The 55,281-nt window shown below is 67.8% G+C and carries 60 protein-coding genes and 1 tRNA gene (1 of these 61 only partly in view); 44 read left to right on the plus strand and 17 right to left on the minus strand.

Translation table 11 applies throughout. From position 1 onward, the window contains the following. Positions 1–400: 400 nt before the first annotated feature. Positions 401–955, plus strand: a complete 555-nt coding sequence (locus tag ACWDSJ_RS13850) for an HD domain-containing protein (RefSeq protein WP_450031978.1) — start codon at positions 401–403, stop codon at positions 953–955. Here the strand turns inward: ACWDSJ_RS13850 and ACWDSJ_RS13855 are convergent. Beyond that, the gene (locus tag ACWDSJ_RS13855; RefSeq protein WP_450031980.1) at positions 952–1,422 is read right to left on the minus strand and encodes an NUDIX hydrolase; all 471 of its coding nucleotides are present in this window, start codon (positions 1,420–1,422) and stop codon (positions 952–954) included. The genes ACWDSJ_RS13850 and ACWDSJ_RS13855 overlap by 4 nt on opposite strands. A gap of 7 nt (positions 1,423–1,429) precedes the next feature. Next, positions 1,430–2,197 carry an XRE family transcriptional regulator gene (locus ACWDSJ_RS13860; RefSeq protein ID WP_450031982.1) on the minus strand — a complete coding sequence of 256 codons (768 nt, stop codon included), beginning with the start codon at positions 2,195–2,197 and terminating at the stop codon, positions 1,430–1,432. Positions 2,198–2,342: 145 nt separating this feature from the next. Between ACWDSJ_RS13860 and ACWDSJ_RS13865 the strand changes: the two genes are divergently transcribed. The 17 genes from ACWDSJ_RS13865 to ACWDSJ_RS13945 all read left to right on the plus strand — a co-directional run bounded on the left by ACWDSJ_RS13865 (position 2,343) and on the right by ACWDSJ_RS13945 (position 13,864). Continuing rightward, a complete protein-coding gene (locus ACWDSJ_RS13865) occupies positions 2,343–2,564 on the plus strand; it encodes a helix-turn-helix domain-containing protein (protein ID WP_450031984.1) in 222 nt (73 codons plus the stop codon). Next, complete coding sequence (locus tag ACWDSJ_RS13870) at positions 2,561–2,833, plus strand: hypothetical protein (protein ID WP_450031986.1); 273 nt, start codon at positions 2,561–2,563, stop codon at positions 2,831–2,833. Before ACWDSJ_RS13865 ends, ACWDSJ_RS13870 begins: the two co-directional genes overlap by 4 nt. After that, complete coding sequence (locus ACWDSJ_RS13875; RefSeq protein ID WP_450031988.1) at positions 2,833–3,285, plus strand: hypothetical protein; 453 nt, start codon at positions 2,833–2,835, stop codon at positions 3,283–3,285. Before ACWDSJ_RS13870 ends, ACWDSJ_RS13875 begins: the two co-directional genes overlap by 1 nt. Then, positions 3,285–3,437: a hypothetical protein gene (locus tag ACWDSJ_RS13880; RefSeq protein ID WP_450031990.1), complete on the plus strand. Its 153-nt coding sequence runs from the start codon at positions 3,285–3,287 to the stop codon at positions 3,435–3,437. Before ACWDSJ_RS13875 ends, ACWDSJ_RS13880 begins: the two co-directional genes overlap by 1 nt. Next, positions 3,398–3,847, plus strand: coding sequence for a hypothetical protein (locus ACWDSJ_RS13885; RefSeq protein ID WP_450031992.1), 450 nt, complete (start codon positions 3,398–3,400; stop codon positions 3,845–3,847). Before ACWDSJ_RS13880 ends, ACWDSJ_RS13885 begins: the two co-directional genes overlap by 40 nt. Next, positions 3,844–4,260, plus strand: coding sequence for an RRQRL motif-containing zinc-binding protein (locus ACWDSJ_RS13890; protein ID WP_450031994.1), 417 nt, complete (start codon positions 3,844–3,846; stop codon positions 4,258–4,260). Before ACWDSJ_RS13885 ends, ACWDSJ_RS13890 begins: the two co-directional genes overlap by 4 nt. Continuing rightward, positions 4,257–4,907, plus strand: coding sequence for an SLOG family protein (locus ACWDSJ_RS13895; RefSeq protein ID WP_450031996.1), 651 nt, complete (start codon positions 4,257–4,259; stop codon positions 4,905–4,907). The genes ACWDSJ_RS13890 and ACWDSJ_RS13895 overlap by 4 nt, the downstream gene beginning before the upstream one ends. Further along, the gene (locus tag ACWDSJ_RS13900; RefSeq protein WP_450031998.1) at positions 4,904–5,680 is read left to right on the plus strand and encodes a hypothetical protein; all 777 of its coding nucleotides are present in this window, start codon (positions 4,904–4,906) and stop codon (positions 5,678–5,680) included. Before ACWDSJ_RS13895 ends, ACWDSJ_RS13900 begins: the two co-directional genes overlap by 4 nt. Next, on the plus strand, positions 5,677–7,758 hold the full coding sequence (locus ACWDSJ_RS13905) for an AAA family ATPase (protein WP_450032000.1): 2,082 nt from the start codon (positions 5,677–5,679) through the stop codon (positions 7,756–7,758). Before ACWDSJ_RS13900 ends, ACWDSJ_RS13905 begins: the two co-directional genes overlap by 4 nt. A 29-nt stretch (positions 7,759–7,787) precedes the next feature. Then, positions 7,788–8,291 (plus strand): hypothetical protein, encoded by a 504-nt coding sequence (locus ACWDSJ_RS13910; protein WP_450032002.1) that lies wholly within the window; start codon positions 7,788–7,790, stop codon positions 8,289–8,291. A 41-nt stretch (positions 8,292–8,332) separates the two neighbouring features. Then, complete coding sequence (locus tag ACWDSJ_RS13915) at positions 8,333–8,659, plus strand: hypothetical protein (RefSeq protein WP_450032004.1); 327 nt, start codon at positions 8,333–8,335, stop codon at positions 8,657–8,659. 2 nt (positions 8,660–8,661) lie between these two features. Next, positions 8,662–10,116: a hypothetical protein gene (locus tag ACWDSJ_RS13920; RefSeq protein WP_450032006.1), complete on the plus strand. Its 1,455-nt coding sequence runs from the start codon at positions 8,662–8,664 to the stop codon at positions 10,114–10,116. Continuing rightward, positions 10,113–11,000 carry a hypothetical protein gene (locus ACWDSJ_RS13925; protein ID WP_450032008.1) on the plus strand — a complete coding sequence of 296 codons (888 nt, stop codon included), beginning with the start codon at positions 10,113–10,115 and terminating at the stop codon, positions 10,998–11,000. Before ACWDSJ_RS13920 ends, ACWDSJ_RS13925 begins: the two co-directional genes overlap by 4 nt. Continuing rightward, positions 10,997–11,818, plus strand: coding sequence for a hypothetical protein (locus ACWDSJ_RS13930; protein WP_450032010.1), 822 nt, complete (start codon positions 10,997–10,999; stop codon positions 11,816–11,818). Before ACWDSJ_RS13925 ends, ACWDSJ_RS13930 begins: the two co-directional genes overlap by 4 nt. After that, a complete protein-coding gene (locus tag ACWDSJ_RS13935; protein ID WP_450032012.1) occupies positions 11,815–12,432 on the plus strand; it encodes a hypothetical protein in 618 nt (205 codons plus the stop codon). The genes ACWDSJ_RS13930 and ACWDSJ_RS13935 overlap by 4 nt, the downstream gene beginning before the upstream one ends. Then, complete coding sequence (locus ACWDSJ_RS13940) at positions 12,429–13,217, plus strand: DUF2637 domain-containing protein (protein WP_450032014.1); 789 nt, start codon at positions 12,429–12,431, stop codon at positions 13,215–13,217. The genes ACWDSJ_RS13935 and ACWDSJ_RS13940 overlap by 4 nt, the downstream gene beginning before the upstream one ends. 200 nt (positions 13,218–13,417) lie before the next feature. Further along, positions 13,418–13,864: a hypothetical protein gene (locus ACWDSJ_RS13945; RefSeq protein ID WP_450032016.1), complete on the plus strand. Its 447-nt coding sequence runs from the start codon at positions 13,418–13,420 to the stop codon at positions 13,862–13,864. A gap of 97 nt (positions 13,865–13,961) precedes the next feature. Here the strand turns inward: ACWDSJ_RS13945 and ACWDSJ_RS13950 are convergent, their stop codons facing one another. Further along, a complete protein-coding gene (locus ACWDSJ_RS13950; protein ID WP_450032018.1) occupies positions 13,962–14,129 on the minus strand; it encodes a hypothetical protein in 168 nt (55 codons plus the stop codon). A 38-nt stretch (positions 14,130–14,167) separates the two neighbouring features. Here ACWDSJ_RS13950 and ACWDSJ_RS13955 point away from each other — a divergent pair, with 38 nt between their 5' ends. From ACWDSJ_RS13955 to ACWDSJ_RS13980, 6 genes are all read left to right on the plus strand, one after another. Next, complete coding sequence (locus tag ACWDSJ_RS13955; RefSeq protein ID WP_450032020.1) at positions 14,168–14,563, plus strand: hypothetical protein; 396 nt, start codon at positions 14,168–14,170, stop codon at positions 14,561–14,563. Between the two features lie 1,435 nt (positions 14,564–15,998). Then, on the plus strand, positions 15,999–16,547 hold the full coding sequence (locus tag ACWDSJ_RS13960) for a hypothetical protein (RefSeq protein WP_450032022.1): 549 nt from the start codon (positions 15,999–16,001) through the stop codon (positions 16,545–16,547). A 43-nt stretch (positions 16,548–16,590) separates the two neighbouring features. Beyond that, complete coding sequence (locus ACWDSJ_RS13965; protein WP_450032024.1) at positions 16,591–17,088, plus strand: helix-turn-helix domain-containing protein; 498 nt, start codon at positions 16,591–16,593, stop codon at positions 17,086–17,088. Further along, entirely contained in the window at positions 17,085–17,537 is a 453-nt protein-coding gene (locus ACWDSJ_RS13970) for a DUF6941 family protein (RefSeq protein ID WP_450032026.1), read from the plus strand. Before ACWDSJ_RS13965 ends, ACWDSJ_RS13970 begins: the two co-directional genes overlap by 4 nt. A 545-nt stretch (positions 17,538–18,082) precedes the next feature. Further along, on the plus strand, positions 18,083–18,628 hold the full coding sequence (locus tag ACWDSJ_RS13975; RefSeq protein ID WP_450032028.1) for an RNA polymerase sigma factor: 546 nt from the start codon (positions 18,083–18,085) through the stop codon (positions 18,626–18,628). Next, positions 18,625–19,662, plus strand: a complete 1,038-nt coding sequence (locus ACWDSJ_RS13980; RefSeq protein WP_450032029.1) for a hypothetical protein — start codon at positions 18,625–18,627, stop codon at positions 19,660–19,662. Before ACWDSJ_RS13975 ends, ACWDSJ_RS13980 begins: the two co-directional genes overlap by 4 nt. Before the next feature lie 563 nt (positions 19,663–20,225). Here the strand turns inward: ACWDSJ_RS13980 and ACWDSJ_RS13985 are convergent. Further along, complete coding sequence (locus ACWDSJ_RS13985) at positions 20,226–21,158, minus strand: tyrosine-type recombinase/integrase (RefSeq protein WP_450032031.1); 933 nt, start codon at positions 21,156–21,158, stop codon at positions 20,226–20,228. Between the two features lie 97 nt (positions 21,159–21,255). Continuing rightward, positions 21,256–21,329, minus strand: a tRNA-Arg gene (locus ACWDSJ_RS13990). Positions 21,330–21,513: 184 nt separating this feature from the next. Between ACWDSJ_RS13990 and ACWDSJ_RS13995 the strand changes: the two genes are divergently transcribed. Together ACWDSJ_RS13995 and ACWDSJ_RS14000 are read left to right on the plus strand one after the other, a co-directional pair. Then, a complete protein-coding gene (locus tag ACWDSJ_RS13995) occupies positions 21,514–23,553 on the plus strand; it encodes a cytochrome c oxidase assembly protein (RefSeq protein WP_450032033.1) in 2,040 nt (679 codons plus the stop codon). Then, the gene (locus ACWDSJ_RS14000) at positions 23,550–24,506 is read left to right on the plus strand and encodes a threonine/serine dehydratase (RefSeq protein ID WP_450032035.1); all 957 of its coding nucleotides are present in this window, start codon (positions 23,550–23,552) and stop codon (positions 24,504–24,506) included. Before ACWDSJ_RS13995 ends, ACWDSJ_RS14000 begins: the two co-directional genes overlap by 4 nt. A gap of 1 nt (position 24,507) precedes the next feature. Here the strand turns inward: ACWDSJ_RS14000 and ACWDSJ_RS14005 are convergent, their stop codons facing one another. Further along, entirely contained in the window at positions 24,508–25,182 is a 675-nt protein-coding gene (locus ACWDSJ_RS14005) for a hypothetical protein (protein WP_450032036.1), read from the minus strand. 349 nt (positions 25,183–25,531) lie between these two features. Between ACWDSJ_RS14005 and ssb the strand changes: the two genes are divergently transcribed. From ssb to ACWDSJ_RS14030, 5 genes are all read left to right on the plus strand, one after another. Beyond that, positions 25,532–26,020, plus strand: a complete 489-nt coding sequence (gene ssb / locus ACWDSJ_RS14010; protein WP_450032038.1) for a single-stranded DNA-binding protein — start codon at positions 25,532–25,534, stop codon at positions 26,018–26,020. A 102-nt stretch (positions 26,021–26,122) separates the two neighbouring features. Beyond that, positions 26,123–27,799: an energy-dependent translational throttle protein EttA gene (ettA, locus tag ACWDSJ_RS14015; protein ID WP_387367313.1), complete on the plus strand. Its 1,677-nt coding sequence runs from the start codon at positions 26,123–26,125 to the stop codon at positions 27,797–27,799. Positions 27,800–28,173: 374 nt separating this feature from the next. Next, positions 28,174–33,060: an NAD-glutamate dehydrogenase gene (locus tag ACWDSJ_RS14020; protein ID WP_450032041.1), complete on the plus strand. Its 4,887-nt coding sequence runs from the start codon at positions 28,174–28,176 to the stop codon at positions 33,058–33,060. Between the two features lie 166 nt (positions 33,061–33,226). Next, positions 33,227–33,646, plus strand: a complete 420-nt coding sequence (locus tag ACWDSJ_RS14025) for an acyl-CoA thioesterase (RefSeq protein WP_450032043.1) — start codon at positions 33,227–33,229, stop codon at positions 33,644–33,646. 16 nt (positions 33,647–33,662) lie between these two features. After that, positions 33,663–34,349, plus strand: coding sequence for a hypothetical protein (locus ACWDSJ_RS14030; RefSeq protein WP_450032045.1), 687 nt, complete (start codon positions 33,663–33,665; stop codon positions 34,347–34,349). A gap of 21 nt (positions 34,350–34,370) precedes the next feature. On the opposite strand, the gene ACWDSJ_RS14035 is transcribed toward ACWDSJ_RS14030, so the two are convergent. Beyond that, a complete protein-coding gene (locus tag ACWDSJ_RS14035) occupies positions 34,371–34,685 on the minus strand; it encodes an AzlD domain-containing protein (RefSeq protein ID WP_387367304.1) in 315 nt (104 codons plus the stop codon). Positions 34,686–34,737: 52 nt separating this feature from the next. Then, the gene (locus ACWDSJ_RS14040; protein ID WP_450032047.1) at positions 34,738–35,595 is read right to left on the minus strand and encodes an AzlC family ABC transporter permease; all 858 of its coding nucleotides are present in this window, start codon (positions 35,593–35,595) and stop codon (positions 34,738–34,740) included. Between the two features lie 75 nt (positions 35,596–35,670). On the opposite strand from ACWDSJ_RS14040, the gene ACWDSJ_RS14045 reads away from it, so the two are divergent. Beyond that, positions 35,671–36,243 carry a helix-turn-helix domain-containing protein gene (locus tag ACWDSJ_RS14045; RefSeq protein WP_387367298.1) on the plus strand — a complete coding sequence of 191 codons (573 nt, stop codon included), beginning with the start codon at positions 35,671–35,673 and terminating at the stop codon, positions 36,241–36,243. On the opposite strand, the gene ACWDSJ_RS14050 is transcribed toward ACWDSJ_RS14045, so the two are convergent. Together ACWDSJ_RS14050 and ACWDSJ_RS14055 are read right to left on the minus strand one after the other, a co-directional pair. After that, on the minus strand, positions 36,222–37,193 hold the full coding sequence (locus tag ACWDSJ_RS14050) for an NAD-dependent epimerase/dehydratase family protein (protein WP_450032050.1): 972 nt from the start codon (positions 37,191–37,193) through the stop codon (positions 36,222–36,224). The two genes, ACWDSJ_RS14045 and ACWDSJ_RS14050, sit on opposite strands and share 22 nt — an antisense overlap. Positions 37,194–37,368: 175 nt before the next feature. Further along, on the minus strand, positions 37,369–38,061 hold the full coding sequence (locus tag ACWDSJ_RS14055) for an HNH endonuclease (protein ID WP_450032052.1): 693 nt from the start codon (positions 38,059–38,061) through the stop codon (positions 37,369–37,371). Between the two features lie 266 nt (positions 38,062–38,327). Between ACWDSJ_RS14055 and ACWDSJ_RS14060 the strand changes: the two genes are divergently transcribed. From ACWDSJ_RS14060 to ACWDSJ_RS14080, 5 genes are all read left to right on the plus strand, one after another. Beyond that, positions 38,328–38,732, plus strand: coding sequence for a globin (locus ACWDSJ_RS14060; RefSeq protein WP_387367289.1), 405 nt, complete (start codon positions 38,328–38,330; stop codon positions 38,730–38,732). A 133-nt stretch (positions 38,733–38,865) separates the two neighbouring features. Then, on the plus strand, positions 38,866–40,449 hold the full coding sequence (locus tag ACWDSJ_RS14065; protein WP_450032054.1) for a glycoside hydrolase family 13 protein: 1,584 nt from the start codon (positions 38,866–38,868) through the stop codon (positions 40,447–40,449). A 73-nt stretch (positions 40,450–40,522) separates the two neighbouring features. Further along, positions 40,523–40,795 (plus strand): aa3-type cytochrome oxidase subunit CtaJ, encoded by a 273-nt coding sequence (ctaJ, locus tag ACWDSJ_RS14070; RefSeq protein WP_387367283.1) that lies wholly within the window; start codon positions 40,523–40,525, stop codon positions 40,793–40,795. Beyond that, complete coding sequence (locus ACWDSJ_RS14075; protein WP_450032056.1) at positions 40,782–41,252, plus strand: DUF5130 domain-containing protein; 471 nt, start codon at positions 40,782–40,784, stop codon at positions 41,250–41,252. Before ctaJ ends, ACWDSJ_RS14075 begins: the two co-directional genes overlap by 14 nt. Positions 41,253–41,530: 278 nt before the next feature. After that, positions 41,531–41,890, plus strand: coding sequence for a helix-turn-helix domain-containing protein (locus tag ACWDSJ_RS14080; RefSeq protein ID WP_450032058.1), 360 nt, complete (start codon positions 41,531–41,533; stop codon positions 41,888–41,890). 149 nt (positions 41,891–42,039) lie between these two features. Here the strand turns inward: ACWDSJ_RS14080 and ACWDSJ_RS14085 are convergent, their stop codons facing one another. Together ACWDSJ_RS14085 and ACWDSJ_RS14090 are read right to left on the minus strand one after the other, a co-directional pair. Then, the gene (locus tag ACWDSJ_RS14085) at positions 42,040–42,630 is read right to left on the minus strand and encodes a ClpP family protease (protein WP_387367274.1); all 591 of its coding nucleotides are present in this window, start codon (positions 42,628–42,630) and stop codon (positions 42,040–42,042) included. Further along, positions 42,627–43,229, minus strand: a complete 603-nt coding sequence (locus ACWDSJ_RS14090) for a ClpP family protease (protein ID WP_387367271.1) — start codon at positions 43,227–43,229, stop codon at positions 42,627–42,629. The genes ACWDSJ_RS14085 and ACWDSJ_RS14090 overlap by 4 nt, the downstream gene beginning before the upstream one ends. A gap of 294 nt (positions 43,230–43,523) precedes the next feature. Here ACWDSJ_RS14090 and ACWDSJ_RS14095 point away from each other — a divergent pair, with 294 nt between their 5' ends. Continuing rightward, on the plus strand, positions 43,524–44,042 hold the full coding sequence (locus ACWDSJ_RS14095; RefSeq protein ID WP_450032060.1) for a MarR family winged helix-turn-helix transcriptional regulator: 519 nt from the start codon (positions 43,524–43,526) through the stop codon (positions 44,040–44,042). A 6-nt stretch (positions 44,043–44,048) separates the two neighbouring features. Further along, positions 44,049–45,116, plus strand: coding sequence for an EamA family transporter (locus ACWDSJ_RS14100; protein ID WP_450032062.1), 1,068 nt, complete (start codon positions 44,049–44,051; stop codon positions 45,114–45,116). 3 nt (positions 45,117–45,119) lie between these two features. Here ACWDSJ_RS14100 and pepN read toward each other — a convergent pair whose 3' ends face one another. Beyond that, entirely contained in the window at positions 45,120–47,681 is a 2,562-nt protein-coding gene (pepN, locus tag ACWDSJ_RS14105; RefSeq protein WP_450032064.1) for an aminopeptidase N, read from the minus strand. 133 nt (positions 47,682–47,814) lie between these two features. Between pepN and ACWDSJ_RS14110 the strand changes: the two genes are divergently transcribed. After that, entirely contained in the window at positions 47,815–48,639 is an 825-nt protein-coding gene (locus tag ACWDSJ_RS14110; RefSeq protein WP_450032066.1) for a phosphoribosylaminoimidazolesuccinocarboxamide synthase, read from the plus strand. 97 nt (positions 48,640–48,736) lie between these two features. On the opposite strand, the gene ACWDSJ_RS14115 is transcribed toward ACWDSJ_RS14110, so the two are convergent. Genes ACWDSJ_RS14115 through ACWDSJ_RS14125 form a run of 3 tightly spaced genes read right to left on the minus strand, consistent with a single transcriptional unit; the run spans position 48,737 to position 51,556 of the window. Continuing rightward, positions 48,737–49,942, minus strand: a complete 1,206-nt coding sequence (locus ACWDSJ_RS14115) for an RNA polymerase sigma factor (RefSeq protein ID WP_450032068.1) — start codon at positions 49,940–49,942, stop codon at positions 48,737–48,739. Continuing rightward, positions 49,939–50,331 (minus strand): YciI family protein, encoded by a 393-nt coding sequence (locus ACWDSJ_RS14120; RefSeq protein ID WP_450032070.1) that lies wholly within the window; start codon positions 50,329–50,331, stop codon positions 49,939–49,941. The genes ACWDSJ_RS14115 and ACWDSJ_RS14120 overlap by 4 nt, the downstream gene beginning before the upstream one ends. 4 nt (positions 50,332–50,335) lie before the next feature. Then, a complete protein-coding gene (locus tag ACWDSJ_RS14125; RefSeq protein ID WP_450032072.1) occupies positions 50,336–51,556 on the minus strand; it encodes an NAD(P)/FAD-dependent oxidoreductase in 1,221 nt (406 codons plus the stop codon). Between the two features lie 143 nt (positions 51,557–51,699). On the opposite strand from ACWDSJ_RS14125, the gene ACWDSJ_RS14130 reads away from it, so the two are divergent. Beyond that, complete coding sequence (locus ACWDSJ_RS14130; protein WP_450032073.1) at positions 51,700–52,350, plus strand: mycothiol-dependent nitroreductase Rv2466c family protein; 651 nt, start codon at positions 51,700–51,702, stop codon at positions 52,348–52,350. 138 nt (positions 52,351–52,488) lie between these two features. Here ACWDSJ_RS14130 and ACWDSJ_RS14135 read toward each other — a convergent pair whose 3' ends face one another. Beyond that, positions 52,489–53,598: a M48 family metallopeptidase gene (locus ACWDSJ_RS14135; RefSeq protein WP_450032075.1), complete on the minus strand. Its 1,110-nt coding sequence runs from the start codon at positions 53,596–53,598 to the stop codon at positions 52,489–52,491. 78 nt (positions 53,599–53,676) lie between these two features. On the opposite strand from ACWDSJ_RS14135, the gene ACWDSJ_RS14140 reads away from it, so the two are divergent. From ACWDSJ_RS14140 to ACWDSJ_RS14150, 3 genes are all read left to right on the plus strand, one after another. Then, positions 53,677–54,147, plus strand: a complete 471-nt coding sequence (locus ACWDSJ_RS14140) for a ribose-5-phosphate isomerase (protein ID WP_387367241.1) — start codon at positions 53,677–53,679, stop codon at positions 54,145–54,147. 32 nt (positions 54,148–54,179) lie between these two features. Continuing rightward, positions 54,180–54,995, plus strand: a complete 816-nt coding sequence (locus ACWDSJ_RS14145; RefSeq protein ID WP_450032078.1) for an Fpg/Nei family DNA glycosylase — start codon at positions 54,180–54,182, stop codon at positions 54,993–54,995. Between the two features lie 128 nt (positions 54,996–55,123). Further along, a protein-coding gene (locus ACWDSJ_RS14150) for a hypothetical protein (RefSeq protein ID WP_450032080.1) crosses the window boundary here: on the plus strand, positions 55,124–55,281 show its beginning. 1,306 nt of this gene lie beyond the right edge of the window; 158 of the gene's 1,464 nt are visible here — the first part of the coding sequence; the start codon lies at positions 55,124–55,126; the stop codon falls past the right edge of the window.

Here is a 55,281-nt window from a genome sequence, read left to right on the forward strand (position 1 = left end):
TTTTGAAGGATCACGCGGTGACCACCCTCTACTCGGCTACGACACGCCACCACTTCGCTGGCGTCCGGTCGTACACCATCCTGCTGGACACAACCTGTTTAACCCCCACCTACCCTGGATACACTCCCCATCAAACCGCGCACCCGCCCGAAGGCAGACCGCGGTCCGAGACGTGCCCCCGGCAGGAATCGAACCTGCGACCTAGGGATTAGAAGTTCCTCACCCTCCAACGCTGTGCTGACCTGCGAAAACGCCGGTACGGCAGCTGCATAACGTTACAATCCCTAGGTGCGACGACCGAGCGCAAATGATCTTGCTCGCTGTGTTCGACCCCCTAGCTCTAGAGCAGCGGAGGAGATCTCCCCCCGGATTGTGTTCCTGACTCAGTAGCGTGGGAGCGGTGTGTAACTCTGGCCTTGTCTCCTCGGCGCAGGATCTGGCTCGCCGACACCTCGAAGAGGCCCTGCCACGCCGCTGGAAGCACGTCTCTGGCGTCGCCCGCCAGGGCAGTAGCATTGCCCACGCGTTCAAGGGCGAATGCGATCTTCTGGTCGCGGCCTGCTGGCTGCATGACATCGGATACGCCCCGACGATCGCAACGACCGGGTTCCATCCCCTTGACGGTGCGGTCTTCCTAGGCAGTCAGGGTTGGGATGCACGTATCTGTGCCCTGGTGGCTCATCACTCGTGCGCAATCCGGGAGGCGCGACTACGGCACCTTGAGGATCAGCTGGCGCAGTTCGCCGATGAAGGCTCAGCGATCCGGGACGCTCTCTGGTATTGCGACATGACGACCAATCCCGATGGCGACGAGGTCTCGGTCGACCGGCGCCTCTCTGAGATCTTGGATCGATACGGCGAGGGCAGCATCGTCTATAGGTTCATCCAGGACGCGAAGCCCGACCTCCTGCAGTCGGTTGTCGCTACCGAACGTCGGCTGCGGAGAGTCGGTTAGCCGATGTAGGGCTGGTCGAGATTCGCGAAACCATGGTCGATCCGAAGACGAATCGAAGGATGGATCTCGAAGGAGTCGAGATCCTGCTGACTTACCCACCGTACCGATGGCGATTCTGGACTGGTGTGCAGCTGCCCGCCGATCGGCTCAGCGCGGAAGCATATCGAGAACTGTTGCCGCACTTCGCCATTCGTATAAGCCATCAGATGGTGCGGATCCGTGTACAGGCCGACGAGGCCCGTTACGCGGATCTCGATTCCTGTTTCCTCGCGCGTCTCTCTGACCGCGGTTTCCGCAATGTACTCGCCGAAGTCCTGGCCGCCACCGGGTATGGCCCAGAGCCCGTTGTCACTGCGCTGGATGAGCAAGACTTGGTTCCGATCGTTGCGGACGAAAGCCGTGGCCGCGACGACAATGCTGTTCGGTTTCGGCGCGTTCGGGTCGTTGTAGTACTCGGTTCGTGCCATCTGGCAGTCACGCATCCAGTTCGTTTCGTGTTCGGTCGACGTAGGGCTTCGCGGTGCGCCACACGTCGTTGAAGCTCTGGGTGTAGACGTCGAAGAGGCTACCTTCGGAGAGTTGCCGGATATGCATCGCGGGAGCGTGCGGTGCCATTCGCCCGTGGACGTGCATGTTGACGATCATCTGGTTGTCGAAACGGAAGATCGAGTTGTACAGCGTGGTGGCATGGAGCCGGAACTCGATGCCGGGTTCCCCCAGGACTGGCCCGAAGAACGCCAACACGTTGCGGATCTTTGCCGCGATGGCGCCCTTGCCGATCTGTTCCTCCTCCGTGCGGCGCCTCACCGCTGCGGAGGCCGGATCACCCAGCATCATCCGAATGCTGGTGCCTCGCTGCGCTTTCTGCTGAAGCTGCTTCAGCAGTGCGGTGTCGTCAGTCAGGAACATCCCCGCATAGACGAGGATGTCCAGTTGCTCGGTGGCGCCGTCGAACAGTTCGAGCCACAGGTCCCGGGGAATCTCGTGCCGGTGAGGGTAGACGGCTACAACTTCCGAACGGGCGACTTCCGCCGACCGTCCAGGTGTTGAAGCCTCCGGCCATAGGAATGACTCGGACTCCTTGACCAGGGCCGCGATCTCGTAGCGATGCCGGGGGTAGGGGATCCGGCCATTTCGCACCCATCGCTCGACAGTCTTGGTGCTGACCTGAAGCTTCTCCGCCGCCAGTTGGGGAGTAATCCCGTTCCGGAGCAACGCGTCACGCAGTCGATCGTTGGGCATGTGTTCCCCTCTCGGGACGTCTATGCACATCTTAGGTCGATGAAGACGTCCTTACAAGTACTGCTGTGTCGTGATGTCGTCCCATCCATTGCGGTGAATCTACCTGTGTCCCAACGAGTTCTGATGTTGCACAGGAAGGTGGCTCATGGAGGCATACGGCGGATTGAAAGCGGAGAGGTCGCTTCCGTGCGATTTGATCCCGCTGCGGGAGGCTGCGGCGCTCGGCGGTGTTCACCCGAAGACCATCAGGCGCTGGATCAGTTCCGATCTCCTGAATGGATATCGCCGCGGACCGCGGCTCATCTACGTCAGTCGTAGCGAGCTGCTGGATTTGGCGCAGCCCTTGGACGCCGGCGGTGTGGCATGAGTACCCCCTCGGAAAGGGCCTTGCAGGCGCGGATTGCGGCGCATGAGTCGTGGGCGAAGACGCCCGATCGCGCCGAGCGGACGGCGAAGGCTCGCGCGGCGATGGCGAGCAAGTTCGAGCGTCTGGTCGATCCGGACGGGCTGCTGAGCCCGGAGGAGCGCGCGTACCGCGCCGAGCAGTTGCGGAAGGCGCACTTCACGCGGTTGGCGTTGAGGTCGGCTCAGGCCCGGCGGAAGCGGTGCCGCAATCCCCGCAAGGGGGTGGCGTGATGAGCGCGGACGAGTCGTTGCACGATCCCGCGGACTTGTTGGACGAGTTGGACGCGATCATTCGCGAGCAGGAGTTGTTGCGGCAGAGGGCGATCGCGTTGGCGGCCCGGTATCGGGCTCTGAAGCCGCACGGCGAGCGGTTCGACAAGCCGGGGCCGGTGGTGGGGGTGCCCGAGGAGTTCGGTCGCGTGAATGTCGATTTCGCGGCGCAGGACGTTCAGGAGGCCGCGAAGGAGATGGTCTACGTATCGCGGTGGTTCGGCCTTGCACACAACTACGCCGCATTGGTGCGGGAGTACCCGCGGCCCGAGCGTGAGCAGGCCGACCGGGCGCAGGTGGAAGAGCGGGTGCGTGCGGGGTATCAGCGGATCGCCCGGTCCAATGCTCTGGCCGACTACCGGCCGGACCGCGGTCAGGTCGATCGGGGCGAGGCCGATCGGGGTGAGCGGTGATGCGGCTCGCGACGGAGATCCTGGCGATTCCGCTGATTCTGGCGGTGCTGCTGTGCATCTGGTCGCCCAGTACCGGGCTGGCGGTGGTGTTCCTGATGGTGGGGTGGGCGGCGTGGCGTCGGCGCCCGCGGCGATCGGGGGCGCGGCGATGAGCGAGGTCGAGCACTTCTACTTCACCTACCACCCCCAGACCGGGGAGCCGATCGGCGTGTTCGACGCCTGGCGGCAGCCGCCGCGGCGCACGGACGGGTTCGGGCCGGTGATACCGAGTCCGCTGGCCGTGCAGATCCCCTTCGGGACACAACAGCCGCGTCAGCGTCCGGTCGCGGTGGCGTCGGGCACGTCGGCACGGGCGTATCTGTGGCTCGCCGCCGCGGTGTTCGCCGCGGGGCTGTTCGCGGGCTGCGTCCTGTTCGGCAGCCGCAACCCGGAGGCGCCGACGGTGGTGGTCTGCCAGGCCCCGAACTCGTACCCGTTCGCGCCGCAGTCCAACAGTGCGCCCGCCAATTGCGCACCGGTGCACACGGTTTCGGTGCCTTCCAGGCAGGAAGTGGGCCGGTGAGCGAAGGGATTCCGACCTATCGGTGGCGGATGGCGCCGCAGCATCTGCGGACACGTCGCCAGCTCGCCGCGGAGGGGTTGCGGCCGAACGGTCAGGACATCGCGGGCCGGTTGCCGTACCGGCGGTGGGGTCGTGAGTACGTGGCGTTCCTGTTCGACCGCGGCTTGAGCGCGCCGAAACGGCCCCCGACCCAGGCTCAGTTGGAGGCGCTGGCGAAGGCCACCCGGGAGCGGCAGCTCCGGGCCGCCGAGCGTCAAGGAATCGACCGCAGCGAATTCGAGCAGACCGTCGAAGAGCACGAATCGCACTGGGGCGCATCGTCTGTCGCTGCCCTGGTGGGTCACGTGAGCACCGGCAACGCCGTGGCTGACGCGCTCGCACGCGGCCGAGAACGGGAGGGGTGGGAGCGATGAGGACTCGCCGGATTCTGATTACCGGGTCTCGGAACTGGGATGACCCTGCTGTGATCCGGACGGCGCTGGCAACCGTATGGGCGCCGGATGCGGTGCTGGTGAGCGGCGCGAATCCGCACGGCGCGGATGCGTTGTGCGAGGCGTGCTGGTCGCATTGGGGTGGGCACGTCGAGCGGCATCTGGCCGACTGGGACCGTTTCGGCACGTCGGCAGGGCTTCGCCGGAACGCCCAAATGGTGCAGCTGGGAGCGGATGCGTGCCTGGCCTTCATCCGAGACAACTCCCGCGGCGCCACCCATACCGCCGATCTCGCCGAAGAGGCAGGCATTCCCACCCAGCGGATTCACTGGACGCGAGATATCGCCTCCGGTCGCAATCCGGCCCATCAGGAAAGCAGCATCGTGCGGCCGCCGATACCTACGCCGATGTTGCGGATTCCGCATCTGGCCGAGGCCGCTAAACGGCATGGGACCGAGGAACGAGTGATCTGGGTCGACGCTCCCACGCCCGAGGTGAAGACCCCGGGCCGCACGGTGGGGCAGTGGCTCAGGTCCGGTGAACGACTCGCCGATTTCACCGCGGGTGCAAGCAACGCCGTCGCCGACGCGATGGCCCGCGACACCGAACGGGAGGGGGCCGAGCGATGAGCGTGCGGTTTTCGGCGCGGGACATGACCGTGTTGACGATCCTGGCCGAGATGTACGGCGCGCCTTTGGATTTGGTGGCATCGATGCTGGGTGTGAGCCGGTCACGGGCGTATCGGATCGTGGCGAAGTGGCAGCGGGCGCACATGATCAGCGGCAACCGTGTGCGGCCGGTGCCCGGGGCGATGTGGGTGTACCCGACCAGATCGGCGTGCGAGGCCCTGCTGGATCGACCGGTGCGGCACTGGGTGCCCACCCCGAAGATGGCCGCGCACACCCTGGCCGTGCTGCAACTGCGGCTGGCGCTGACCGGCCTGGACCTCGAACGCTGGATCTCCGAACGGACACTGCGCAGCGAGTCCGGCCTCACCAAGGCGGGCGAGCCGCGCCCGCACATCCACGACGGCCGCTACCTCACCAGCGCCGGTGACCTGTGGGCGGTCGAGGTCGAACTGACTGCGAAAAGCATTGCCGCCGCCCGGAATTCGGTCGCGCAGGCTTTGCACGTCGCGAGGCAGGCCGGATGCGCCGGGTTGACCTACTACTGCCGCGGTGACGCGGTGAAGACCGTGATCCGCGCCGCGGCGGCGGATGTGGATCTGACAGCCGGGCCGCCGATGCGGTTGGCCGATCTGGACGAGGTGCTGGCCGAGCGGCACTCCGAAACGTCCTCTCCCGCTTCGCGTCCCGGTCTTCGGGTGATCGCGGGCGGCGCCGCCGATCACGGCAACTCCTTGGACTCGGATTCGCGCGATGGAAAGGCGCTCAGCTCATGACCTGCTCCCCGATGATCACCCCCGACGACTGCACCACCACCACGACTACACCGCCTGTGCCGCCTCCGCCGACGGTGACCGAGCAGCCCGGCATCGTCGTGCATCGGGAGATGCCGCCGATCGGGATCAAGCACGACCCGCTCGGATGGTTGCCGGACTTCAGCGCGTGGTCGTGGGACAGCATCGGCCACGGCGCGCTGTTGGGGGCGGCGTGTCTGGTCGCGGTCGGGTTCGGTGTGGTCGCGATCCTGACCCCCTCCACCCTGTTGGGCTGGAAACCGGCCCGGCTGCGGAACTGGTTGTTCGCGTCGGTGTTGGCGATGCCGGGCGCGGCGGCGTTGTGGGCGTGGGACGTTCTGACCCCGGTCCGTGACTTCGCCGAGGCCGCCCACGAATTCGTCACCGGACAGTTCGTGGCCGGGCTGTTCGGGATGGCGCCAATGTTGATTCCGGCCGCGTGGGTGACCGCGACCCTGATCCACACCCGTTGGCGGGTGCAGTTGGCGACGGTCGGCGCACGCAACCCGGTCCGCACCGAACGCGCGTTGTGGGTGCAGGCGCAGCGTGAGCAGCGGGCCGCGGCGCGGCTGTCGCGGCGACGGCTGCCCTACACCACCGGCGGGCTGTCCCCGGAATTGGTGATCGGCCGGTTGGCGGTGGAGACCGACCAGGCCCCGCCGAAGTCGATGACCCGGATGTTGTTGGGGCGCACGGAGACTCGGCTGATTTTGCCGTGGATCAACGTCGCCGAGCACATGACCTCGGTGGCGTCGTCCGGGTCGGGCAAGACCACGCTCATGCTGCGGGTTTTGGTGTCGTGGTTCGTGACGACCTGGACGCGGCATCGGCAGTGGTGGCGCCGCGACCGGCCCGGCCGGCCGTTGGTCGTGGTCGTGGACTGCAACGGTGGCCCGGAGTCCCGCAAGACCGCGGCGCGGATGCGGAAGTGGTTCTCGGCGTTGGGTGTTCGTCCGGAGCGGATCGGGGTCTTCCCCGACGATGTGGCGCTGGACATGTGGAACGCGCCGGTCGACGATCTGCGGTCGATCCTGTCGGCGATGGTGTCCGGCGGCTCCACCCCGACCACCGACACCGAGCGGTACTTCCACGAGATCCGCGAAACCCTCATCCACCTCATCGTCGACGCCCCCGAACGCGTCGACCGGATCAACGGCGTGGCGACCCCGATCGGCGCCAACCCGCCCCGGTCGTGGCTGGAATTCCTGTCCCGGTTCGACGTGGCGAAGCTGTCGCGGCTGTGGGGCGGTGAGCCGGGGGTGACCCCGTGGACCGGTGTCATGGGCGCGGACATGGAGATCGCGTCCACCATCGACGGCAAACAACCCGTCATGAACTCCGCGCGGGCGGAGTTCGCGAACCTGTACCGGTCGCTCGGGTCGGCGTTCGACGGCGAGCGGGAACTCACCGACTTCGACCTGATCTACATCGTGCTCGAAGGCGTGAAGACCCCCGACCGGGCGCGCGCCCAATTCGGGGCGCTGGGAACGATGTTCGAGCAGCTCGCCGACAAGCAGCACGGCCGCGCCTCGCTGATGGTCGTCGACGAATTCAGCGCGGTGTCGGACGGGCGGACCCGCGCGGTGAAGTGGGTGGAGCGGCTGCGCAAGGCCGGGATCGGGTCGTGGTGGATCGCCCAGTCCTGGCAGGGCCTCGGCCACGACGACGACAACCGGGCCGCCCTGGTGGCCGCGGCGTCGGGCGGGAGCCTGCTCGGGCGGTCCACCGACCCGGAGACCCTGGCCAAGGTCTACGGCACCCGCCCCAAATTCGAGCTGTCCCGCAAGCTGATCAGCGGCACCGCCAGCGGCGACGAAGGCAACATCCAACCCTCCGACCAGTTCCTCGTCCCACCGAACCGGCTGCGCGCCATGCAGAAAGGCGACGTGGTCCAGGTCGCCGGAGGCCGCGCCCGCTGGGGCCGAGTCTCCCCCCTCGACGACACCGAACTCGACCGCGTCCGGCCCCTGCCGGGCCTGAGCGAACTCACCGGCCCCGCCAACACCGAGAACACGGATCTGGCGTCGGTGATCGAACTGTCCAAACGCCGTCCGGCGTGAAACCCACTGTGCGACAAGGAGATATCAGTATGGCTTTCCCGAACCCGATCGACCCCGAAGACCACGGCGAGGAGCTGGGCGGGCGCAGCGCCGCCGAGCAGGCCCACGAACAACAGGTGCTCGACGCGTTCACCGCCGACCTCGCCGACACCCCCGCCGCGGCGCTGGCCGCCCAGTTGGTGCCGGTCGTCCCGGACGGCGGCGTGGTCGGCCGCGCCGTCGCCCCGCACGTGTCCCGGATCACGAAAACCCGTGACACCCTGCGCATCTGGGGTCCGGCCGTCGCCACCACCGCCGGAGCGGCCGCCGCGGTCGCGATGCTGCCCCTGCCGGGTGAGGTGGTGCTGTACGTGCTCGCGCTGGCCGCATTCGCGTGGTGGCACTGCGCCGGACGACCCGGCGTCGTCGACACCGCCCGCATGGCCGCCTACAGCGCCACCAACACCTACACCCGGCTGCGTGCCCAGGTGACGCGCCTCGCTGAACGCCGCGGCGCCTACGAGGCGCGCCGCACCGACCCCGGATCGCAGTAGACCCGGTTATGTAACCGCCATCCATCCGAAAGGAACGAAACATGTTGCCGGAGAATCAAATACGAGCATCGGAGAAGCCCGACTTCCTGGTCTCTCCGTGTCGACGAGGGCTGCCGCAGGCACCGACGCCCGCGCAGGTCGACACCGCGCGCGGCTACCTGCGGGCCTGTGTCGAACAGCACCCGGACTGGATCCAGGAACACACCGCCTGGGTGGACACCCTGTCCGACGGTGACGTCGTCGCCTACGCGCTGCGGTTCTGGCCGCAGGGCTGGAACGACTTCTGCAACTACTTCGCCCACGACATCCGCAACACCGAAACCGTCACCGCGGTCAGCGGCGGCGACACCACCGAAAGCGAGCTCTGATCATGTCCGATCGCAGTGTCGAAGACGAAATCCTCACCGAGGCAAGCCGATTCGGTTCGGCGATGGTGGCCGCGGTCCAACGCCACGCCCAGGCCGCGAACTGGCTGGAGCGGCGCCGCGCCCGCCGCGACATCTCCCGGCTGGTCCGGGACGAACGTCGGCGGGAGGAGCGGTTACGCGCTCAGCACCTGACCTGGACGAATCAGGCGGTCGACCGGTATCGCGCCCACGCCGACGTCGTCGCCCGCCGGGCCACCGATCCGGCCATCGACGGCGAGCAGCGCGCCCGAGACGCCCGCTCGTTGGCCGCCCACCGCGATGACCTGGCAGAGATGTTCGTCGGGAACGAGCGTCTGACCCGCACCGAGCAGGGCATCGCCCTGGACGGGCTGGACGCGGCCACGATGTTCCCCGAGTACAAGACCGGCAACCTGTTCGCCCGCGCGCACAAGGTCAAAGGCATCGAAGCACTGCACTACCGCGCCCGGGTGGCCCGCGAGATCGCCGCGATCCGCGAACGCACCCAAGCCCACCAGCAGCACAGCACCGGCCACGCCCCGCACGTCCCGCGCGAGCAGTATGCTCGCACCGCCGCCGCGCACAACGATCTGGTGATCCGCAACGGCGCACTGGCCGACGAGAACGCCCGACTGACCCGGCAGCTGGCCGAAGTGACCGCCGAGCGTGACGACGAACGCGACGCCAGCGAGGGCTACTGGCAGGACGTGCAGGACCTCGCCGCCGAGCGCAACCGGCTGCAAGCCAAGCTGCAAACCGTCGTGGGCGAATTACGGGCCGAGCTGGCCGCGGAGCGGGCTCGTGGTGATGTCGTCCAGTCCGAAGCCGGGCAAGCCGACAACGAGCTGGAGCGGATGCGCCAGCAGCTCGACGAGGTGACCGCCGAGCGTGACCGGTTGCGCGGCGAACGCGACGAAGCGGTCGCCAAACTCGTCGAGCGCACCCCGCCCCCGCAGCGGTTCGGAAGCCGCGAACGGATCGCCGCCGACGAACGACTCGGCAACACCCAGCCGATCCCCCGCGACCTGATGGCCCGCCTCGACAACGAGTTCGCCCACCGCCTGGCCGAAAAGCGGCGTGCGGGGCGCGAGGAGTCGAACCGGGATTGGAACGAGTTGGTTGGCGAGAACATCTCCAGAGCGCCTGTCCTGCAAGACCTTCCCGAATCGCACATCGCCCGCCGCCAGCTTGGCGAGGTCGAGTGGGCCCAGATGGGCCTCAAGGGCGGCGAGGACGGGAACGAGATCGCCAGCAAGTGGGTCAACGGCGGCGCCGCGAAGTACTGGGCCGAACGCGACGCCGCGCCCGAGCAAGGCGCGCGGCCCGCGCATCGGTCCGCACTCGCCGATCACCAGCCCGGCCGGTCGCCGTTGGCCGACGCGGTCTCCCGCAACGAAGCCGGGCGCAGCGCCGTCGATCGCGATGAGGTCGAACGGTGAGCGCCGCCGAACCGGGTCGGGCGAGCTTCGACGTGGTGGAGGAAGCGCGGATCCTCGCCGAGAAGCTGTCGTTCTACCAGAACGCCGTCGATCAGGCCCCCACGGACCGCGCGTGCGACTTCGCCGCCTATATGCACGACCCCTCCGCCCGGGAAGAGCAGTTCAACATCGAGTACGACCGGTACGAGGCGGAGATGGAATCCGGTCTTCAGAGGGCGCGAAAAGAGTTGCGCGAGTTCACAACTCGGTATCGCGCCGAGTTGGGCGAGGGATATCTGCCCTCCGAAGACTCCGGGCCGACCATGCCGGGCGTGCCAGCGCCCGGCATGGCCCCGACCGCGGAACACGGCCGATGGCCCGACACCCCCACAACAACCGATCGAGAAGGAGCCGAACCGATGACCGACACTACCCGCGACGACAACGACGCCACCGAGTCGTGGCCCGAACAGCAGATGCGCGCTGACTTCATGCACGCCCAAGCGTCCTACGGCCGCGACCCGGAGGACTACGACCCCGCCGACGGCGTCGACTACGCCGACTACGCCAGTCGCTGGGTCAACAGCCAGGAGTGGGCCACCGAGTGGCTGTACCTCGAATGCGCCACGGCCGGAGAGCTTTCCGAGCAGCAGGAGCACGAGCTGGGCATCGCGGCCGACCCGCAGTCGCCGGTGCGGGCGCGCAGCCGTGAGCAGGTCCGGTATATCGCCGAGCACGGCATCGAGCGCGACGCGGACGGGTTTTTGACCTCGCACTACGTCACCCGCGTCGATGAGCGCGAGGCCGAACTCGCGGCGGCGCCGCTGGCGGACTACCGGCCCGGCCGCACTCTGGCCGATTCGCTGGCCCGCACCGACACCGAGCGGGACGGGGCCGAGCGATGAACGTTCACGAGATCACGTCCACCTGCACGACCTGTGAGGGTGCGATCAGCTGGATCCCGTGCCCGACCGGCGGATGGTGGGCACACGAGGAACACCCCGCCGACGATCACGACGCCACTTCGTCGACCCACGTCATCGAGGAAATCGACGATCACGGCCACTGGATCACCACCGGAATCGAGAACGAGCCTTCGGCGACGGTGTCGGTCACCGCGGCGTCGGTCACTGAATCGGCGTCCCGTTTGCCGGATTGGGCGCCGATGTATGAAGACCCGCGGCTGAGCAGGCTCCATGCGGACCGCGTCGCCGAGGCGGGAGCGCCGGATCTCACCGATCCGCAGCACTATCTGGACCAGGGCGCGTCCATCGAGGAAGCCGAGATGCGCGCCGACTACGCCTTGGCCTTCCAGATGCGCGAAGACGCCGCACGAGCTGAAAGTTCTTCGGAGAGGGCCAGATTCGCGGCATCCGCAGCTCGAATGCGGCGGCTGGCAATTGCTCCTGAAATCCGGGCCGAGTGGGCGCGGCTCGACGCCGCGGTGACCGGCTGGACCCAGGACCCGCGGGCGATGCGGCGGCAGGACCGCATCGACGCCGGGCACGCCGACCACGAGGCACCGATGCTGCCCATCGACGAACGCACCGACATCCAGGCCCGCGAACTCACCGGACACGCACCCTGGCTCACCCGCGACCAGAGCACGGACCGCAGGCCGAACCGAGAGGACGCCGCCGCGTCCCCGTTGGCGGACCACGCTGCGGGCAACGCGGTGGCTTCGTCGCTGGCGAACGTCGAGCGTGAGGAGGTGGAGCGGTGAACACCCGCGCTGTCGAGACGACGATGCCCGCCGCGCCACCGGCCTACGACCCCGACAACGATCTCAGCGCCCCGATGTCGGTGGCCGCGCGCCTGCGGATCATCGGCACCGAGGCCGAGGGCCGGGAGTTCCTGCGTGCCCAGCAGCTCGACCTCGACGGGCTGCGGGAGGTCGCCGACGACCTCCTGCTGACCCGCGTGGACAAGCTGAGCCAGGCCGAACTCGAACGCCGCGTACTCAAGCAGGCGATCGGCGCCCGCCGCAAATTCGAGGGACTGCGCACCGGTTGGCGAGCCGACCTCATCGAGCGGCCCGCGAACCCGGCACCCGAACAGGGTGAGTCGTCCGGCGGGCTGGAGGAGCGGTTGACCGCGGCGCATCAGCGGATCGCCGAACTGGAGGAACAGCTCGCTGCCGTGACCGCCGAGCGAGACGCCGCCCAGTACGAGGCCGCGCAGCTGGAGGACCGTAACCGGGAGATGGCCAGCGACCTGGACGACGCGCTGGATCAGCTGTCCGGGCACGCCCTGCACGCCGAGCAGGAACGCCTCGTGCACCCGTCGACGTGGAGCCCGTGGACCGCCTCCGCCGACCGGGAGGGGTTCCACCGATGAACCCGTCCACTCGTGTCAACCCGCTGTCCACCGGTGTCAACCGGGTGTCAAGCGGGCGGTTCGATCTCGCGGAACTGACCGCGATGCTGATGACGATCGTCATCGGCGCGGGCGCGTTCGCGTGGTCGTTCGCCGCGCTGACCGAGCTGTCCGCGATGGCCGGGATCACGCCGCGGCTGGCGTGGGCCGGGCCGATCTTCGTCGACGGCGCGATCGTCCAGTCCGCCGTCGCGCTGGTCTCGCTGCAACGCCGCGCCCGCCAGAACATCGTCATCCCGGCCGGAACCCGCTGGTTCTTCTGGGGCGAGTTGTTCGCCGCCGAGCTGATCAGCGTCGTCGGAAACGGCCTGCACGCTGCGGAATCCGGGCAACGCGTGCTGCCCGCGACGATCGCGGCGTGCGTGGCCGGAGCGGCGCCGCTGTTCGGGTTGGCCGCCACCCACGGCCTCACCGCGCTCATCGAGATCCCCCGCCAGCCGCACCCCGACCCCGCGCAGGAGTTGACACCGGTTTACGCCGCCTCCACACGGGTGGACAGCGGTTCGACACCGGTAGACAGCGAGTTGACAGCGCTGGACACCGGGTGGACAGGCGACCGCGCACCGGTTGACAGCGACCCGGTGGCCGACCGGGACACCGAAATCCTTCGCCGCCACGCGGCCGGGGAATCGACCCGCGCGATCGGTGCCGCGGTCGGGTTGTCCCACGCCCGGGTCGCGCAGATCATCGCCGCCGCCAACACCGACGACGACGGAGACGAGGAGGTACTCAGCCTGGTTCGCTGACCGATAGCCCGGTGGCGCGGGAAGGGTGTGGAGCGGTCCCTCCCGCGTCAAGGACACACCGTGTCGCCGAAGGCGATGACCCTACCGGGCCACCCTGGACACGCGAGCCTCTACCGCCCCACGGGCACAGGCACTTCGAAGGGCAGGCAGTGAGCCTGCCCCCCGATTCCCTTCCACCTCGAAACCCCTTGGGAGACACCATGACCAACGCCCTGACCGACCTGGACCAGATCAACGCCGAACTGATGGGCGCCGGAGCCCGCAACCCGTTCGGCAAGGACGTGCAACCCGGCACCGACGTGTCCGGCGAAATCGTCGCGGTCGTGCGCCGCCACCGTCACAACAGCCAGGGCCAGCCCCTCTACTGGGTCAACCGCAAACCGATGCCCGCGGCCAGCGGAGACCCGGTGATCGATTCGCAGCTCATCCTGGAAACCGGCGCCCGCGACGACGACCAGGACGACGGCCTGCGCGCGGTCACCCTCGACCGCGACGTGATGCGCGCCATCAGCACCGGCATCCGCCGCGCCCGCGTCAACGGGGTCGCCCTCGGCGGCCGGATCGAGGGCCTGCTGTACGTCGGCCCCGCCGAGACCGGCTACGGCCGCGTCTACGACCTCGGCGCCTACATCCCGCCCGCGGCGTAGCGGGCCGCACACCCTGCCGAAGCCCTCAACCCGTTACTCGGGTGGGGGGCTTTGTCGTGTTCGCGGTCCGGGCTTCGCGGCACTCGTCGGGTATGGATCAGTCCGCCGGGAGAAGGTCTCGAACGCACATGCTGAAGGGGTACCGGCCAGGCGCATCGTCAACGGATTGGATGAGCACGCGCTCGTCGTCTTCGCCGAGTTCGACCACTTCGAACACCGATACGCCGTGCGGTCTGATGCGTACCCGCGAACCGATTTCCAGCACACGTCAACAATAACCGCCTGCCGAGCTACCATTCGAATATGTGTTCGAACCCGGGGGTTGTGTCGGGGGAGGGCAAGCCGGTACCGCGCACCGAAGGTACCGCGCCGCGTCCGCGGTATCCGGACGGGCTGGGTTACTACCACCGCACCCTGACCGAGGACCCCTCACCGGTGTGGGTGCGGTTGGACGCGCTGTGCCTGCGCGATCCCGGCACACCACGGCACGTGAACGGGGCTGGGGTGGACATGACCGGGGAGCGGCCGGGCCGCCTCACCCACTGGATCCCCGCCGAAAGCGGGGAATGGATGGGGCTAGTCAGCTACTCGATTGCCTACGGTGACGGCCGTCCGCCCTTGCACCTGACCGGTCAACTCGTGCCCGCGTATGCGCTGCGCCCGCGCGCTGTTCCACCGCGGCGATCGAGAACGGGATAGGGCCAGCCCCCGTTGCGACCGTGGAAGCGCGATCGACGTGTCGTGCTCTCGGCTGGGCTACGTCCGGCTCTTCGGCATCATCTCGCCCAACCTTTCCCCGGCCCTTCCTCCGAAGGCTTGTTCTGCCAGGACGGCGGGTTGCTCAAGGGTGGCCGTAGGCCATCGCCGAAGGCGACGCGACGTAGGAGCGCCCTTGAACAACCCGCTGGCCGGGGCACACAATGTCCGGCCGAGGAAGGGCCTCTCTCGCGGTTCGGCATTGTTGATCAGTGTTCGCCTTGTCGGCTCTCGCAGGCGCGAAAAGCGGACCAAAATGTAGCGAATAAGTAGCACACGGGTGTGCTACTTATTCGCGTTCTCGACCACCACCCCAACCCGCCCGTGACCTGCGGTGAAGGGCATGATTTCTGCTCACTCCCCACCCCCGCCCCGTCCGACATCTCATACCCACTTCGTGTGCACGAGATGTCGGACGGGGCGGGGGTGGGGAGCAATCAGAAATCAAAAAGATCAAGAAGAGAGGGTTGGGGTGGTGGTCGAGAAAAAGAGAAGTGGTTGTGTTGGGTGGGCAGCGGAAAGTTTGCGAGTGAGTTACTTTGGGGAACGGTGGCGGTGGTGTCGTTGCCTGCGTCGGCTGCGGTCTACTGCACGCGGCTTTGCGTGGTGAATGGTCTGGCGTAGTGCGTGCTGCGTGAGTTCGGGGGAAGCGCGGTCCGAGCCCGCGGAAGAACTTCCACGGCCTTCGGCCGTGTGCCCCTGGGTGGTGGCGCCTGCATTGTGATCGCGCGCCCCTCCAGCCTCAAGGGCGCCTACGGCGTCGCCTTCGGCGATGGCCTGGCGGCCACCCTTGACCCTGGAGCCTCTACGCGCGAAGAGCAGGCGCTAAGGGGCAGGCCGGTGGCCTGCCCGGTGAATGGCGCACGCGCCACCACCCAGGGGCAAAAGAACCCGCCGACCCGGCGGTTGGTCTGGGCGCAGGCGGGGAGAAGCAGAGCCGCAGCTGTGCGCGCGTTCCCAGTTGCGGCAACCCGACGGAATCGGAAACAGCAACCGAACAGCAAAGCTGGAGCGTCATCGCTCGGATCGGCTGCGGAGCGTCCTGTATACTTGTTCGTAATACGGCGGTTGCGGGTTCGAGTCCCGTCAGCTCCACTTCGAGGGGCTGAAGCTCAAAGGCAGAGCAGCCGTACTGATCGGAAGGACAAGGAGGAGGCGTGCGCGCCTCCTCCTTCTTTGTTCTCATAGGTTCGGGGCGACCCTGCATCAAGATCACAACAATCCGGCCCAGACGAAGAGGCGGCCAGCAATTCGCGGCAAAAAAGCCGCGACTCTGAAACGTCAAACTCGCTGTTAGACGGGTGGATCCGACCGTACTTGTCAGTCGTCCGGCGATGCTTCGACACAGCGTGAACGAGCCTGTACAGGCTGGGGGCGAGTGTCGAGTGTGTTCTCGTGCCGATTCGCCCGTCGACCAGCAGGCAAGTCGATATCCTCGACGGGTGCGATCGCGAAGTATGGGGTGATGGTGCGGCGCGGACAACCTGATAAGGCATCCAAGGCGTGCCATGGCGGCTGCTCGTGGGTCAAGCTTCCAGCGTTCGTCGAGGAGTTGCGCCAGCTCGACGAGGACGATGTCGTGGCAGGCCAGTACTTCAGTCGGCTGATGATACGTGCCACACGCGGAGGGATCGGGCCGGAGGATTACCGGGCGCCGGAAGGACTCAGCCTGCGTCAGGTCAACAAGCCGTGGATCGCAGCCTTCGCCACCGATGGACCAACCATGCAGCATCGCCTGTACTGGGGGGAAGCGCCGGAAGACCAGCCATCGCTGGTGGCGTGCGGCGTGGGATCGAAGCCCTTCGGTTCCCGCGTTCCCCGGCACATCTGGAGAAGCGCGCAGGACAGCCACATCAACACGGCTATCAGCCGCCTGCGCTCATGGTGTAGGCGCAACGGCTACACCTACCGTAAGCTGCGAGAATGACGAAACGGTTGCAGCTGCCGCAACCGCGATGGGAGCATTGAGCATGGGGTTTCCACGCAAGCGCCGACACAAGAAGACCGACCGCGCTTTGGCTGCAGCGCTGGCTGACGCAGAGTTCCAGTTGAAGGACGACCTGGTCGCGGCTCGTAAAGCTGCGGGCTTGGATCAGAAGGACGTCGCCGAGATCATGGGCGTCGACAAGAGCACCGTCTCACGGTTCGAGCGCCTAGACTCCAACCCTACTCTTTCGATGATCCGGTACTACGCCCACGCGGTAGGCGTTCTCGTCCATTACAAGGTCGATCCCGGTACCACAGCTGAGACTCCTGAACCGGCGGCAACTCCCCCAAGTCTCGGGCAGTGGTACGTGACTCATATGTCGGAGGTTATTCCGGTGCTGCACGAGCAGTTCTCTGAAGGCGTCCCCGTCAGGGAGATTGTCGCAGAATTTGGGTCAGGGTTCTCACGCCCTGCGCTAGGCACGCAAGCATCCGGTGATGCTCGCACCCTTGTCCCCGTGGTAATACAGGCCCTCCAGTGAAGCTTACCGTTCTCGTCGCAGACAGTGCACAAGCGGATCCGTCGAGCGGAAAAGTCCATACTCTGGGCTTGGGCTGGGACCTTGTTTCGACGCCGACCCCGCCGATGTCTCTTGTGATCTTCTTTACCCCCGACTCTCCTAATCAAGAGCGACTGCCGCGGCAGCTAGAAATCACAGGTAGATTGCTGGACGCAGACGGCACGCCCGCCGAAATCCAGTCGGGCACCCATGTGGGTTTTACTGGGCAATTCGAGACGGAAGAAGAACGTGCCCGCGCAGCAGTGGTGATCAACCTTCCTCAAGGATTCCCGCTGAAGCCCGGCGTGTATAGCTGGGAGATTTGTGTCGAGGAACTAAGCCTTCGTGATGGATGGTGGTTCACGGTGACCGAGCCGCCGAACCCGACCTCCGGTGCTGGAGTATCCTCTGAACCTTCGCGTGGTGCATGAGTTCGCCCGACCGCACGAACCACTCGGTGCCGGGCCGACGCGGACTACTTGTCGTCGGCGTCAGTCACTGACCAGTCGTTGAGGGCGGTCAGCACAGGATTCCGGTCAGTCGGGTCCGAGCAGTACACCTACTACGCGTCTGATGTGCGGTGAAGATTTCAACCGGTGCCGCGGTAGCAATCGAGACGGAATCACGGGACAGACCGCCGCTCTCGGCAAGACGATCCGACAGAGTCGAGATGGCCGTCGGGTTTTGCGTACTTTCTCCTGTTATGCTGGCCGTTTTCCGCGAGGTTGCATCACCTGCGCCCGGTTCTGCCCTCTATGTAAGAGTAGGTCTGTACGAAATTGAGGGCGCTGAGGAAGGTTCGGATGAGTTCGCTCGTTGCTGCGGTCGTTGTGACATTGATTTGCAACGTTGTTGCTTTCACCGAGTGGGATCTATCTCTACGGCTGCGCAGTCGCACATCTCTCAAACCGCGAGGTCGTGAACTTACTACCCACCCGCAGGGCGTATTGGATGACGCGGTGTCGGGAGAAGCACCATGAACCTTGGCGATCCCGGCAGTCCGGCGGCCAGGGAACGGACCAGTCCTGTTGATTCCGCAACATTCAGCGCGTTTTATCGGGAGCAGCTTTCCAAGTTGGTACGTTATTTGATTAGCGCCGGAGCTCGCCAGGTTGACGCGGTGGAGATAGCGCAGGAGGCTATGGGTGAAGCGTGGCGGCGGTGGGCGAATATTGAATACCCAAAGACGTGGGTGTGGTTTGTAGCTCGCCGAAAGCTGGCAGATAGGGCACGTTGCCAGACAAATGAGCAACTTGTCTCAGATATCTCTGAACAATCACCACTGCGCTCGGAGAATTTAACCGAGCTTATAATGTGGGAACAGCATCAGGACTTGTTGAGAGAGCTTCAGGCACTGTCAGTAGTTCAGCGCGAGATTATGATTATGACCCTTGAAGGGTTCACTCCAGCAGAAATTGCGGAAGAACTCCGAATGCCGATAGCGACCGTACGCTCATATGCCGTACGTGCTCGGCAGAAACTTGTGAAAAACCGGAACGACCCGCGTAGCGAGGAGTCATGACCGAGGGACCAATTTCGGATCGAAATGACAGCGACAACTTTGATGATGGTTTGACGGAGCAATACGATAGACTGCTAAGGGATATTGAGGAAGGGCTTGATATTGAAGCTGGCCTGCGTGCCATTCTTCTCTCGGGCAAATACGATGCCATGGCGAAAGACCTCGACTCCATTCTCGATGTCGAGTCGGGACTGGCGGCGATACTTTCGGATTCGCCGCATTTCTTCGCGTCTCGTATGCCATCCACTGATGAGGTTTTGGGTCTTAATCAGGAACTGCAATTGCTGTCATGGATGGATCGACTCCGTCTTAATGCTAGCTGTAGAGAGCCGCTTCTTCGGGCCATGGTGGGAGTGCATCGTCTCGCGGACGGGTTCGATTCTCTGCTACGTCGGGAGGGGCTGCTTGCGGATGGCGTAGAGCGCCGACGTGTAATTTCCGAAGTCAGCAGCTACGAACTGTTGCAAGCCGTCGAGAGACTTAACGACGGTCTCGATGACAATGTATTTGATGCTTTTCGCGAAGCTGTGGAATTGACAGAGCAACGCGCGAACATAGAGTTTGATCTCGGCGTTGCCTGGATTAATAACACCCATGAGGTGCTTTGGAGATCCGGGCGCAAAATTATTAGTCGTCTCGGTTGTTTGCGATCTTTGGCGGGAGGAAGGCAAAATGTATCCCACTGGTTCGATGAAGTTAAACATCACTGTCGATATTTGCGAGCGCAGCTATATGACTATTCGCGTGATCTCCAGTTTCTTGCCGAGATTCTAACCGACTTTACCCATGCCGATTTTACGGAAGCTAACCTCCATGATGTTGAACTCGACGGAGTGCGATGGTCAGATGACACTCTTTGGCCCGATAGCTGGCGTGATCATGTAAGCCAGAGGTCGTTTGTCGCAAGTCCTGGTGTTTTTGAAGTAAGTATCCTACGGGCTGCTGGGCGAAACTCGAATGGGCACTACAGGCGACTGAACGTTTCCACGTTCTCGCCAACAATGATTAGGCCATCGGTAGGGCTTTGGGGGTAGTAGGCTGTGGAAAAGTAGACGATGGTTAGACCCGTCCCCGTTACTCCGGTATTCCCGATCCTGAGAACGTGACAGACGAGCCCCCACCGGGGAATCAAATTCTCGCGCCAACCGAAGCAGTTGAATGCGGAGCGGAAGGCCAGTGGGGTGTCGCTCCGGATCGGATGAGACGGTTTGGTCGAATCCGCCACTGGCGTAAGGTGATTGGCACCTCCGGCCGAGGGGCGGTGGACTTGGTCCACACACCGCGCCCAGGAAGGAGGTGGTGGGGAATGGCGAAACATCGCCGGGCGAAGAGCAAGGCCCCGGTCAATTACGGCATCCTGCTTGCGGGCTGTGCCGTGATCGCCGGGGCGCTCGTGCTGGTCCGCTGGAAGTGGACTAGGTGACCCACCAGGTGGGGCGTCGTGTCCGCGGCGTCCCACCGCCAGCATCACTTGCGTGACAGCCCCATCCTACTTAATGTACGTCTTGTCGCACAGACGGCCACGGCGTTTCCTTGCCGATCACATCTCGGTATGCGCGGCAGCCGCAGGCGCGGCCATCTACGGTGTGGCTTGTTGTTACAGCTGATCACCGAGTCGTGCGCGTCTGTGTGCGTCGCGGGCGCGCTCGGCGGCGACCGAGGCTCCGTAGCGGCCGATCATTTGGCGCGAGCGCCAGCCCGCCAGCATCATCAGATCCTGTTCTTGGCCTCCGTTCGCCAGCCAGTTGTGGGCGAAGAAGTGCCGAAGTTGATGGGGATGCAGGTGGTCGATCCCCGCTTCGACGGCTCGCCGTTCGAGCATCTGCTGAATACCAGACGCGGTCATCTGGCCTTGGCTGCCCAACCATAGGGCTGTCGGGTGTTCCGCGGCTTTCGGATGTATGGCACGTACTCGGAGGTAGCGTCGGAGAGCTGTCCTGGTCTTGTCGCTGAAGGGCACGAGCCGCGGCCGGCGCCCCTTGCCCAGCACCAAGACGGTGTTCTCGGTGAAGTCCAGCGCGTCGAGTTCCAAGGGTGCGAGTTCGCCGATCCGCACGCCCGAGTCGCTGAGCAGTCGGATGATCCCAGTATCGCGGCGATGCTCGAAGTTGGTGCCCTCGCAGACCGCCAGCAGCTGCCGGAGTGCCTCAAGCTTGGGGACGGCGATAGGCTTCTCCGGCACGTGCGGCGGCGTCATCTTGAGGAACGGGTTCTCGGAGAGAATGTCCTCGCTCACGAGGTACTTGGCGAACTGCTGGAGACTGCGGTACTGCCGGTGGGCGAACTCCGGTGTCACCGGCCGTCCGGTCCGCCGATTCGGCCGCGTCAGTGTGTCCTCGATGTAGGCGCCGAGGTTGTCCTTGGTGAACTGCGCCGCGGTGGTCGGGAGCTGTCGACCGCGCAGGAACTTGAGGAAATAGCGGATGTCGCGGAGGTAGGTGTCGATCGTGCCCGCCGACTTGTTCTGTTGCCGCAGCTCACTGGCGAAGTCGTTGGCAAGCTCGAATAGGTCGTCGAAGTCGCTCCCCATGGCGAGAGTCTACGGGAAAATCCCCTGGTGTTTGAGCGCTGTGCGAGATGGGTAACTATTCGGTGACCCGGCATCCGTGCAGGTCACCGAGTCTGTGTGCCCCCGGCAGGAATCGAACCTGCGACCTAGGGATTAGAAGGCCCTTGCTCTATCCAACTGAGCTACGGAGGCGAGGCAGCACCACACACCATGCCGGGTTCTGGGCACGGTGTCCAGCGTGTTGATTATAGCGACCGTCCAGCTCAATCCTGGCTCTCGGCGAGCTAACGGTGCGGGTGTCGGGAGGATCACAGGGTTGTGGTAGAGGAGCAGGGTGGGGCGTAGGGGGGTGGGGGGTCGAACTACGCTGGGAGACATGTCGTCACCGCAGGACCCGTCCGTCGAAGTTGGCAGCCAGGCCATCCGGGCGGAGTCGAGGACGACGTTCGCCGTACTGGCCGTGTTCGCGTCGGCCGTGGCGGCTCTGGTCGCGCCGCTCGTGGTCGGGTTGTCGGCCGCGCGGGCCCTGACCTTGCTGGGCATTCCCGATCCGGGGGCGCTGACGACCTACGGGTTGCCCGCGGTGCGGGCCGTGGCCGATCTGTCGGGGGCGCTGGCCGTCGGGTCGTTGTTGTTCGCGGCGTTCCTCACGCCGCCGCAGCGGGACGGGCTGTTGGATCTCGGGGGGTATCGGGCCGTGCGGCGCGCGGGGATCGCGGCGTTCGTGTGGGCGGTCGCGGCGACGCTGCTGGTTCCGCTGACGCTCTCCGACACCACCGGGCAACCGGTCGGCAGCATTCTGCGGCCGGAGCAGATCTGGGACGCGATCCCCAAGGTGGAGGTCGCCGGGTCTTGGCGGACAACGGCTTTCATGGCCGTGGCGCTCGCGGTGGCCTGCCGGTTGGTCCTGCGGTGGGGCTGGACGCCGGTGTTGCTCGGATGGTCGGTGCTGTGTCTGCTGCCCGTCGCGCTCACCGGCCATTCGTCGGCGGGCGGCGCGCACGACATCGCCACCAACAGCCTGATCCTGCATCTGGTCGCGATGGCGTTCTGGGTGGGCGGGCTGTTCGCGGTGCTGGCCTACGCCGTGCGCGGGGGTGCGCACACCGCGTTGGCGACCGCGCGGTTCTCGACCGTGGCCACGTGCGCCTTCGTGATCGTAGCGATCAGCGGTGTGCTCAACGCCTGGGTGCGCGTGCCGTGGGACGACCTGTTCACCACCACCTATGGCCGCCTGGTGATCGCCAAGACCGCGGCCCTGTGCGTGCTCGGCGTGATCGGATTCTTCCAGCGGCGCAAGGCGATTCCCGCGCTCGCGGCCGACCCCACCGATCGGGGCGCGCTGATCCGCTACGCCGGAGTCGAGGCGCTCGTATTCGCCGCGACCGTGGGACTCGCCGTCGGACTCGGCCGGACGCCGCCGCCGGAGCTGGGTCGGGTGCCCTCGCCCACCGAGGTCGAACTCGGCTACAACCTGGCCGGGCCGCCGACGCTCACGCGAGTGCTGTTCGACTGGCGCTTCGACTTGATCTTCGGAACGCTGTCCCTCGTGCTCGCGGTGTTGTATCTGGCCGGTGTGCGCCGGCTCCGGGCGCGCGGCGACGCGTGGCCGATCGGGCGCACGGTCGCCTGGCTGTGCGGCTGCGCGGTCGTGCTGTTCGCGACCAGTTCCGGGGTGGGCCGCTATGCCCCGGCCATGTTCAGCCTGCACATGGCCCAGCACATGTTGTTGTCGATGCTGGCGCCGATCCTGTTCGCGCTCGGCGGCCCGGTGCTGCTGGCCCTGCGCGCGCTGCCGGCCGCCGGTCGGGACGCGCCGCCCGGGCCGCGCGAGTGGATCCTGGCCGCCGTGCACAATCCGGTGTCGCGCGTGCTGACCCAGCCGGTGGTCGCGTCGGTGCTGTTCGTCGCCGGGTTCTACGGGCTGTACCTGGGCGGGATCTTCGATCACGTCGTCGATCAGCACGGCGCGCACCTGGCGATGAATCTGCACTTCCTGGTGTCGGGCTACCTGTTCTACTGGGTGGTGCTGGGCATCGATCCGAAACCCCGTCCGGTGCAACCGCTCACGCGGGTCGGAATGGTGTTCGGCTCCTTGCCGTTCCACGCCTTCTTCGGGGTCGCGCTGATGAGCATGACCACGGTGATGGGCGGCTGGTTCTACCGTTCGCTCGGACTGAGCTGGAACACCGATCTGCTCGACGATCAGCACACCGGCGGCAGCCTGGCCTGGGCCAGCGGTGAGATCCCGCTCGTGGTCGTGATGCTCGCGCTGCTGGTGCAGTGGTCGCGCAGCGACTCCCGCCTGGCGCAGCGGCTCGACCGGGCGGCCGACCGCGATCACGACGCGGCGCTGGCCGCGCACAACGCCATGTTCGCGGAGCTGGCCAAGCGGGACCGGGAGGTCCGTCGGTGACCGATGCGAACGCATCGCGAAAAGTGAAGCGGCTCTACCGTTCCGACGTGCGCGAGGCCCGGCTGCGGCTGGGCCGCCGGACCCGGGTCACCCCGGTCTTCCACACCGATGTGAGCGGCCCGAACGGTCCGGTCCCGGTGACGTTCAAACTCGAATACCTCCAGCACGGCGGCACTTTCAAGGTGCGCGGCAGCCTGAACGCGCTGCTCGAGTGCCGCGGCGACGAGCGTCCGGTGATCATCGCCTCGGGCGGCAACGCCGGGATCGCCGCGGCTCTCGCGTGCGCGCTGGAGGGCCGGTCGTGCACGGTGGTCGTGCCCGAATCCGCGCCGCACACCAAGGTCGCCGCCATGTGGGCTTACGGCGCGGAGGTGCTCTGGCACGGCACGACCTACGCCGAGGCGCACCGCTACGCCGACGAGATCAGCGACGAACGCGGCGCGGTCCAGTTGCACGCCTACGATCTCCCCGCCGTCGTGGCCGGCGCCGGGGTCGTGGGACTCGAGATCGAACGTCAGGTGCGCGGGCGTCCGCCCGTGCTCGTCGCCGTCGGCGGCGGCGGGCTGGCCGCCGGGATCGCGGCCGCGCTGGGCGCCCGCGGTCACGTCGTGGGTGTCGAACCGAAGGGCGCGCCGACCCTGCACTCGGCCCTGGCCGCCGGGCGCGCCGTGGACGTGCACATCAACAGCATCGCCGCGGATGCCTTGGGCGCCACCAGGATCGGTGCCATCCCCTTCGAGATCGCGCAGCGCTACGACATGGGTTCGGTGCTGGTCAGCGACGACGCCATCGCCATGGCCCGCGAGTATCTGTGGCGCGAATTCCGCATCGTGGTCGAGCCCGCGGGCGCGACCGCGCTGGCAGCCATCCAGAGCGGCGCCTACGTACCCGAACCGGGGGAGCGGCCGGTGGTGGTGTTGTGCGGGGCGAATACGGATCCGGCGACATTGTGACTCATTGCGCCGACGGCAGATGCCAGTCGAAGTGTCCGCCCGCGTGGGCGTTGATGGTGTCGCGCAGGTAGTTCGCCGACTCGACCACGATGCCGCCGCCGTCCTTGGTGCCGATCAGGATGCCGAGGAAGTCGGCGGTGTCCCGGCCGCTGCGGCGGTAGACGATGCCGCCGGAATCGCCCTTCTCCGAAGGGAAGTCGGCCACGAAGTAGCCGTTCTGCAGCGCGGTCACCGTCCCGCAGGTGATGCCGGTGGTGGAGCCGACGTGACAGACCTCGTCGCCGACCGCGGCCGTGCCGTCGGCGGTGGTGATCGTCAGCCGGTTCGACAGTGTGCTGGCCGCGGTGACCGACGACGCGTAGCGGACCAGCGCGAAACCGAGGTCGCCCACGGTGTCGTCGGTGCCGAAGCCCTGGTCGTACACGCCCACTCGCGATCCGTCGTGCGCGAAGACGTCCTTACCGCCCTCGAAGCAGTGGCCCGCCGTGACCCCGTACTCGACCCCGCCCAGGAAACCGCTCAGCCCCAGGCTGCACCGTTTGTCGTCGGTGTTCAGCGCCATCCCCGGCGACGCGGTGCCCATCGCGGCCCGCGCCTGGGACGGTATCGCGACGGCCAGGGCCAGGGCGGCCGCCAGGGCCAGCAGCAGTCGCGGAAGGCGGAAGGGATGATGCATGGGTCGTCGTGCTCTCTGCTCGCGTGCGCGGGTCAGCGCAAGTGCTGGATGCCAACGGCCGCAACGCGGATCGACCGCCGCCACGCGCAGAACCGTATCACCGCCGGGGGACATGCGCGATGCCGAGAGTTCGGGGGGCGCAACGGTTCCGGCGCAGGTCGGCGGGTGTCGGCGGGGTGGTCCGAAACACGCGGAATCCACAACCGGAAATCCATCCACAAATCTCGATTCGACCTTTCGCCGAGGCCGATCGCCGAGGAGAGTTGGACGTGTTCCACCGGCCGAGGGGTTGCGGCCGGAAGCGCGATCCGCGAACTGTCGAAACGTCGAAAAGGCAAGGGGTGGAATCATGTACGAGGCGAACACGGCCGTCGTCGGCAACGTCATCACCCATCCGGTGCGGCGCAGCCTGCCGGGCGGCGATCAGGTGGTGACGTTCCGCATGGCCAGCAATTCCCGCCGGTTCGACCGCGAGAGCGGCGGCTGGGTGGACAACGGCACGCTGTATCTCACCGTCAACTGCTGGCGCCGATTGGTCGAGGGGGTGGACGCCTCGATCCGACGCGGCGACCCGATCATCGTCTACGGACAACTGCGCTCCACCGAGTACGCGACCAAGGACGGCGTGCAGCGCCGCGATCTGGAGATGCGCGCCACCGCGGTCGGGCCGGATCTGGCGCGATGTTCGGCCGAGGTGGTCCGCCGCGGCTCCGGGAACTCGTCGAACGGCTCGGTCGTTGCCGAACGAGGGGGCGAGGAACAGACCGAGCGGCCGCCGTCGCCGCCCGAAACTTTCGATAGTGTCGAGGCGACCCGCGAGGACCTCCGGACGGCCTGATCCGGCCCGTCCGCACCAGCCCGAGCGTCCGCCGCCCGAGGGGTCGTGCCCAGCGGGGCGGTGGGCGGAATCAGACAACCACTTACCGATAGGCTTTCGCACATGGCTGAGTTCATCTATCAGATGAGGAAAGTTCGGAAGGCACACGGCGACAAGGTCGTGCTCGACGATGTGACCCTGAACTTCCTTCCCGGCGCCAAGATCGGCGTCGTCGGTCCGAACGGCGCCGGTAAATCGAGCGTGCTGAAGATCATGGCCGGACTGGACCAGCCGAACAACGGCGAGGCGTGGCTCGCCCCCGGCGCGACCGTCGGCATCCTGCAGCAGGAGCCGCCGCTGAACGAGGAGAAGACCGTTCGCGGCAATGTCGAGGAGGGCCTCGGCGAGATCAAGGTGAAGCTGGACCGCTTCAACGAGATCGCCGAACTCATGGCCACCGACTACTCCGACGAGCTCATGGACGAGATGGGCAAGCTGCAGGAGGACCTCGACCACGCCGACGCCTGGGATCTCGACTCCCAGCTCGAGCAGGCGATGGACGCGCTGCGCTGCCCGCCGCCGGACGAGCCGGTCACCAACCTCTCCGGTGGTGAGCGTCGTCGCGTCGCGCTGTGCAAGCTGCTGCTGAGCAAGCCCGACCTGTTGCTGCTCGACGAGCCCACCAACCACCTCGACGCCGAGAGCGTGCAGTGGCTCGAACAGCACCTGGCCCAGTACCAGGGCGCGGTGCTGGCCGTCACCCACGACCGGTACTTCCTCGACAACGTGGCCGGGTGGATCCTCGAGCTCGACCGCGGCCGCGCCTACCCGTACGAGGGCAACTACTCCACCTACCTGGAGAAGAAGGCCGAGCGCCTCGAGGTGCAGGGCAAGAAGGACCAGAAGCTGCAGAAGCGCCTCAAGGACGAACTCGCCTGGGTGCGTTCGGGCGCCAAGGCCCGCCAGGCCAAGAACAAGGCCCGCCTCGACCGGTACGAGGAGATGGCCGCCGAGGCCGAGAAGATGCGGAAGCTGGACTTCGAGGAGATCCAGATCCCCGCGGGTCCGCGCCTGGGCAGCGTCGTGGTGGAGGTCGAGCACCTGGACAAGGGCTTCGGCGACCGCCAGCTGATCAAGGATCTGTCGTTCACGTTGCCGCGCAACGGCATCGTCGGCGTCATCGGTCCCAACGGTGTCGGTAAGACGACGCTGTTCAAGACCATCGTCGGCCTGGAGCAGCCCGACAGCGGCACGGTGAAGGTCGGCGACACGGTCAAGTTGAGCTACGTCGACCAGAACCGCGGCGGCATCGATCCGAAGAAGACGGTGTGGCAGGTGGTCTCCGACGGCCTCGACTACATCGAGGTCGGCACCCAGGAAATGCCTTCGCGCGCATACGTTTCCGCGTTCGGGTTCAAGGGCCCGGATCAGCAGAAGCCCGCGGGTGTGCTCTCCGGTGGTGAGCGCAACCGGCTGAACCTGGCGCTGACGCTCAAGCAGGGCGGCAACCTGATCCTGCTCGACGAGCCGACCAACGACCTCGACGTGGAGACCCTGGGCTCGCTGGAGAACGCGCTCGAGCAGTTCCCCGGCTGCGCCGTGGTCATCTCCCACGACCGCTGGTTCCTCGACCGCACCTGTACCCACATCCTCGCCTGGGAGGGTGACGACACCAACCCGGCCAAGTGGTTCTGGTTCGAGGGGAACTTCGAGGCGTACGAGGCGAACAAGGTGGAGCGGCTGGGTCCGGACGCGGCGCGTCCGCACCGGGTCACCCACCGCAAGCTCACCCGCGACTGATCCAGCCCGGGGGCTCCCCGTGCCGGGGCGCCCCTCCCGGGTGATGGCCCATCACCCGAATCCCTGATCGTCGCGGCTCGTTGCACCCTGTGTCATACAGCAAGGAGCTGGCTACTGCTCGGTTACTTATAGGCGAATAGTGTCAACCGGCCACGGCGGCCGGGCGCCCAAAACCCTGTCGGCGCAACGTGCTAGGCGTACCATCAGCGTGTTCGGCTGGTACGCGGGCGAATTCGTCTTCGAGCAACCGGTCGGGCGTTCGGACTTTGCCGTGGCTTTGGAAAGATTCCCTCCCGGCTGCTCCGGCACCCAGCTACTCTCGACCCCGGCGTCACTTTGTTACGGAACCGAATCCGAGGGAGTTGGCGAAGAAAATGACGGTCTCGTCCGAATTGTCCAGCGCGGCGTGGGTCGCGGGTTTGCCGGAGCAGTTGCGCGGCGAACTCGCCGCCCTCGAGGAGGCATACTTCCGCCACGTGGACGCCGGCGACGTCGACTGTGCGATCACGGGGAGTTCGCTCCAGGTGTTCCGCAGGCACATCGAACTGGGCATGCATCGACCACCGGGCGCGTCCCGGGTGCGCGTGTACCAGCCCGACGACGGCTCCGGTCTCGGGGCCGCCGTGCAGATGGTCACCGACGACATGCCCCTGCTGGTGGAGTCGGTGACCTCCTCGCTGAGCCGGATGGGCGTCAGCATCAGCGAGATCATCCATCCGATCTTCGAAGTGACGCGCGACGATTCGGGTCGGCTCGAATCCGCCGAACCGCACGGGGTGGACGGCAACGGCAACACCGGCCTGCGGGAGTCGTGGATGCACGTGCAGCTGCATCCGGCCACCAGCCCGGAACTGCTCGACCGCGTCGAGGCCTCGATTCCCGACGTCCTCACCGACGTGCGGCAGGTCATCGGCGACACCGAGGCGATGGACACCGTGCAGGAGCGGCTGGCCGCCGACCTCGAGGCCGCCGCCGACTCGGACACGGCGCCGTTCAGCCGGACCGATCTCGTCGACTGCGCGCGGCTGCTGCGCTGGCTCGCCGCGGGCCACTTCACGGTGCTCGGCTACGCCCGCTACCGGCGCGACGACGCGAAATCCGTTGTGGTGCCGGACAGTTGCCTCGGTGTGCTGCGGCCGAATGTGGGCACCGACTTCGAGGTTCCGGTCAACGGCGGCAACCGGCCGCTGCTGATGCTGACCCAGGGCCTGGTCCCGGCCACCGTGCACCGCTCGGTGTATCCGTACTTCGTCGGCGTCGCCGAATTCGACGGCGCGGGCGCGGTCACCGGTGAACATCTGTTCATCGGCGTGTTCACCGTGGCGGCCATGCACGAGAACGTCCTCGACATCCCCGTCGTGGAGCGGCGGGTGCGGACGGTGATCGAGCAGAGCGGATTCGATCTGGACTCGTTCTCCGGGCAGGCCATGCTCGAGGTGATCCAGTCCTTCCCGCGCACCGAGCTGTTCTCCTCCGATATCGAGACCATGCGGCGCACCGCGAGCGCGGTGCTCAATGTGGGCATGCGGCGGCAGGTGCGGTTGTTCCTGCGCTCGGATTCCTACGGCAGATTCGTGGCCTGCATGGTCTATCTGCCGCGGGACCGCTACACCACCCGGGTGCGGCTGGAGATCCAGGACATCCTCGTGCGCGAACTCGGCGGCGTGTCGATCGACTACTCGGCGCGCGTCTCCGAAAGCGAGCTGGCGAGCGTGTATTTCACCGTCCGCCTGCCCGAACCGGGCACCCGGGTGGACACCTCCGAGGCCAATCGGCAGCGCATCCAGGCGCTGCTCGCCGAGGCCAGCCGCACCTGGGCCGACCACCTGCGCGACGAGTCGGCGGCCTCGGCGCTGCTGGATCCCGCTGTGGTGCAACGGTATTCGGCCGCGCTGCCGGACGCCTACAAGGAGGACTTCGAGCCAAGCCGGGCGATGGCCGACATCATCCGGCTGGAGCGGCTCGCGGCCGACCGGATCGATCACCATCTGTACCGACGGCCCGAATCCCAGCCCGGCTCCTGGCGTTTCACGCTCTACGTCGGCGCGGGGATCTCGCTGAGCCAGGTGCTGCCGCTGTTGCAGAGCCTGGGCGTGGAGGTCGTGGACGAGCGGCCCTATCACGTGGAATTCGAGGACGGCCGCGGCGCGTGGATCTACGACTTCGGCCTGCAGGCGCGGCCGGATCTGCTGCGCAAATCGCTGGACCGCAATATGGACGCCGAACTGGTCGAGACCTCCGAGCGGCTCGACGCGCTCGACGCCCAGGAGCGCGGTCTGCGGGAGCGGTTCACCGACGCGTTCGACGCGCTGTGGTACGGGCGCGCCGAGGCCGACGGCCTCAACGAGCTGGTGCTGCGCGCCGGTCTGCACTGGCGTTCGGTATCGATCCTGCGCGCCTACTCGAAGTATCTGCAGCAGGCCGACTTCCCCTACAGCCAGGCCAATATCGCCCGCGTGCTGCTGGCCTCGCCGGATATCGCGCGGTTGTTCGTGGAGCTGTTCGCGGCGCTGTTCGATCCCGACGCCGCCTCGGCGGAGCGGGCCGCGGAACTCGAGACGGCCGTGCGCGAGCGGATCAACGAGGTGGTCAGCCTCGACGCCGACCGGATCCTGCGCGCGATCCTGGCGCTGGTGAAGGCGACGCTGCGCACCAACTACTACCGCGTCGACGAGCTGGGCCAGCCCCGGCCGTATCTGTCGATCAAGGTGGAGCCCCGCGAGATCAGCGAATTGCCCAAGCCGCGACCGCAATTCGAGATCTTCGTGTACTCGCCGCGGGTCGAGGGCGTGCACCTGCGGTTCGGGCCGGTGGCGCGCGGCGGGTTGCGCTGGTCGGACCGGTTGGAGGATTTCCGCACCGAGATTCTGGGCCTGGTCAAGGCGCAGGCGGTGAAGAACGCGGTCATCGTGCCGGTCGGCGCCAAGGGTGGCTTCGTGGTCAAGCATCCGCCCGCGGGCACGGGCGATCCGGCCGCGGATCGCCAGGCGTTGCAGGCCGAGGGCGTGGCCTGCTACCGCACCTTCATCTCCGGCCTGCTGGACGTCACCGACAACGTGGACCACGCCACCGGCAAGGTGCTGCCGCCCGCGCGGGTGGTGCGCCGCGACGGCGACGACACCTATCTGGTGGTGGCCGCCGACAAGGGCACCGCGACGTTCTCCGATATCGCCAACGAGGTGGCGCAGTCCTATGGGTTCTGGTTGGGTGACGCGTTCGCCTCGGGTGGTTCGGCGGGATACGACCACAAGGCGATGGGCATCACGGCCAAGGGTGCGTGGGAGAGCGTGAAGCGGCACTTCGCCGAGATGGACATCGACACGCAGACAACGGATTTCACGGTGGTCGGCGTCGGCGACATGTCCGGTGACGTGTTCGGCAACGGCATGCTGCTGTCGCGGCACATCCGGCTGGTGGCCGCGTTCGACCACCGGCACATCTTCCTGGATCCGAATCCCGACGCGGAGCGGTCGTTCGCCGAACGGGAGCGGATGTTCGCGCTGCCGCGCTCGTCGTGGGCCGACTACGACACCTCCCTCATCAGCGAGGGCGGCGGGGTGTGGGACCGCACCGTGAAGGCCATTCCGATCAGCCCGCAGGCGCGCGCGGCGCTGGGCCTGGCCGACGACGTCACGACGCTGTCGCCGCCCGAGCTGATCCGCGCGATCCTGAAGTCGCCGGCGCAGCTGCTGTGGAACGGCGGTATCGGCACCTACATCAAGGCGTCCACCGAATCGAACGGCGACGTCGGCGACAAGTCCAACGACGCGGTCCGGGTGAACGCGAACGAGTTGCGCGTCAAGGTGATCGGCGAGGGCGGCAACCTCGGCGTCACCGCGCTCGGTCGTATCGAGTTCTGCCGCAACGGCGGCAAGTGCAACACCGACGCGCTGGACAACTCGGCGGGTGTGGACTGCTCCGACCACGAGGTCAACATCAAGGTCCTGTTGGACGGGGTGGTCTCCAGTGGTGAACTGGCCGCCGCCGACCGCAATCCGCTGCTGGCGTCGATGACCGACCAGGTCGCCGACATGGTGCTGTTCGACAATGTGTCGCAGAACTTCCTCATGGGCTCCTCCCGCACCGAGGCCCCGCGGATGCTGAACGTGCACATGCGCCTGATCGAGGAGCTGGAGGCGCGCCGCGGACTCGATCGGGCGCTCGAGGCGCTGCCCTCGAACGCCGATATGACCCAGCGGCTCGAACAGGGGCGCGGGCTCACCTCGCCGGAGTTGGCGAATCTGCTTGCGCACGTGAAGCTTTCGTTGAAGGCCGATCTGCTCGAGGGTGAACTGCCGGACAGCGCGCATTTCTCGGCGCGGTTGCCGAAGTACTTCCCGACCCCGCTGCGGGAACGGTTCGGCGCGGCGATCAAACGGCATCGGCTGCGCCGCGAGATCGTCACCACGATGATGGTCAACGAGATGGTCGACCTCGGCGGCATCACCTACGCCTTCCGGCTGTCGGAGGAGATCGGCGCGACCGCCGGGGACGCCATGCGCGCGTTCGCCGCGGCCAGCCAGATCTTCGACCTGCACTCGGTGTGGAGCCGGATTCGGGCCGCCGACACCGCGACCGCGGTCAAGGACGAGTTGGAACTCGAGACCAAGCGCACCCTCGATCGCGCGTCGCGCTGGCTGCTCAGCAACCGGCCGCAGCCGATCGCGGTCGGCGCCGAGATCCATCGCTACGCCGGTAAGGTGCACGAACTCGCGCCGAAGGTGCCGGGCTGGTTGCGCGGGCATCACATCGACACCCTCGAGCAGGAGTCGGCCAAGCTGATCAGCCGGGGCGCGCCGAAGGAGTTGGCGGCCGAGGTCTTCGGACTGCTCAACCTCTTCCCGCTGTTGGACGTCATCGATATCGCCGATATCACCGACCGCGGCGGCGAGGAGGTCGGCGCGCTGTACTACGCGCTGAACGAGCACCTCAAGATCGACTGGCTGCTGCAGGCGGTCAGCCACCTCGAACGCGGAGACCGCTGGCACGCGTTGGCCCGGCTCGCCTTGCGCGACGACATGTACAGTTCGCTGCGCTCGCTGACCCTCGACGTGCTCTCCGCCGGTGACCCGGAGGAGACCGCCGAGGAGAAGATCGCGTACTGGGAGTCGAAGAACCAGTCCCGGCTGGGTCGCGCCCGCGCGGCGTTGTCGGAGCTGTTCGAGTCCGGCACGCACGATCTGGCGACCCTGTCGGTGGCGGCCCGGCAGGTGCGCAGCATGGTCAGCGGCGTCGGCGCGCAGTCGGAGGTGCCGAGGTAATCCGATCCGGCCGTGCCCGCCGCCCCGCTCGACGGGGGCGGCGGCGCGGGCCGGGACGGGACCGAGCGGACAGAGGCGGCATACTGGGAGCTGCCGACCGATCGGAGGTAATGCGTTGACTAGTGGTGATTCGCGGTCCGGGAACGGGTCGGGAGACGGGACTCTCGTGCTGCCCAGGCGGTTTCATACCAAGGTCGAGGTGCGCTGGTCCGATATGGACGCCTTCCAGCACATCAACCACGCCCGCATGGTCACCTTGCTGGAAGAGGCCCGGATTCCGTGGCTGTTCGACGACCGGCCGACCTCGGGTCTGCGGTCGGGCTGCGTGATGGTCGATCTGCACGTCCGCTACAAGGCGCAGTTGCGGCACGAGGACACGCCGCTGGATGTGGCGATGTGGATCGAGCAGTTGCGGACCGTGGACTTCACGATCGGCTACGAGGTGCGCGCCAACGGCGTCGCCACGGGTTCCGCGCCCGCGGTCGTCGCGAGCACCCAGCTGGCCGCCTTCGACATCGAGTCCCAGCGCCTGCGGCGACTGTCCCCGCTGGAACGCGAATACCTCAGCCAGTGGAAGGCCGACTGAGGCACCCGCCGACGAGATGACCTTCGACTACAGCGATCAGCGGGTGCTGCGCGTCCCGGACCCCGCCGAACGGGAGAATTTGGCGACCTTCGTCGCCCGCGCGACCCGTCTGGACCCCGCGGCCGTCATCCGCTTGCGCCGGCGCGGCGGCGATTACGTCGCGGCCTGGGCCGCAACGGGTTTCGAGGCGCTCGCGGTCCGGACGGTGGTCGCCGAGCTGGGTGTCGACGACGTCACCGTCAGCGGCGATGTGATCCTGTCCGGGCTGAGCGGCATCGACGCGAGCGGCCCGATCGACCTCGGCTACTCGATGGACTCCGCCTGGCGCGGCGCGCTCCCGCCGGCCGACGGCTTCACCCACGTCGACGACGTTCCCGCGCGCGCCCTGGTCGAATTGGCCGAGCGCGGCGCGGAATTGGCCAACGAACACGGCGGCGGCCACGGCCCCCCGGCGTCGCTGCTCGACCAGACCGTCGTCACCGTCACCGCGGCCGCCGAACAGGTCGAGGTCCCCATGCGTGTCGTCTTCGCCCTGACCGCAATGGATTTCATCCCGCACTCCGGCGACAAGGCCGACTCCCGCCGCATCTCGGCGAACGAGATAGTCCGGGTCCGTGCCACCCGCACCTGGCTCCGGCTGGACGCCCGCTACGGTTCGGTCGCCCGCCGTCGCGGACCGGGCATGCCGCTCACCCCGGCGTAGTCGCGCACCCCACGAGCGTCGCTAACCGACCCCGACGAGCCGCAACAGGGCGGTCGCGCCGACCGCGGTCAGGGCCACCACGATCAAGGGCGCTCGCCGCCAAGCCAGCACGAGGGCCACCGCGACACCGGCGATCAGCGCGAAGCTCACCGCGTGGCCCGAGGGAATCAGCTCGGTGACCGCCAGGGCGACCAGCAGGACCACCGAACCGGTCTCCAACAGCTCGGTGACGCGGGGCGGGACATCGAGCCGACGGCGCAGCAAGGGGCCGACGAAACGGATGGCGTAGGTCCCGGCCGCGAGGGCGACCGCTCCGGCCAGGAGGGTGATATTCACGTGCTTCCCCTCGTCTCTCGGAAGTCGTTGTGCGGGAGCGTCGTCGGCGGATTCACTCGACGGCTCGAGCCGGGCACGAGGTCGACGCGCCCGCCAGGGAACGAACGGCGGCCCTGCCGTCGGGCATCCCGTCCCCAGCGTCACCACGCTCGCGGCCTTCGGCGAGATCGGAGCCCTCGTTCACCCGTCGATCGCGGTGCGGAGGAGCCAGATCCGAAGTACCGCAAGCACTTTCGTCGGACCCGCCCTTCCGATCCCACGCCAGGAACGCCGCCGGAAGCGCCAACAACACCGGCAACCCCGCGGTGAGGAACGGGCTCGTCACCGCCGCGATGACCGCACCGGCGAGCACCGCCCGCCGAGTCCGCTTGCCGCGCAACGCCGGAAGCGACAGCGCGAGCAGGACCGCCGGGAAGACCGCGTCCAACCCGAAGCGCGAGGGATCGGGGACGGCGGCTCCGATCACCACGCCGAGCAGGGCGCCCACCGGCCAGGCGAGGACGACACCGACACCGCACAGCCAGTACCGGGCGCGGCGGCGGGCGGGTTCGGATTCGGCGAGGGCCATGGCGACGGACTCGTCGTTCATGACATGGGTACCGATCAGGCGACGCCAGCCGGTGCCGACGACGTCGGGGACCGACAGTCCGTACGGTAGATGGCGAGCGTTGACGAGCAGGCCGACCAGCACCGCCGCGACCACGCTGCCGCCCGCGCCGACAATGCCGATGAACAGGAACTCCGAGCCGCCCGCCACGACGAGCAGGCTCATGAGCAGCGGCAACCAGGCCGGCAGGCCCGTGGTCACCGCCGTCGCGCCGTAGGACACGCCGATGACGCCGACCGCGACGGTCACGGCCGCGATTCCGGTCAGGTCGGTGCGATCCAATGTTCGCCATATCGAACGCATGACTTCTATAATGAACATGCCGCGGGGGTTCGTCAACGAGGCCGACGCCTCGCACGGGTACTGTCTGATTTCACTATGACCGAGCACGACGGCGCGCGGTCCGCGCCACCGCAGGAGGCCATCGCGGCCGCGTTGCGCCGGGAGCGCACGCGTTCAGGGCTGTCGCTGACCGAGGTCGCCAAGCGCGCCGGGGTGGCGAAATCCACACTGTCGCAACTGGAATCGGGCACCGGCAATCCGAGTATCGAAACCCTGTGGGCCTTGTGTGTGGCGCTGGGCATTCCGTTCTCGCGACTGCTGGATCCGCCGCGTCCGCAGGTGCAGGTGATCCGGGCGGGGGAGGGGCCGGTGCTGGCCTCGGCGCAGGCGAACTATCACGCGACGCTGCTGGCCGCCTGCCCGCCCAATGTGCGGCGGGACATCTATCTGGTCGCCGCCGAACCCGGCCAGCCCCGGCAGTCCGATCCGCATCTGCGCGGTGAGATCGAGCACGTCATTCTCGCCGCGGGCCGCGCGCTGGTCGGACCGTCCGACGATCCGGTCGAATTGCGTCCCGGCGACTACATTCGTTATCCGGGCGACCAGCCGCACACGTTCAAGGCCCTGGAGCCGGGCACGTGGGGAATTCAGGCCAGCGAGTACGGCTGACCGGAGATCGGTTCCGTCTGCGCGACAACGGATTTCCACCAGGCCACGGTCTGAGCGGCCACCTCGGGAATCGGCGTCGGACGCAGGCCCAGCCGCGCCTCGCTCGCGGTCGAGTCGAGGATGAAGGGGCGCTCGAACTGGTAGTTCATCTCGGCCAGTTCGCGCATCATCTCGTTCATCAGACCGGCCGCGCGCAGTGTCCACGTCGGCAGGGCGAGCACGCGCGGGCTCGGCACACCGGCGGCGGCGGACAGGGCGGCGACCAGGTCCCGGATCGTCACCGCGGGGGCGGTCGGGGCGTGCAGGAACGAATTCCACAGCGTCGGGTCGGCGGCGGCCTTGATCATCGCCGCGGCGAGGTCCGGCATGAACGTGAACGAATGCGGCACATCGGAACGGCCGAAGACCTGAACCGCCTTGCCGCGCAGGATGTTCGGGATCATGCGCTCGCCCGCGTGCGACATCCGCACGTGCGGCCCGATGAAGTCGGAGGCTGCCACGCTCACGGTCGGGGTCGACGACTCGTCGCGGGCGCGCAGCAGCGCCACGCGGACGGCGGGCTTACCGAAATCGGCTGTGCGGGGCGTGTTCTCGGTCATCGGGCCGTCGACCGGACCGTAGGAATACAGGCTCTCGGGGAAGACCACCACCGCGCCGACCCGATTCGCTACCGCGAGCACGTTCTGCTCGGTCGCGGGCAGCTCCGCCCACCACGCCTTCGCCGCGTAGCGCGAGCCGTGCGTGCAGTGATAGATCGCCACCGCGCCCTCGGCGGCCGAGGTCAATTGATCGGCGCGGGTGACATCCACGCGACGGCGCTCGATCAGCGGATGGTCGGGACCGCTGCCCGAGCGGGTCAGGATCCGAACCTGCTTGCCCGCGGCGGCCAACTGCTCGGCGACGGTCGTTCCGACGGGACCGGCTCCGGTGACGACGTGCAACTCGGACATCTGGGTGACTCCTTCTGCTTTGAGAGCACTGCTCTCGGTGTGCTCAAAGCATGCGTCAGCGACCCACCCCTTGTCAAGAGCAGTGCTCTCTTTCGAGATCGCTGAGCACCGCGGCGATCGTTCCCGGTTCCGCGGCGGAGTGAGAATCGTTGCCGCGCAGCGTCTTTCGGGAAACCTACGCGGCACCCTCACCCAGATACTGCAACCACACCGGATCCAGATCCGCCGTCGTCGACAGCAACCGCCAATGCGGCCCCTTCGGCGAGACCAAGGGCTGCCGCAGCGTCCACCCGATCTCGCTGAGCAGCTTGTCGGCCTTGCGATGGTTGCAGGGGGCGCAGGAGGCGACGCAGTTCTCCCACGAATGCGCGCCGCCGCGGCTGCGCGGGATCACATGATCGATGGTCTCGGCCTTGCCGCCGCAGTACGCGCAGCGATATCGGTCCCGGTGCATCAGCGCGGCGCGGGTCATGGGCACGCGGGCGCGGTAGGGGACGCGGACGTAGTTGCGCAGGCGGATCACCGACGGCAGGGCGACCGACGCACCGGCCGAGTGGACCACGGGACCCTCGGGATTGTGGTGGACGGGATCGGCCTTGTCGCAGATCAGCAGGATGACGGCGCGACGCGCGGACAGGGCGGTCAGCGGCTCGTAGGTGGCGTTCAGAAGCAACACCCGGCGCTTGACCCAGGGGGCGGAGCTCGGCGGGGTTTCGGTGGTTCGGTGCGCGGGCGCACCCGGATAACTGTGATTCTCTGTTACGACATGCAGCGGAGTAGCCCCCGACCCACGATTGTGGACGTCGGCGGGCTGGAGTTGTCGGTGTGTTCTCGCCTCGTGTGGCCGGGCGCCGTGCCGCTGCTTCATGGGAACCCCGAATTCGTATGGTCCGGTTCGTGTGGTATCTGGGCAGACACTGCCACTCAGTTGACCATGGAACCGTCGCCTTTGCCAGCTGATTTGACACATTCCGTCTGTGGTGTTCGTGAACGAGTGGTTACACCCGGGGGTGGTATGTGTTCCGCCCGCGCACATCGCTCCCATCCGCCCCGGCGGGCGGGAGAATGAGGTCGCCCGAGCACGCCGGGCACAATGGAGCGGGATGAGCGGACGAGCGGAAGATTCGAGGGTCGATGAGTTCGGGTGAGCAGGCGGTGACGTCGTTCTACGAGGCGGTCGGCGGGGCGGAGACGTTCCGGCGGCTGGTGAGCGCCTTCTACCGGGAGGTGGCGAACGACGAGGTGCTGCGGCCGCTGTATCCGGAGGAGGATCTGGGGCCCGCGGAGCGACGGCTGCGCATGTTCCTCGAGCAGTACTGGGGTGGGCCGCGGACGTACTCGGACGAGCGGGGGCATCCGCGGTTGCGGATGCGGCACATGCCGTTCACCATCGGGCCGATCGAGCGGGACGCGTGGTTGCGCTGCATGCGCATCGCGGTGGCCGAGCTCGAGCCGGAGGTGCTCGACGACGAGCATCGCAAGGCGTTGCTGGATTATCTGGAGATGGCGGCCAACTCACTCATGAACGCTCCGTTCTGAGGTTGTCGAACCGATTCGCTTGCGGCGCAGGCCGTTTCGAACTCATCCGCGTTCCGCGACCGGTTGTCCGCACACCGCTACGCCCGCTCGCTCGGCGGGAAGCCCGCGGAAATCTTTGGCACTATGGGATTTCGTGACACCTTCCTCCGGCGGCTCTCCCGTCGACCCGTGGTGGCGATCGGCGGTCTTCTATCAGGTGTATCCCCGATCCTTCGCCGACTCCGACGGTGACGGCGTGGGCGATCTCGGCGGTCTGCGCGATCGGCTCGGTTATCTCGAGGCGCTCGGCGTGGACGCGCTGTGGATCTGCCCGATCACGCGGTCCCCGATGGCCGACGGCGGTTACGACGTCAGCGATCCGCGCGACATCGATCCCCTCTTCGGTGACATCGACACCCTGCGCGAGGTGATCGCCGAGGCGCATCGGCGCGGCATCCGGGTCACGATGGATCTGGTGCCCAACCACACCAGCGACCAGCACCCGTGGTTCGCCGCGGCGCTGGCCGCGGGGCCGGGCAGCGCCGAGCGGGCGCGCTACTTCTTCCGCGACGGGCGCGGGCCGGACGGTTCGGAGCCGCCGAACAATTGGCCCAGCATCTTCGGCGGCCCGGCGTGGACCCGCGTCACCGAATCCGACGGCCGCCCCGGGCAGTGGTACCTGCACACCTTCGCCCGCGAACAACCCGATCTGAACTGGGACAATCCGGAGGTCGCCGCGGATTTCGAGCGGACGCTGCGGTTCTGGCTCGAGCGCGGCATCGACGGTTTCCGCATCGACGTCGCGCACGGCATGGCCAAACCGCCCGGCCTGCCGGATATGGATCCCGTGCCGACCGGCATGTTCCATCTCGAGGACGACGACTACCGCTTCAACAATCCCGGCGTGCACGACATCCACCGGCGGATCCGCAAGGTGATGGACGAGTATCCCGAGGCGGTGACGATCGGGGAGGTGTGGGTCAACGACAACGTGCGGTTCGGCGAATACGTGCGGCCCGACGAACTGCATCTGGCCTTCAACTTCAAACTCGCCGAGACCGGCTTCGACGCGGCCGAGATCCGTTCCGCCATAGACAATTCCATTCAGGCGGTGACCTGGGTGGGGGCGAGCGCGACCTGGACCCTGTCCAATCACGACGTCGAACGCGAGGTCACCCGCTACGGCGGCGGCCCGGTCGGCGTGGCGCGGGCGCGGGCGATGATCCTGCTGGAGCTGGCGCTGCCCGGCGCGGTGTTCCTCTACAACGGGTCGGAGCTGGGTCTGCCGAATGTCGACGATCTGCCCGAGGAGGTGCTGCGGGATCCGGTGTGGGAGCGGTCCGGGCACACCGAGCGCGGGCGCGACGGCTGCCGGGTGCCGATTCCGTGGGAGGGGGACCGGCCGCCGTTCGGGTTCACGACCGGGCGATCGTGGCTGCCGATTCCGCCGGAGTGGGCCGAGTTGACCGTGCGGGCCCAGTCGGAGCGACCGGATTCGACGTTGTCGCTGTATCGTTCCGCGCTCGTATTGCGTTCGCGGCGAAGCGAATTCGCGGTCCAGGATTTGGTGTGGCGGGACGGTCCGGCGGACTGCCTGGTCTTCGAGCGGGGTGGGCTGGTGTGCGTTCTCAACGCGAGCGCCGAGCCGGTTCCGCTGCCGTCGGGTGAGCTGTTGCTGGCGAGCGCGCCCCTCGCGGACGGGCGGCTGCCCGCGAACGCCGCGGCCTGGCTGGTGTGATCGAAACCCACCCGTGATCGCGGTGGGCTCACCGGTGGATTGCGCCGTCGGACGCATCGTCTACCGTTGGGTCGTGAGCATTCTCGAGACAGTGCTGATCTTTGTCGGCATCCCGCTGGTGATCTACGCGGTGATCGCCGGATTGTCGTTTCTCGGCAAGCCGCTGCCCGGCGAGAAGCCGGTCCACTACAACCTCGGTGACAAGTGGACCTCCGAGCCGGTGCTGTGGAGTGCGACCGACGAGGTGACCGCGACGGGTCACGGGCATACCTCGCACGGCAGTCATGCCGCAATCGAATCCGCCGAGGCGAATCTGATCGGAGGCCGGGCAAGTGGCAAGTTCTAATTGGCCCGCGGTGGTCGAGGCCGACCTGCCGCACGGATACGCGGTGACCAGCAGCGGTCGCGTCTCCGGCGTGCACGAGGCGGGCGACGTGTTCAAGGAGGCGCCGTTCAACGACCGCGAACGCCTGCTGATGGACAACACGCTCACCGAGGCCACCCGCAGCACCAAGGTCCGCTTCAACATCTACATCGGCGACCTGGGCGCGGACCCCGCCGCCGGCGTCGACGCCCTGTTCCCCTCGACCCCCGAGGCCGCCCACTCGGTCCTCATCGCCGTCTCCCCCAACGAGCACGCCGTCGAGGTCCGCTCGGGCCGCGACGTCGCCGACCGGGTCAACGACCGCGTCTGCCAACTCGGCGTCACAGCGGCACTCGCCTCCCTGCGCCAGGGAGAACTCATCGACGGCCTCGTCTCCGCGGTACGAGTAATGGCCGCAGCCATCGGCCGCCCCAACTGACGCTCGGCTCTGGCGTTCGACGCAGCCGCTTCGGTTCCGAAGCGGCTGCGGGGCGTTGGAGAGCCGGGTATCGCTCACGGAGGCAGGCTCGGCATCCTCGAAGTGGGTGAGGGGCCGTGGTAGCGCTGGCGTGGTCGTCGGAGCGGCCGTGGATACAGGCGACAGTAGTGCCCGAAATCGACCTCGAAGCGCCTGCCGTACACCGAAATCGCGCCCCTTTGTACGCCCTGAGCGTAATCACAGGGCAGCCCAACGGTTCCGGACCGTAGGCTCATACCATGGCCGAGCATCCCAGACTGCACTCCATTTCCGGCGGGCGCGAGGACGAGCCGGTGCGCGAACCCCTCTGGCGCGAGGTACTCGGCCGCCGCCTTCGCGCCCTCCGCCGCGACCACGACGAGACCCTCGCCGAAACCGCCGCGCGCGCAGGCATTTCCCCCCAATACCTCTCCGAGATCGAACGCGGCCGCAAGGAACCGTCGAGCGAGATGATCGCCGCCCTCGCCGGAGCCCTCGGCACCACCCTCGCGAACCTCACCGAACAGGTGGCCACCGACCTCCGCCACCACCGCACCGCCGCCCTCCTCCGCCCGACGGCCCCCCACCGCACCGCCACCCCCACCCTCCTGGCCGCCTGACCACCCAAACAGGACGACCCCAAAAACGGCCGGGCCCCCCAGGTTCGGCAACTCCAGCCGCACCCTTTATTCGGATCCGCACCCCTTGCAGGGCCCTGAAACGGGTGCGGATTCCAACAAAGGGTGCGGCTGGGTTCGTATACCTGGGGTTAGGGGCGGGCGCCTAGGACCTTGTCTACGAGGCCGTAGTCGATGGCGGCTTGGGCGGTGAAGACTCGGTCGCGGTCGGTGTCGTGGCGGAGGGTTTCCACGGATTGGCCGGTGTGGTGGGCGAGGATGGATTCGATCTCGGCTCGCATGCGGACCAGTTCGTCGGCTTGGAGGATGAGGTCGGGGATGGTGCCCTGGCCTCGGGCGGCGGGCTGGTGGAGGACGACGCGGGCGTGGGGGAGGACCGAGCGGTGGCCGGGGGCTCCGGCGGCGAGGAGGACGCCGCCGACGGCTATGGCCTGGCCCACGCAGGTGGTGGCCACGGGGGACGAGACGTGTTGCATGGTGTCGTAGATGGCGAGCATGGCCGAGAGGTCGCCGCCCTCGCAGTTGATGTAGAGGTTGATCTCCTGGCCGGGGCTGTCGGCGTCGAGGTGCAGGAGCTGGGCGATGAGGGCGTTGGCGACGCCGGAATCGATGGGGGTGCCCAGGTAGACGATGCGCTCGGTGAGCAGGTGCGAGTAGACGTCCATGATGCGCTCGCCGCGCGGATGCTGGGCGATGACATTGGGGATGGTGTAGCTGGTCACGAGATGCCCACCTTCTGCCGTTGCGGAATGACCTGACCGAACGAGTCGACGATCTTGTCGATGAAGCCGTACTCCAGCGCCTGCTGCGCGGTGAAGTAGCGGTCGTGCAGCGAATCCTCGTAGACCCGTTCGTAGGGCTGACCGGTGTCCTCGGCGATGAGGCCGAGCACCGTCTGGATGGTGTGACGCAGATCGTCGGCCTGGATCTCGACCTCGCCCGCGCTGCCGCCGATCCCCGCCGATCCCTGATGCATGAGCACCCGCGCGTGCGGCAGCGCGTACCGCCGCCCCTTCGTCCCCGACGAGAGCAGGAATTGCCCCGCGCTGTACGCGGTTCCGAGCGCCAGCGTCGACACCTCGCACGGCACCAGCCGCATGGTGTCGCGGATCGCCAGCATCGATGGCACCGACCCGCCGGGCGAATGAATCCACAGCGAGACCCCCGCCTGCGGATCCTCGGCCGCCAGCGTGAGGATCTGGGTCATCAGCAGGGTGCCGTTGTCGTCGTCGAGCGGACCGTCGAGCACCACGATGCGCCGCGCCAGCAGCTGCTCCCGCGCCCGCCAGCCGAACAGCGGAGTGTTGTTGTCCTGAGCCATGTTCCGAGCCTGCCCCAGGAATACGCCCGATCGCGCCCCACGCTGCCCACAGCAGATCTGCCCACAGCAGCGAGCTAGCGGCGGTCGCGGGCACGACGGCACCGCCCCGTCATCGGCGACCGCAGCAATCCCGCCAGTCTTGGGTGCTCACTCGCCACGCGCCCGCGACGCCATCCAAACCCCGTGCCTGGGCCACTACGCCTTACATGCCACCGCGACCATGGACGCCAGGACCGCGACCGAACGGGCCGCGACGCCACGATTGCCCCGAGCTCCGGTGGGTATGCATGACTCATGCATGAAACCCGCCTGGCCAATCTCCTCGGCGCGACCGTCCTAGCGGTCAACGACCTCATGCTCACCCGAATCCGCGAGGTGAAGGCGGTCAGCCCGAGCGGGGCGAGCGCCCTGGTGGTCCTGATGACCGCCCCCGGCATCGGCGTGAGCGAGGTAGGTCGCCATGTCGGGGTGACGCAATCGGCGGCGGTGCGGATGGTCGACGGGCTGGAACGGGCCGGGCTGGTCCGCAGAACGCGGGCGGGTGGGCGGGTCGTGGGCGTGGAGTTGACCGAGGCGGGTCGGCGAGCGGCCGAGTGCATTCTCACGGCCCGCGCGGAAGCCTTGCGGGACTTGGTTTCCGGGCTCGACGAGAGGGAGCGAAGGGAGTTGACCGGATTGACGACCAAGCTGCTCACCCGACTGCACGGCACGGCCGGTGACTCGAACAGACTGTGCCGCTTGTGCGATCGGGCCTGCTGCACCGACAACGCCGTCTGCCCGGTCGGGCAGGCCGAACGAGACGGGCGGGAGTGATCGCGAATGGGTACCATCCTGGCCTTGCTCTCCGCCCTGAGCTACGGCGTCTCGGACTTCGTCGGCGGGATCGCCTCCCGGCGCATCGGATTCGCGCGCAGCGCGCTGCTCGGCCAACTCGGCGGCCTGCTCGTGACGATCGTCGCCGCGCCGCTCGTGACCTCCGGCGCGCCCGCCGCGCGAGATCTGTTGTGGGGCACGCTGTCCGGCGTCGGCACCGGGATCGCGATGACGTTCCTGTTCCGCGGTATCGGCCGCGGCGCCCTGTCGGTGGTCGTGCCGATCAGCGCGGTCGGGGGTGTCGCCCTGCCCGTCGTCGTCGGAACCGCGGTCCTCGGTCAGCACCCGCCCGCGCTGGCGTGGGCGGGCATCGTGCTGGCCCTCCCGGCGCTCTGGCTCGTGGCCGGTGGCTTCTCGGGCGGCCCGGTCGTCGGCGCGGCGATCGGGGACGGACTGCTCGCGGGCGTCGGCATCGCCGTGCAGTATCTCGCTCTGGCACAAGCGGATTCGGCGTCGGGGATCTGGCCGGTCACCGCCGGGCGCGCCGCGGCGGTGCTGCTCGTCGGCGCCATCGCCGTCGCGCTCGGCCGCCGTCCCGTGCGACGATCGCCCACCCGGCCCGGGGTCCCCACGTCGGCCTCCGGCGGGCTGGTGGCCATGGTGCTCGGCCGCCGTCCCGCGCGACGCTCGGTCACTCGCCCCGGGGTCGCCGCGTCGGCCTCCGGGTGGCTGGTGGCCATGGTGCTCGGCGGCCGTCCCGCGCGACAATCACTCACCCGCCCCGCCGCGTTGGCCTCCGGGGGGCTGGCGCTCGGCGGCCGTCCCACGCGACGCTCGCTCACCCGGCCCAGGGTCGCGGCGTTATCCTCCGGGGTACTCGCGGCCGCCGCGCTCGTCGCCTACCTGTTCGCCGCCCGCACCCAGTACCTCGCGGTCGCGGTCGTGCTCTCCTCGCTGTATCCCGTCGTCCCCGTGGCGCTCGGCGTGACCGTCCTGAACGAACGCCTGCGCCGAAGCCAGCTGGTCGGGCTGGCCTCGGCGCTGGGCGCGAGCGTGCTGATCGCGGTGGGGTGAGGGCTACTCCGCGTCGAAAGCCCGTGCGCGCAAGGACCTTTCGATACCGGCCTTCCCCTCGACCACCAGGCGGCGCAGGGCCGGGGGATGGTCCTGGTCGAGGAATTTGTCGGCGACGGCGAGGGCCTCGGTGGAGATGGCCCAGTGCGGGTAGAGACCGACGACGACCGTCTGGGCTACCTCGCTGGAGCGGCGTTCCCAGACCGCGGGAATGTCGGCGAAGTAGCGTTCGGTGAAACCGCTCAACAGGTGGGACTGGCCGACGGGGGAGAACCCGCCGACGATGGCGCGGGCGGTGATGTTGGGAATCGAGTCGTCGTTGACGACCGTCTCCCACGCCTGGTCCTTCACCGCGGCGATGGGCCGGGCGGCGGCGGCCGCGGCGGCCTGACGACGACCCGCGGCGGTGGGGTCGCGCTCCAATTCGGCGTCGATGAACGGGGTTTCGACGCCGTCGGAGTCGATCTCGCCGCCCGCGGCCAGCGCCTGCACGATGCGCCAGCGCAGATCGGTGTCGACGACCAGGCCGGGCAGCCCGACCTTGGCGGGATCGCCGTCGAGCAGTTCGCGCAGCACCTCGAGATGCCACGGCGACAGCAGCGCCCCGGTCAGCGAATTGACGAACGCCAGTTGATGATCCGAGCCGGGCTCCGCCTCGCGGGCGAGCTCGAGCAGCCGATCGGCGAAGCGCGGCCAGCCCGTCCCGGCGGCCCAGTCCGGATCGGCGTAGCTGCCCAGCGCGGTCTGCGCCTGCAACAGAAGCCGTTGCACCACACCGATTTCTGATTCCGCGCCGACACCCCGCTGAACCAGCGCCACGAAATCGCGCGCTCGCAGCTCGGCCTGGCGGGTCATCTCCCACGCCGCCGACCAGCACAGCGTGCGCGGCAGCGATTCGGCGATATCGGCGATGCGCGCCACGACGGTGTCGAGGGACTCCGGATCCAGCCGCGCCGAGCAGTAGGTGAGATCGTCGTCGTTGATCAGCACCAGCTTGCCGCGCTCGACGCCGACCAGCTCCGGCACCTCGGTGCGCTCGGCGGCGTCGAGGTCGAGCTCGATCCGCTTGGTACGCACCAGCTTTCCGTCCCGGTCGTCGTACACGCCGATCGCCAGCCGGTGCACGCGACGCTCGCCCGCGCCGGGGGTCGCGCCCTCCTGGACGACCGCGAAGCGGGTGAACTTGCCGTCCGCCACCTCGAAGTCGGGCCGCAGGATGTTCAGGCCGGTCGTCTTCAGCCACTGCGCGCCCCACGTGGAAAGGTCACGGCCGGAGGACTTCTCGAGCGCGCCCACCAGATCGTCGAAGGTCGCGTTGCCGTAGGCGTGCGCGGCGAAGTAGTCGCGCAGCCCCGCCAGGAACGGCTCCAGCCCCACATACGCCACCAGCTGTTTGAGCACCGACGCGCCCTTGGCGTAGGTGATCCCGTCGAAGTTCACCTCCACCGCGGCCAGGTCGGGGATGTCGGCGGCGATCGGATGGGTGGACGGCAATTGGTCCTGCCGGTAGGCCCACGACTTCTCGACATTCGCGAATGTGGTCCAGGCGCTGGTGTATTCGGTGGCCTGCGCCTGGCACAGCACCGACGCGAAGGTGGCGAAGGACTCGTTGAGCCACAGATCGTCCCACCACTTCATGGTCACCAGATCGCCGAACCACATGTGCGCCATCTCGTGCAGCACGGTCTCGCAGCGGCGCTCGTAGGAGGCGCGGGTCACCTTGGAGCGGAACACGTAGTCCTCGAGGAAGGTGACCGCCCCGGCGTTCTCCATCGCGCCCGCGTTGAACTCGGGCACGAACAGCTGGTCGTACTTGCCGAACGCGTAGGGCACGCCGAAGTTGCGGTGGTAGAACCCGAAACCCTGCTTGGTCTCGGTGAACAATCGCTCGGCGTCCATGTGCTCGGCCAGCGACGCGCGGCAGTAGATGCCCAGCGGGATGTCGCCGTGCTCGTCGGAATAGATGTCGGTCCACTTGGCGTACGGCCCCGCGATCAGCGCGACCAGGTAGGTGCTCATCCGCGGCGTGGTGGCGAAGGTGTGCTCGACGACCGTGCCGAGCTGGCGGGTCTCGATGCACGCGCCGTTGGAGATGACCTCCCAGTCCTGCGGCGCGGTGACCACCACGTCGTAGGTGGCCTTCAGATCGGGCTGGTCGAAGCAGGCGAACATCCGCTTGGCGTCGGCGGTTTCGAACTGCGAGTACAGGTAGACCTTGTCGTCGGCGGGATCGACGAAGCGGTGCAGGCCCTCCCCGGTGTGCGAGTACTCGCAGTCGGCCTCGACGACGAGTTCGTTGCGTTCGGCCAGGCCGGTCAGGCGCAGCCCCTCGGCCTCGTCGTAGCCGCTCACGTCCAGCGGTTCGCCGTTCAGCGTCGCCGAGCGCACGCCGCGGCCGACGATGTCGACGAAGGTCTCCGCGCCCGGGGTGGCGGTGAAGGTGGCGATGGACCGCGAGAAGAAGGTGTCCGGCTCGGTGAGGTCGAGTTCGACGCGATAGTTCTCCACGCGGACGGTCGCGGCCCGGGCGATCGCCTGCTCCCGGGTGAGATTCGGTGCGGACAAGGAAGCTCCTTCGCTGATCGGATTCCGGACGCAACGCATCCCACAATGCCATCAACCCCGTGGTTCGGGCGCGCGCATATCCGCACATCGCCGATCGGTAGGGTGAGACGTCGGCACGGACAGAGGAGGATTGGTGCGGCACATCCACGCGGGCAAGGTGCGCGACCTGTACGAGGACGGCGATTCGCTGCTGCTGGTCGCCTCGGACCGGGTGTCGGTGTACGACGTGGTGCTGCCGACGCCGATTCCGGACAAGGGCGCGCTGCTGACCCAGCTGTCGAACTGGTGGTTCGAGTTCTTCGCCGACGTGCCCAATCACGTGGTGTCCACCACCGACATCCCCGCCGAGTTCGCCGGGCGCGCGGTTCGGGTCCGGCCGCTGAAGATGATTCAGGTCGAATGCATCGCGCGCGGCTACCTGTCCGGCTCCGGACTGAAGGAGTATCAGCGCACCGGCTCGGTGTCGGGGATCGCGCTGCCGCCCGGGCTGCGCGAGGGCGACAAGCTGCCCGAACCGATCTTCACCCCGACCACCAAGGCGTCCGAGGGCCACGACGAGCCGATCACCTTCGAGGACGTGGTCCGGCAGGAGGGCGCGGAGGTCGCCGAGCGGCTGCGTGAACTCACCCTCGCCGTCTACACGCGCGGCGCGGCCTACGCCGCCGAACGCGGGGTGATCATCGCCGACACCAAACTCGAATTCGGTTGGCACGCGGGCGAGATCACGCTCGCCGACGAGGTGCTCACCAGCGACTCCTCGCGCTACTGGCCCGCCGCCGAATGGGAGCCGGGGCGCACGCAGCGCTCGTTCGACAAACAGTTCGTCCGCGACTGGGCCACGGCTACCGGCTGGGACAAGGAACCCCCGGGCCCGGAGATTCCCGCCGATATCGTCGAGGCAACCCGGGCCAAGTATCGAGAAGCCTACGAGTTGATCACCGGGCACGCCTGGGCTTAGCTCCTGCCCCCTCGAAAGCGGAACGGCCGCAGCGGAACTGGTTGGTGTCGACTCTTGTCGAGCTGTGCCCGCAGGGGCCGCGAATTCGACGGTCGTGCTATTCGGTGCGCAACCGGGCCGCGCGCAACAACAGGTAGTCGCGCTCGGGGGTGCTGGCCGTGCGATGGGCGGCGGCGGTGTAGCAGGCGATGGCGGCGTCCGTCTCGCCCGCCATCTCGTGCAGATGGCCGCGAACGGCGGCGAGGCGGTGATGGTCGGGGAGCCGATCGTCGAGGGTAGCGAGCAGTTCCAGGCCCGCGCGCGGGCCGTGGACCATGGCGACGGCGACCGCGCGATTGAGGGTGACCATGGGGTTGGCGGCGATCCGGTCGAAGATGTTGTACAGCAACAGGATTCGGGACCAGTCGGTGTTCTCGGCGCGGTCCGCCTCGGCGTGCACGGCCGCGATGGCGGCCTGGAGGCGGTAGGGGCCGTCCAGGCCGTGGGCGATCGCCTCGGTCGCCAGGCGCAGGCCCTCGGTGAGCCGGGCGCGGTCCCAGCGGGTGCGGTCCTGGTCGGCGAGGGGGACGAGTTCGCCCGCCGGGCCGGTGCGGGCGGCGCGGCGCGCGTCGGTGAGCAGCATCAGGGCCAGCAGGCCCGTCACCTCGGGATCGTCGGGCAGCAGGCGGTGGGCGACGCGGGTCAGGCGGATGGCCTCCGCCGACAGATCGGTGCGGTAGAGACTGTCGCCCGTGGTGGCGGTGTGGCCCTCGGCGAACATCACGTAGAGCACGTGCAGCACCGCGGCGAGGCGTTCGGGGGCGGCGTCGGCGTCCGCGAACGGCCGGTCCAGGGCGGCGAGGCGTTTCTTGGCGCGCGAGATGCGTTGGCCCATGGTCGATTCCGGGACCAGGAAGGCGCGGGCGATCTCCTCGGTGGTGAGGCCGCCGACCGCGCGCAGGGTCAGCGCGATCGCGGCGGCGGGGGAGAGGACCGGATGGCAGCACAGCAGGAACAGCGTCAGGGTGTCGTCGCGATCGCGCGCCGCGTCGATCGGTGCCCGCACCTCCCGCACGGCCACCGCGTCCTCCCGGGCCCGCCGCGCGATCTCCGACCGCACATCGTCGACGAGCCGCCGCTGGGCCACACGCGTCAGCCACGCCCGCGGATCGTCCGGCAGCCCCTCCCGCGGCCACTGCGTCGCCGCGGCCAGCATCGCCTCCTGCACGGCGTCCTCGGCGGCGTCGAAATCGCCGAACCGCCGGGTGAGCGCACCCACGGTCGCGGGCGCCAATTCCCGTAGCAGCAGGGCGATTTCGTTCACAGATCCCCGGCCGGGGCGCTCATCACCTGTCGCACCTCGATGGCCTCCGCGATCGGCTCGCCGCCCGGGCCCGGTGCGGCCGAGGCGCGGGCGGCGATCTCGAGGGCGCGTTCGGGGGTGTCCACGTCCACGATCCAGTAGCCCGCGAGGAATTCCTTGGACTCCGGGAAGGGGCCGTCGGTCACCACCGGGGCGGATCTGCCGTCGGAGCGGACGATGCGGGCCTGATCCGGGAAGGCCAGGCCCTGGGCGTCGACGAGTTCACCCGAGCGGCGCAGCTCCTCGCCGAGGACACGCTGGAACTCGATGTGCGCGCGAATCTCCTCCGGCGTCCACTCCGGGCCGGTGCCCGCGGCCGGGTCGTAGGACTTGAGCAGCATGTATTTCATTCGGTTACAGGTCTTCCGAGGTGTCGGTCAGCCGAGCGGGATCGATCGGACGCTGCGTCAGGATCAGCTCCTTGATCCGGTCGGTCACATCCCACACGTTCACGTTCATCCCCGCCAGCACGCGATTGTCGGGGGTCAGCCAGAACGCGACGAATTCGCGCGCGCCGAGATCGCCGCGGACCACCACGCGCGCGTCCTGATCGGGGGCGACGTGGCCGGTGTACTCCATGCCCAGGTCGTACTGATCGGTGAAGAAGTACGGCAGCCGGTCGTAGACCGCGTCGCGGCCGAGCATGGTCAGCGCGGCGACCGCGGGCTGATTGAGCGCGTTCGCCCAGTGCTCCACGCGAATTCGACGGCCGAGCACGGGATGCTGGTGCGCGGCGATGTCACCCACGGCCACGATGTCCGGATCGCTGGTCGCCAGGCTCTCGTCCACCAGCACACCGCCGTCCACCGCGAGCCCGGCGTCCGCGGCCAGTTCGACATTGGGGCGCGCCCCGACGGCCAGCAGCACCGCGTCCGCCGCGAGCACCGTGTCGTCGGCGAGGCGCACCCCCGTGGCCCGGCCGTCGGCGGTGACGATCTCGGCGACCTGGGTGCCGCAGCGCAGATCGACGCCGTGCTCGCGGTGCAGGTCGGCGAACACCGCGCCCATCTCGTCGCCGAGCGCGGCGTGCAACGGCACCGGCGCGGTCTCGACGACGGTCACCTCGAGTCCGGCGGCGCGGGCGGACGCGGCGACCTCGAGCCCGATCCAGCCCGCGCCGATGATCGCCAGTCGCCGCGCCGAACCGAACAGCTCGATCAGGGCGTCGGAATCGTCGATCGTGCGCAGCACGTGCACACCGGCCGCGTCCGCCCCGGGCAGCGGCGGCCGCCGCGGGCGCGAACCGGTGGCCAGCGCCAGCTTGTCGTAGGGCAGCGTCGAACCATCCGGCAGCGCAACGGTTTTCGTGGTCCGGTCGACGGCGGTGACGGTGCTGCCGAGCAGCAGATCGACGCGATGGTCGCGATACCATTCGGGCGTGTCGACCGTGAAGTCGGTCAGCGCCTGCTTGCCCTGGAGATGTTGCTTCGACAGCGGCGGGCGCTCGTAGGGCAGCCGTTCCTCCGCGCCGATCAGCGTGATCGTTCCGTCGAAATCGTTGGCGCGCAACGCTTCCGCGAGCTTGGCCGCGGCCAGCCCGCCGCCCACGACGACGAACCTGGAATCTGTGGTCATGGCGAACCTCCGTAGGACGGCAACCAGGTCGCCTCCGACCCTACTGCGCCGCCCGGGAAGTATCCGCGCGTTCGGATCGTTGTCCCGAACGACGGTGGCGTGCGCGCCGCCGGAGAACCCGAGCTGCCCGAGAGGACGTCGACGTGACCGACAACAACACCGGTGCCAAGGACCGTGTGGACTTCTGGTTCGATCCGCTGTGCCCGTGGTGCTGGATCACCTCCCGCTGGATCCTGGAGGTGGAGCAGGTGCGCGACATCGAGGCCCGCTTCCATGTCATGAGCCTGTCGGTGCTCAACGAGGATCGCGAGAATCTGCCCGAGCAGTACCAGGAGCTGCTGCGCACCGGCTGGGGGCCCGTCCGGGTGGCCATCGCCGCCGCCCGCGAGCACGGCGACAAGGTGCTGGCCCCGCTCTACACCGCGATGGGCACCCGCATCCACAACCGCCGCGCCGAGTACGAGCGCGAGGACCGCGCCGCGTCGCTGGCCGCGGTGATCGCCGACTCGCTCGCCGAGGTCGGCCTGCCCGCCGAGCTGGCGAAGGCCGCCGACAGCGGCGACTACGACGAGGAGTTGCGCCGCAGCCACCACGCCGGAATGGACAAGGTCGGCAAGGATGTCGGCACCCCGACCATCCACATCAACGACGTCGCCTTCTTCGGCCCGGTGCTCTCGCGCATCCCGCGCGGCGAGCAGGCGGGCAAGCTGTGGGACGCCGCGGTCGCCCTCGCCGCCTACCCGCACTTCTTCGAACTCAAGCGCACCCGCACCGAAGACCCGGTCTTCGACTGACGGTTCGGGCGCTGGGCCTCAGCTCTCCTGGTCCCGGGGCCGTCCGTCCGCGTGCAGCCTCTGGTCCCGGTGCTACCCGTATGGCCGTCGATCTCCAGGCTGTGCGGGGTACTCCGCGTGCGTCCCCTGGTCCTGGTGCTACCCGTACGGCCCGCGATCCCCGGGCTGTGCGGGGTACTCCCCGTACGGCCCCGGATCGCGGGGGAGGCCGGGGACCTCACCGTACTGTCCCGGCGGCGGATAGCCCCCGGCCGGGGGATAGCCCGAATACGCTTGTGGCGGAGGCGGATTCGGGCGCAGGAACATTCGGCCGTGCCTGCTGCGGTCGCGCAGCGCCCACATCCGCCAGGTCAACACGGGATGGTTGGACACGGCGTTGACCACCCAGATGAAGAAGCCCTTCTCCCGCGGGGCGCGGTCGGCCATCTCGTCGAAGTCGACGAGCGCGTTGAGGTATTTGCCGCCCGCCAGCACCTTCATCGCGCCGGGCGCGCCCTGCGGGCGGTTGCAGTAGCCGTGGTTGTCGGCGGTGTACTCCTGCGCGCGGATCAATGCGTCGCCCAGCAGCGGCAGGAACGGCACGAGGAACATGCCCAACTGCCGCCAGTACGATACGTGCCCCGCCGCGATGTGCCCGACCTCGTGGCCGATGATGAACGCCAGCGCGTCCGGATCGCGGGCCGCCCCGCCGACCTCGAACAGATCGGAATAAACCACCACGTAGCGCCGGAACCCGTGCCCGGAGGCGAACGCGTTGATCGCCCCGTTGCCCAGCAGCACGTACGCGTCGGGCACCTTGGCCATCCCGAACCGCGCCGCCGCCTCCTCGACCATCCGGAAGCCCTCGGGGAACTGGGTGGGCGACATCTTCACCGCGTTCAGCCGCTGCGTCGAGTAGTTCACGCCGCGCCCGAACCACAAAAGCAGCGGGGCCAGGATCAACAGCACCACGTACTGGTCGAAGTAGCCGAACAGCAACAGCGCCACACAGAGCAGATAGGCCAGCGCCGTGGCGATGATCACGATCACCAACAGCGGGATCTCCCAGCTGTGCCGCGCGGGCAACCCGAACGGCGACAGGCCGCGAGTGGGCTGGTAGGTCGGCGTCGGCGGCGGCGAATACGGCTGCTGCGGAGCCCAACCCGGCGGTCCGACCCGCGGATCCCAACCGGCCATACCGGTTACGGGATTCCAGCCGGGCGGGCCGGTGTGCGCGGAGGGCTGGGCCCACTGATCATCGGACTGCATGTAAGGAACTCTAGTTATCGGCCTCCGGTGTTATCCCGGCGCGAGGGGAATCTCGCCCGCCTGACAGAATCGGGTCCCATGCGCGTATACCTGGGTGCCGATCACGCCGGATTCGAACTGAAGAACCACGTCAAGGCCCATCTCGAGCAGGCCGGTCACGACGTCTTCGATTGCGGGGCGCACGAATACGACGCCGTCGACGACTACCCCGCGTTCTGCATCGACGCCGCCCGTCGCGTGGTCGCCGACCCGGGCAGCCTGGGCATCGTGTTCGGCGGCAGCGGCAACGGCGAGCAGATCGCCGCCAACAAGGTTCCCGGCGCCCGCTGCGCGCTCGCGTGGAGCGTGGAGACCGCGAAGCTGGCCCGCGAGCACAACAACGCGCAGTTGATGGGCATCGGCGGCCGCATGCATCCGCTCGAGGAGGCGCTCGCGATCGTCGACGCGTTCATCGCCACCCCGTGGTCGCAGGAGGCGCGCCACCAGCGCCGCATCGACATCATCGCCGAGTACGAGAAGTCCGGCGAGGCCCCCGCCGTGCCGAATTGATCTCGCGCGCAAGGTTTTTCGAGAGGTAGGTCATGCCCGAGGGGCATACGCTGCACCGGCTGGCGCGCTCGCACAACCAGCGGTTCGCCAAGGGCGTGGTGCGGGTGTCCAGCCCCCAGGGCCGCTTCGCCGAGGGCGCCGCGCTCATCGACGGGCGGGTGCTGGTGCGCGCCGAGGCGTGGGGCAAACATCTGCTGCACTACTACGACTCCGGGCTGATCGTGCACGTGCACCTCGGGCTGTACGGCACGTTCACCGAATCGCCCGCGCCGCTGCCGGATCCGGTGGGGCAGGTGCGGATGCGGATGATCGGGGCGGGCCGCGCGGGCACCGAGGTGTACGGCACCGATCTGCGCGGGCCGAACGCCTGTGAGGTCCTGCACGAACCCGAGGTGGCCGCCCTCACCGCGCGGCTGGGCCCGGATCCGTTGCGCCGCAATGCCGATCCCGATCGGGCCTGGCAGCGTATCCGCAAGTCCACCCGGCCGATCGGGGCGCTGCTGATGGATCAGGCCGTGGTGGCCGGGGTGGGCAATGTGTATCGCGCGGAACTGCTGTTCCGGCACGGTATTTCACCGCATAGGCCGGGTCGGGAGGTGTCGGCGACCGAATGGGCCGAGCTGTGGGCCGATCTGGTGGAGCTCATGCGGACCGGGGTGCGGCGCGGCAAGATCGTGGTCGTGCGGCGTGAGCACGATCGTGGCGCGCCCTCCTATGCGGAGGGCAGGCCGCGGACGTATGTGTATCGGCGGGCGGGGGAGGCGTGCCGGGTGTGCGGGTCGACCGTGCTGCACGCGGTGCTGGACGGGCGAAACCTGTTCTGGTGCCCCGGGTGTCAGCAGAGCTGACGCGACATCGCTGTGTAGAGACGTTGAATCGACGGCGTGCCGGTTATTGTGACACGCCGCCGTTCTCGTCTTCGCTAGTAGGGTGGGGCCGATCTATGGCGGTACAGTACGACCCGGACGGTTGGCAGATGGCAGAAGAGATGGCTGACGAGCCGTCGATGGCTGCACGGCGGAAAAATTTCTTGCGGTCTCAGCGTGAGAAGAAATTCGCCCTACTCCGCAGTCACCAGCAAGGTCGCGATCTGCTCGGCTTCGTGGATGAGAAGCTGCGTGAATACGGAAGCAT

Source organism: Nocardia sp. NPDC003482, from assembly GCF_053588115.1.

Bases quoted from the DNA above. Each gene is read 5' to 3' on its own strand.
- ACWDSJ_RS13940 (WP_450032014.1), top strand. From the start codon at position 12,429: ATGAACCCGTCCACTCGTGTCAACCCGCTGTCCACCGGTGTCAACCGG.
- ACWDSJ_RS13875 (WP_450031988.1), top strand. From the start codon at position 2,833: ATGAGCGCGGACGAGTCGTTGCACGATCCCGCGGACTTGTTGGACGAG.
- ACWDSJ_RS13965 (WP_450032024.1), top strand. From the start codon at position 16,591: ATGGGGTTTCCACGCAAGCGCCGACACAAGAAGACCGACCGCGCTTTG.
- ACWDSJ_RS13865 (WP_450031984.1), top strand. From the start codon at position 2,343: ATGGAGGCATACGGCGGATTGAAAGCGGAGAGGTCGCTTCCGTGCGAT.
- ACWDSJ_RS13915 (WP_450032004.1), top strand. From the start codon at position 8,333: ATGTTGCCGGAGAATCAAATACGAGCATCGGAGAAGCCCGACTTCCTG.
- ACWDSJ_RS13920 (WP_450032006.1), top strand. From the start codon at position 8,662: ATGTCCGATCGCAGTGTCGAAGACGAAATCCTCACCGAGGCAAGCCGA.
- ACWDSJ_RS13855 (WP_450031980.1), bottom strand. From the start codon at position 1,422: ATGGCACGAACCGAGTACTACAACGACCCGAACGCGCCGAAACCGAAC.
- ACWDSJ_RS13975 (WP_450032028.1), top strand. From the start codon at position 18,083: ATGAACCTTGGCGATCCCGGCAGTCCGGCGGCCAGGGAACGGACCAGT.
- ACWDSJ_RS14135 (WP_450032075.1), bottom strand. From the start codon at position 53,598: ATGCAGTCCGATGATCAGTGGGCCCAGCCCTCCGCGCACACCGGCCCG.
- ettA (WP_387367313.1), top strand. From the start codon at position 26,123: ATGGCTGAGTTCATCTATCAGATGAGGAAAGTTCGGAAGGCACACGGC.
- ACWDSJ_RS13880 (WP_450031990.1), top strand. From the start codon at position 3,285: ATGCGGCTCGCGACGGAGATCCTGGCGATTCCGCTGATTCTGGCGGTG.
- ACWDSJ_RS13895 (WP_450031996.1), top strand. From the start codon at position 4,257: ATGAGGACTCGCCGGATTCTGATTACCGGGTCTCGGAACTGGGATGAC.
- ACWDSJ_RS13910 (WP_450032002.1), top strand. From the start codon at position 7,788: ATGGCTTTCCCGAACCCGATCGACCCCGAAGACCACGGCGAGGAGCTG.
- ACWDSJ_RS13905 (WP_450032000.1), top strand. From the start codon at position 5,677: ATGACCTGCTCCCCGATGATCACCCCCGACGACTGCACCACCACCACG.
- ACWDSJ_RS14060 (WP_387367289.1), top strand. From the start codon at position 38,328: ATGAGTTCGGGTGAGCAGGCGGTGACGTCGTTCTACGAGGCGGTCGGC.
- ACWDSJ_RS14100 (WP_450032062.1), top strand. From the start codon at position 44,049: ATGGGTACCATCCTGGCCTTGCTCTCCGCCCTGAGCTACGGCGTCTCG.
- ACWDSJ_RS14145 (WP_450032078.1), top strand. From the start codon at position 54,180: ATGCCCGAGGGGCATACGCTGCACCGGCTGGCGCGCTCGCACAACCAG.
- ACWDSJ_RS13930 (WP_450032010.1), top strand. From the start codon at position 10,997: ATGAACGTTCACGAGATCACGTCCACCTGCACGACCTGTGAGGGTGCG.
- ACWDSJ_RS14040 (WP_450032047.1), bottom strand. From the start codon at position 35,595: ATGCGTTCGATATGGCGAACATTGGATCGCACCGACCTGACCGGAATC.
- ACWDSJ_RS13945 (WP_450032016.1), top strand. From the start codon at position 13,418: ATGACCAACGCCCTGACCGACCTGGACCAGATCAACGCCGAACTGATG.
- ACWDSJ_RS14045 (WP_387367298.1), top strand. From the start codon at position 35,671: ATGACCGAGCACGACGGCGCGCGGTCCGCGCCACCGCAGGAGGCCATC.
- ACWDSJ_RS13900 (WP_450031998.1), top strand. From the start codon at position 4,904: ATGAGCGTGCGGTTTTCGGCGCGGGACATGACCGTGTTGACGATCCTG.
- ACWDSJ_RS14050 (WP_450032050.1), bottom strand. From the start codon at position 37,193: ATGTCCGAGTTGCACGTCGTCACCGGAGCCGGTCCCGTCGGAACGACC.
- ACWDSJ_RS14005 (WP_450032036.1), bottom strand. From the start codon at position 25,182: ATGCATCATCCCTTCCGCCTTCCGCGACTGCTGCTGGCCCTGGCGGCC.
- ACWDSJ_RS14055 (WP_450032052.1), bottom strand. From the start codon at position 38,061: ATGAAGCAGCGGCACGGCGCCCGGCCACACGAGGCGAGAACACACCGA.
- ACWDSJ_RS14020 (WP_450032041.1), top strand. From the start codon at position 28,174: ATGACGGTCTCGTCCGAATTGTCCAGCGCGGCGTGGGTCGCGGGTTTG.
- ACWDSJ_RS14080 (WP_450032058.1), top strand. From the start codon at position 41,531: ATGGCCGAGCATCCCAGACTGCACTCCATTTCCGGCGGGCGCGAGGAC.
- ACWDSJ_RS13980 (WP_450032029.1), top strand. From the start codon at position 18,625: ATGACCGAGGGACCAATTTCGGATCGAAATGACAGCGACAACTTTGAT.
- ACWDSJ_RS14120 (WP_450032070.1), bottom strand. From the start codon at position 50,331: ATGAAATACATGCTGCTCAAGTCCTACGACCCGGCCGCGGGCACCGGC.
- ACWDSJ_RS14140 (WP_387367241.1), top strand. From the start codon at position 53,677: ATGCGCGTATACCTGGGTGCCGATCACGCCGGATTCGAACTGAAGAAC.
- ACWDSJ_RS14095 (WP_450032060.1), top strand. From the start codon at position 43,524: ATGCATGAAACCCGCCTGGCCAATCTCCTCGGCGCGACCGTCCTAGCG.
- ACWDSJ_RS13860 (WP_450031982.1), bottom strand. From the start codon at position 2,197: ATGCCCAACGATCGACTGCGTGACGCGTTGCTCCGGAACGGGATTACT.
- ACWDSJ_RS13870 (WP_450031986.1), top strand. From the start codon at position 2,561: ATGAGTACCCCCTCGGAAAGGGCCTTGCAGGCGCGGATTGCGGCGCAT.
- ACWDSJ_RS13955 (WP_450032020.1), top strand. From the start codon at position 14,168: ATGTGTTCGAACCCGGGGGTTGTGTCGGGGGAGGGCAAGCCGGTACCG.
- ACWDSJ_RS14090 (WP_387367271.1), bottom strand. From the start codon at position 43,229: ATGGCTCAGGACAACAACACTCCGCTGTTCGGCTGGCGGGCGCGGGAG.
- ACWDSJ_RS14125 (WP_450032072.1), bottom strand. From the start codon at position 51,556: ATGACCACAGATTCCAGGTTCGTCGTCGTGGGCGGCGGGCTGGCCGCG.
- ACWDSJ_RS13995 (WP_450032033.1), top strand. From the start codon at position 21,514: ATGTCGTCACCGCAGGACCCGTCCGTCGAAGTTGGCAGCCAGGCCATC.
- ssb (WP_450032038.1), top strand. From the start codon at position 25,532: ATGTACGAGGCGAACACGGCCGTCGTCGGCAACGTCATCACCCATCCG.
- ACWDSJ_RS13985 (WP_450032031.1), bottom strand. From the start codon at position 21,158: ATGGGGAGCGACTTCGACGACCTATTCGAGCTTGCCAACGACTTCGCC.
- ACWDSJ_RS14030 (WP_450032045.1), top strand. From the start codon at position 33,663: ATGACCTTCGACTACAGCGATCAGCGGGTGCTGCGCGTCCCGGACCCC.